At 69.0% G+C, this 55,369-nt stretch carries 63 protein-coding genes (2 of these 63 running past the window's edge); 16 read left to right on the forward strand and 47 right to left on the reverse strand.

Annotation, left to right across the window (positions count from 1 at the left end):
* Positions 1-71: 71 nt before the first annotated feature.
* On the reverse strand, positions 72-587 hold the full coding sequence (locus Acor_RS20805; RefSeq protein ID WP_479688458.1) for a PIN domain-containing protein: 516 nt from the start codon (positions 585-587) through the stop codon (positions 72-74).
* 14 nt (positions 588-601) lie between these two features.
* Positions 602-1,696: a helix-turn-helix domain-containing protein gene (locus Acor_RS20810; protein WP_246238855.1), complete on the reverse strand. Its 1,095-nt coding sequence runs from the start codon at positions 1,694-1,696 to the stop codon at positions 602-604.
* Between the two features lie 302 nt (positions 1,697-1,998).
* Here Acor_RS20810 and Acor_RS20815 point away from each other — a divergent pair, with 302 nt between their 5' ends.
* The 3 genes from Acor_RS20815 to Acor_RS20825 are packed head-to-tail and all read left to right on the forward strand — an operon-like array spanning position 1,999 to position 3,272.
* Positions 1,999-2,460, forward strand: coding sequence for an SRPBCC domain-containing protein (locus Acor_RS20815; protein ID WP_155338376.1), 462 nt, complete (start codon positions 1,999-2,001; stop codon positions 2,458-2,460).
* A complete protein-coding gene (locus Acor_RS20820; protein ID WP_155338377.1) occupies positions 2,457-2,807 on the forward strand; it encodes an ArsR/SmtB family transcription factor in 351 nt (116 codons plus the stop codon). The genes Acor_RS20815 and Acor_RS20820 overlap by 4 nt, the downstream gene beginning before the upstream one ends.
* A gap of 21 nt (positions 2,808-2,828) precedes the next feature.
* Positions 2,829-3,272: an SRPBCC family protein gene (locus Acor_RS20825; protein ID WP_155338378.1), complete on the forward strand. Its 444-nt coding sequence runs from the start codon at positions 2,829-2,831 to the stop codon at positions 3,270-3,272.
* Between the two features lies 1 nt (position 3,273).
* Here Acor_RS20825 and Acor_RS20830 read toward each other — a convergent pair whose 3' ends face one another.
* The gene (locus Acor_RS20830; protein WP_155338379.1) at positions 3,274-3,912 is read right to left on the reverse strand and encodes a DedA family protein; all 639 of its coding nucleotides are present in this window, start codon (positions 3,910-3,912) and stop codon (positions 3,274-3,276) included.
* Positions 3,905-4,516, reverse strand: coding sequence for a class I SAM-dependent methyltransferase (locus Acor_RS20835; protein WP_155338380.1), 612 nt, complete (start codon positions 4,514-4,516; stop codon positions 3,905-3,907). The genes Acor_RS20830 and Acor_RS20835 overlap by 8 nt, the downstream gene beginning before the upstream one ends.
* Before the next feature lie 134 nt (positions 4,517-4,650).
* Here Acor_RS20835 and Acor_RS20840 point away from each other — a divergent pair, with 134 nt between their 5' ends.
* From Acor_RS20840 to rarD, 6 genes are all read left to right on the forward strand, one after another.
* Entirely contained in the window at positions 4,651-5,862 is a 1,212-nt protein-coding gene (locus Acor_RS20840; RefSeq protein ID WP_155338381.1) for a sensor histidine kinase, read from the forward strand.
* A 1-nt stretch (position 5,863) separates the two neighbouring features.
* Positions 5,864-6,064, forward strand: coding sequence for a hypothetical protein (locus tag Acor_RS20845; RefSeq protein ID WP_155338382.1), 201 nt, complete (start codon positions 5,864-5,866; stop codon positions 6,062-6,064).
* Between the two features lie 242 nt (positions 6,065-6,306).
* Positions 6,307-6,501: a hypothetical protein gene (locus Acor_RS42295; protein ID WP_170317015.1), complete on the forward strand. Its 195-nt coding sequence runs from the start codon at positions 6,307-6,309 to the stop codon at positions 6,499-6,501.
* Positions 6,498-7,766 carry a WD40 repeat domain-containing serine/threonine protein kinase gene (locus Acor_RS20850; RefSeq protein WP_281353246.1) on the forward strand — a complete coding sequence of 423 codons (1,269 nt, stop codon included), beginning with the start codon at positions 6,498-6,500 and terminating at the stop codon, positions 7,764-7,766. The genes Acor_RS42295 and Acor_RS20850 overlap by 4 nt, the downstream gene beginning before the upstream one ends.
* 451 nt (positions 7,767-8,217) lie before the next feature.
* The gene (locus Acor_RS20855; RefSeq protein WP_281353247.1) at positions 8,218-9,261 is read left to right on the forward strand and encodes an ATP-binding protein; all 1,044 of its coding nucleotides are present in this window, start codon (positions 8,218-8,220) and stop codon (positions 9,259-9,261) included.
* A gap of 280 nt (positions 9,262-9,541) precedes the next feature.
* Complete coding sequence (rarD, locus tag Acor_RS20860; protein ID WP_155338384.1) at positions 9,542-10,474, forward strand: EamA family transporter RarD; 933 nt, start codon at positions 9,542-9,544, stop codon at positions 10,472-10,474.
* Between the two features lie 7 nt (positions 10,475-10,481).
* On the opposite strand, the gene Acor_RS20865 is transcribed toward rarD, so the two are convergent.
* The 20 genes from Acor_RS20865 to Acor_RS20960 all read right to left on the reverse strand — a co-directional run bounded on the left by Acor_RS20865 (position 10,482) and on the right by Acor_RS20960 (position 30,632).
* The gene (locus Acor_RS20865) at positions 10,482-11,477 is read right to left on the reverse strand and encodes a polyprenyl synthetase family protein (RefSeq protein ID WP_155338385.1); all 996 of its coding nucleotides are present in this window, start codon (positions 11,475-11,477) and stop codon (positions 10,482-10,484) included.
* An 11-nt stretch (positions 11,478-11,488) separates the two neighbouring features.
* Entirely contained in the window at positions 11,489-13,036 is a 1,548-nt protein-coding gene (nuoN, locus tag Acor_RS20870) for an NADH-quinone oxidoreductase subunit NuoN (protein WP_155338386.1), read from the reverse strand.
* On the reverse strand, positions 13,033-14,529 hold the full coding sequence (locus Acor_RS20875) for an NADH-quinone oxidoreductase subunit M (protein WP_155338387.1): 1,497 nt from the start codon (positions 14,527-14,529) through the stop codon (positions 13,033-13,035). The genes nuoN and Acor_RS20875 overlap by 4 nt, the downstream gene beginning before the upstream one ends.
* Positions 14,529-16,373, reverse strand: coding sequence for an NADH-quinone oxidoreductase subunit L (gene nuoL / locus Acor_RS20880; RefSeq protein ID WP_155338482.1), 1,845 nt, complete (start codon positions 16,371-16,373; stop codon positions 14,529-14,531). Before nuoL ends, Acor_RS20875 begins: the two co-directional genes overlap by 1 nt.
* Positions 16,374-16,440: 67 nt before the next feature.
* Positions 16,441-16,737, reverse strand: a complete 297-nt coding sequence (nuoK, locus tag Acor_RS20885; RefSeq protein ID WP_155338388.1) for an NADH-quinone oxidoreductase subunit NuoK — start codon at positions 16,735-16,737, stop codon at positions 16,441-16,443.
* On the reverse strand, positions 16,734-17,513 hold the full coding sequence (locus tag Acor_RS20890) for an NADH-quinone oxidoreductase subunit J (protein ID WP_155338389.1): 780 nt from the start codon (positions 17,511-17,513) through the stop codon (positions 16,734-16,736). The genes nuoK and Acor_RS20890 overlap by 4 nt, the downstream gene beginning before the upstream one ends.
* Complete coding sequence (nuoI, locus tag Acor_RS20895) at positions 17,506-18,021, reverse strand: NADH-quinone oxidoreductase subunit NuoI (protein ID WP_155338390.1); 516 nt, start codon at positions 18,019-18,021, stop codon at positions 17,506-17,508. The genes Acor_RS20890 and nuoI overlap by 8 nt, the downstream gene beginning before the upstream one ends.
* On the reverse strand, positions 18,014-19,384 hold the full coding sequence (gene nuoH, locus Acor_RS20900) for an NADH-quinone oxidoreductase subunit NuoH (RefSeq protein WP_155338391.1): 1,371 nt from the start codon (positions 19,382-19,384) through the stop codon (positions 18,014-18,016). The genes nuoI and nuoH overlap by 8 nt, the downstream gene beginning before the upstream one ends.
* A complete protein-coding gene (locus tag Acor_RS20905) occupies positions 19,381-21,774 on the reverse strand; it encodes an NADH-quinone oxidoreductase subunit G (RefSeq protein WP_155338392.1) in 2,394 nt (797 codons plus the stop codon). The genes nuoH and Acor_RS20905 overlap by 4 nt, the downstream gene beginning before the upstream one ends.
* On the reverse strand, positions 21,771-23,057 hold the full coding sequence (nuoF, locus tag Acor_RS20910; RefSeq protein ID WP_155338393.1) for an NADH-quinone oxidoreductase subunit NuoF: 1,287 nt from the start codon (positions 23,055-23,057) through the stop codon (positions 21,771-21,773). The genes Acor_RS20905 and nuoF overlap by 4 nt, the downstream gene beginning before the upstream one ends.
* A complete protein-coding gene (gene nuoE / locus Acor_RS20915) occupies positions 23,054-23,707 on the reverse strand; it encodes an NADH-quinone oxidoreductase subunit NuoE (protein ID WP_155338394.1) in 654 nt (217 codons plus the stop codon). The genes nuoF and nuoE overlap by 4 nt, the downstream gene beginning before the upstream one ends.
* A complete protein-coding gene (locus tag Acor_RS20920; RefSeq protein WP_155338395.1) occupies positions 23,704-25,029 on the reverse strand; it encodes an NADH-quinone oxidoreductase subunit D in 1,326 nt (441 codons plus the stop codon). Before Acor_RS20920 ends, nuoE begins: the two co-directional genes overlap by 4 nt.
* Positions 25,026-25,679 carry an NADH-quinone oxidoreductase subunit C gene (locus Acor_RS20925; protein WP_155338396.1) on the reverse strand — a complete coding sequence of 218 codons (654 nt, stop codon included), beginning with the start codon at positions 25,677-25,679 and terminating at the stop codon, positions 25,026-25,028. Before Acor_RS20925 ends, Acor_RS20920 begins: the two co-directional genes overlap by 4 nt.
* Positions 25,676-26,227, reverse strand: a complete 552-nt coding sequence (locus Acor_RS20930) for a NuoB/complex I 20 kDa subunit family protein (RefSeq protein ID WP_155338397.1) — start codon at positions 26,225-26,227, stop codon at positions 25,676-25,678. The genes Acor_RS20925 and Acor_RS20930 overlap by 4 nt, the downstream gene beginning before the upstream one ends.
* A gap of 6 nt (positions 26,228-26,233) precedes the next feature.
* On the reverse strand, positions 26,234-26,593 hold the full coding sequence (locus Acor_RS20935) for an NADH-quinone oxidoreductase subunit A (protein WP_155338398.1): 360 nt from the start codon (positions 26,591-26,593) through the stop codon (positions 26,234-26,236).
* Positions 26,594-26,645: 52 nt separating this feature from the next.
* Positions 26,646-27,914 (reverse strand): geranylgeranyl reductase family protein, encoded by a 1,269-nt coding sequence (locus tag Acor_RS20940; protein WP_155338399.1) that lies wholly within the window; start codon positions 27,912-27,914, stop codon positions 26,646-26,648.
* A gap of 173 nt (positions 27,915-28,087) precedes the next feature.
* A complete protein-coding gene (locus Acor_RS20945; RefSeq protein ID WP_155338400.1) occupies positions 28,088-28,270 on the reverse strand; it encodes a DUF397 domain-containing protein in 183 nt (60 codons plus the stop codon).
* 101 nt (positions 28,271-28,371) lie between these two features.
* Positions 28,372-28,611 (reverse strand): DUF397 domain-containing protein, encoded by a 240-nt coding sequence (locus Acor_RS20950; RefSeq protein ID WP_155338401.1) that lies wholly within the window; start codon positions 28,609-28,611, stop codon positions 28,372-28,374.
* A 109-nt stretch (positions 28,612-28,720) separates the two neighbouring features.
* Positions 28,721-29,584, reverse strand: coding sequence for a helix-turn-helix domain-containing protein (locus Acor_RS20955; protein ID WP_170317017.1), 864 nt, complete (start codon positions 29,582-29,584; stop codon positions 28,721-28,723).
* 331 nt (positions 29,585-29,915) lie between these two features.
* The gene (locus tag Acor_RS20960; protein ID WP_155338403.1) at positions 29,916-30,632 is read right to left on the reverse strand and encodes a demethylmenaquinone methyltransferase; all 717 of its coding nucleotides are present in this window, start codon (positions 30,630-30,632) and stop codon (positions 29,916-29,918) included.
* Positions 30,633-30,707: 75 nt separating this feature from the next.
* Here Acor_RS20960 and Acor_RS20965 point away from each other — a divergent pair, with 75 nt between their 5' ends.
* Positions 30,708-31,928 (forward strand): delta-60 repeat domain-containing protein, encoded by a 1,221-nt coding sequence (locus Acor_RS20965; RefSeq protein WP_170317018.1) that lies wholly within the window; start codon positions 30,708-30,710, stop codon positions 31,926-31,928.
* Here Acor_RS20965 and Acor_RS20970 read toward each other — a convergent pair.
* Positions 31,925-32,131 (reverse strand): DUF4229 domain-containing protein, encoded by a 207-nt coding sequence (locus tag Acor_RS20970; protein WP_155338404.1) that lies wholly within the window; start codon positions 32,129-32,131, stop codon positions 31,925-31,927. The two genes, Acor_RS20965 and Acor_RS20970, sit on opposite strands and share 4 nt — an antisense overlap.
* A gap of 240 nt (positions 32,132-32,371) precedes the next feature.
* Between Acor_RS20970 and Acor_RS20975 the strand changes: the two genes are divergently transcribed.
* On the forward strand, positions 32,372-32,611 hold the full coding sequence (locus tag Acor_RS20975; protein ID WP_155338405.1) for a BldC family transcriptional regulator: 240 nt from the start codon (positions 32,372-32,374) through the stop codon (positions 32,609-32,611).
* A 113-nt stretch (positions 32,612-32,724) separates the two neighbouring features.
* Here the strand turns inward: Acor_RS20975 and Acor_RS20980 are convergent, their stop codons facing one another.
* Complete coding sequence (locus Acor_RS20980; RefSeq protein ID WP_155338406.1) at positions 32,725-32,961, reverse strand: hypothetical protein; 237 nt, start codon at positions 32,959-32,961, stop codon at positions 32,725-32,727.
* 11 nt (positions 32,962-32,972) lie between these two features.
* The gene (locus Acor_RS20985) at positions 32,973-33,785 is read right to left on the reverse strand and encodes a hypothetical protein (protein ID WP_246238857.1); all 813 of its coding nucleotides are present in this window, start codon (positions 33,783-33,785) and stop codon (positions 32,973-32,975) included.
* Between the two features lie 198 nt (positions 33,786-33,983).
* Here Acor_RS20985 and Acor_RS20990 point away from each other — a divergent pair, with 198 nt between their 5' ends.
* Positions 33,984-34,277 (forward strand): PLDc N-terminal domain-containing protein, encoded by a 294-nt coding sequence (locus tag Acor_RS20990; protein WP_155338407.1) that lies wholly within the window; start codon positions 33,984-33,986, stop codon positions 34,275-34,277.
* Here Acor_RS20990 and ccsB read toward each other — a convergent pair.
* The 13 genes from ccsB to Acor_RS21055 form a co-directional block, all read right to left on the reverse strand.
* Positions 34,274-35,182: a c-type cytochrome biogenesis protein CcsB gene (gene ccsB / locus Acor_RS20995; RefSeq protein ID WP_155338408.1), complete on the reverse strand. Its 909-nt coding sequence runs from the start codon at positions 35,180-35,182 to the stop codon at positions 34,274-34,276. The two genes, Acor_RS20990 and ccsB, sit on opposite strands and share 4 nt — an antisense overlap.
* Positions 35,172-36,719, reverse strand: a complete 1,548-nt coding sequence (gene resB / locus Acor_RS21000; protein WP_155338409.1) for a cytochrome c biogenesis protein ResB — start codon at positions 36,717-36,719, stop codon at positions 35,172-35,174. The genes ccsB and resB overlap by 11 nt, the downstream gene beginning before the upstream one ends.
* Positions 36,719-37,447 (reverse strand): cytochrome c biogenesis CcdA family protein, encoded by a 729-nt coding sequence (locus tag Acor_RS21005; RefSeq protein ID WP_155338410.1) that lies wholly within the window; start codon positions 37,445-37,447, stop codon positions 36,719-36,721. The genes resB and Acor_RS21005 overlap by 1 nt, the downstream gene beginning before the upstream one ends.
* On the reverse strand, positions 37,434-38,003 hold the full coding sequence (locus Acor_RS21010; protein WP_155338411.1) for a TlpA family protein disulfide reductase: 570 nt from the start codon (positions 38,001-38,003) through the stop codon (positions 37,434-37,436). Before Acor_RS21010 ends, Acor_RS21005 begins: the two co-directional genes overlap by 14 nt.
* Positions 38,004-38,069: 66 nt before the next feature.
* Positions 38,070-38,705 (reverse strand): histidine phosphatase family protein, encoded by a 636-nt coding sequence (locus tag Acor_RS21015; protein ID WP_155338412.1) that lies wholly within the window; start codon positions 38,703-38,705, stop codon positions 38,070-38,072.
* Positions 38,706-38,725: 20 nt separating this feature from the next.
* Complete coding sequence (locus Acor_RS21020; RefSeq protein ID WP_155338413.1) at positions 38,726-39,664, reverse strand: LysR family transcriptional regulator; 939 nt, start codon at positions 39,662-39,664, stop codon at positions 38,726-38,728.
* Positions 39,665-39,866: 202 nt separating this feature from the next.
* The gene (gene hemL / locus Acor_RS21025; RefSeq protein ID WP_155338414.1) at positions 39,867-41,159 is read right to left on the reverse strand and encodes a glutamate-1-semialdehyde 2,1-aminomutase; all 1,293 of its coding nucleotides are present in this window, start codon (positions 41,157-41,159) and stop codon (positions 39,867-39,869) included.
* A 13-nt stretch (positions 41,160-41,172) separates the two neighbouring features.
* Positions 41,173-41,808: a bifunctional DNA primase/polymerase gene (locus Acor_RS21030; protein WP_155338415.1), complete on the reverse strand. Its 636-nt coding sequence runs from the start codon at positions 41,806-41,808 to the stop codon at positions 41,173-41,175.
* A gap of 104 nt (positions 41,809-41,912) precedes the next feature.
* On the reverse strand, positions 41,913-42,899 hold the full coding sequence (hemB, locus tag Acor_RS21035) for a porphobilinogen synthase (protein ID WP_155338416.1): 987 nt from the start codon (positions 42,897-42,899) through the stop codon (positions 41,913-41,915).
* A 22-nt stretch (positions 42,900-42,921) separates the two neighbouring features.
* Entirely contained in the window at positions 42,922-44,466 is a 1,545-nt protein-coding gene (locus Acor_RS21040; protein ID WP_155338417.1) for a bifunctional uroporphyrinogen-III C-methyltransferase/uroporphyrinogen-III synthase, read from the reverse strand.
* Positions 44,463-45,362 (reverse strand): hydroxymethylbilane synthase, encoded by a 900-nt coding sequence (hemC, locus tag Acor_RS21045; RefSeq protein ID WP_422664824.1) that lies wholly within the window; start codon positions 45,360-45,362, stop codon positions 44,463-44,465. The genes Acor_RS21040 and hemC overlap by 4 nt, the downstream gene beginning before the upstream one ends.
* Positions 45,359-46,657 (reverse strand): glutamyl-tRNA reductase, encoded by a 1,299-nt coding sequence (locus Acor_RS21050; protein WP_155338418.1) that lies wholly within the window; start codon positions 46,655-46,657, stop codon positions 45,359-45,361. Before Acor_RS21050 ends, hemC begins: the two co-directional genes overlap by 4 nt.
* On the reverse strand, positions 46,654-47,349 hold the full coding sequence (locus Acor_RS21055; RefSeq protein WP_155338419.1) for a redox-sensing transcriptional repressor Rex: 696 nt from the start codon (positions 47,347-47,349) through the stop codon (positions 46,654-46,656). Before Acor_RS21055 ends, Acor_RS21050 begins: the two co-directional genes overlap by 4 nt.
* Positions 47,350-47,509: 160 nt before the next feature.
* Here Acor_RS21055 and Acor_RS21060 point away from each other — a divergent pair, with 160 nt between their 5' ends.
* Positions 47,510-47,746 (forward strand): glutaredoxin family protein, encoded by a 237-nt coding sequence (locus Acor_RS21060; RefSeq protein ID WP_155338420.1) that lies wholly within the window; start codon positions 47,510-47,512, stop codon positions 47,744-47,746.
* Here Acor_RS21060 and Acor_RS21065 read toward each other — a convergent pair.
* Positions 47,743-49,158, reverse strand: coding sequence for a putative quinol monooxygenase (locus tag Acor_RS21065; protein WP_155338421.1), 1,416 nt, complete (start codon positions 49,156-49,158; stop codon positions 47,743-47,745). The genes Acor_RS21060 and Acor_RS21065 overlap by 4 nt on opposite strands.
* Before the next feature lie 295 nt (positions 49,159-49,453).
* On the opposite strand from Acor_RS21065, the gene Acor_RS21070 reads away from it, so the two are divergent.
* The 3 genes from Acor_RS21070 to Acor_RS21080 all read left to right on the forward strand — a co-directional run bounded on the left by Acor_RS21070 (position 49,454) and on the right by Acor_RS21080 (position 51,708).
* The gene (locus Acor_RS21070; protein WP_422664825.1) at positions 49,454-49,993 is read left to right on the forward strand and encodes a sigma-70 family RNA polymerase sigma factor; all 540 of its coding nucleotides are present in this window, start codon (positions 49,454-49,456) and stop codon (positions 49,991-49,993) included.
* Between the two features lie 96 nt (positions 49,994-50,089).
* Positions 50,090-50,770 (forward strand): DUF5667 domain-containing protein, encoded by a 681-nt coding sequence (locus tag Acor_RS21075; protein WP_155338423.1) that lies wholly within the window; start codon positions 50,090-50,092, stop codon positions 50,768-50,770.
* Positions 50,771-50,835: 65 nt separating this feature from the next.
* A complete protein-coding gene (locus Acor_RS21080; protein ID WP_155338424.1) occupies positions 50,836-51,708 on the forward strand; it encodes an HAD family hydrolase in 873 nt (290 codons plus the stop codon).
* A gap of 198 nt (positions 51,709-51,906) precedes the next feature.
* Here the strand turns inward: Acor_RS21080 and Acor_RS21085 are convergent, their stop codons facing one another.
* Positions 51,907-52,719, reverse strand: coding sequence for a lysophospholipid acyltransferase family protein (locus tag Acor_RS21085; RefSeq protein ID WP_218034400.1), 813 nt, complete (start codon positions 52,717-52,719; stop codon positions 51,907-51,909).
* Positions 52,716-53,744, reverse strand: coding sequence for an NAD-dependent epimerase/dehydratase family protein (locus Acor_RS21090; protein WP_155338425.1), 1,029 nt, complete (start codon positions 53,742-53,744; stop codon positions 52,716-52,718). Before Acor_RS21090 ends, Acor_RS21085 begins: the two co-directional genes overlap by 4 nt.
* Before the next feature lie 66 nt (positions 53,745-53,810).
* Complete coding sequence (locus Acor_RS21095) at positions 53,811-53,909, reverse strand: 30S ribosomal protein bS22 (RefSeq protein WP_018654693.1); 99 nt, start codon at positions 53,907-53,909, stop codon at positions 53,811-53,813.
* A 155-nt stretch (positions 53,910-54,064) separates the two neighbouring features.
* Entirely contained in the window at positions 54,065-54,268 is a 204-nt protein-coding gene (locus Acor_RS21100; protein ID WP_030456159.1) for a helix-turn-helix domain-containing protein, read from the reverse strand.
* Positions 54,269-54,571: 303 nt separating this feature from the next.
* On the reverse strand, positions 54,572-55,369 hold the 3' portion of the coding sequence (locus Acor_RS21105; protein WP_155338426.1) for a phosphatase. The gene runs 3 nt beyond the window's last position; only the last 798 of its 801 coding nucleotides appear in the window; the start codon falls outside the window, past its right edge — the gene reads right to left on this strand; it ends in the stop codon at positions 54,572-54,574.
* Position 55,369 carries a 1-nt sliver of an acetoin utilization protein AcuC gene (locus tag Acor_RS21110; protein WP_155338427.1) on the reverse strand. Its footprint extends 1,163 nt past the window's final position, so just 1 of its 1,164 coding nucleotides falls inside the window; its start codon lies off the right edge, out of view; only part of the stop codon is in view: it crosses the right edge, with 1 base visible at position 55,369. The genes Acor_RS21105 and Acor_RS21110 overlap by 4 nt, the downstream gene beginning before the upstream one ends.

Below are 55,369 nucleotides of genomic sequence, written 5' to 3' on the forward strand. Positions count from 1 at the left end.
GTGGAGGTTCAAGTAACGAGAACATCCCGGAAACCTACCAGCGGCAGCGAGTTACGCACCCTCTCGCCGCATCAGCGGCTGATATTGCTGCGGACAAAGGAACCGAAAGCCGAGCCAGGACACGGCAACCGCATTCCAGTCGATCTGAGTACGTCCACGATATTACCGGCAGAGACTTCGGTAAGTTTACCGTCGAACCACGCGCGGGCAAGGATCCACAAGGTGCCGTGCACATCCAAGCCGTGAGCCCTGCCTACGCTCACCGCTTCACGATCGTCAGTGATAGCGGTTCCCCGAGTCAGTTCGGCCGCCGAAAATACGCTGGCCTCTCCGAGGTTGCGCTCAGAGGAACCAATACGTTGCACCCATTTTGCGAAGCACTTTATCTCGTCCAGTGAGTCGAGCCGTGCGACCTCAAGCCAATCCGCATCCAGCACTACTTGAAGAAGCGGATGTTCGTGCATTCCCACACGTAGCTCTTCACGGACAACATGGGTGGTCAGGCAGGGTACGCCCGCCAGAAGGTCGCGCAGCACATCGAGGCGTTCGGCACGAGCAAAATGATTCAGACACATCGCGTCGAACACCAAGGCGGAGCTGGTCAAGGTTCAAGATCCGCATCATCACGCGGCGGCAGGTCGGCTGCCACGATCTGGCCTCGCATAAGCTCAACAGCGCGAGATTCCGTTACTAAGGCCTTCTTATAGGATTCCATCACCGCATGCGCGTAGCGCGGTGGCACTCGAACCGCTTCCAGATCTGGCTGGGGAGCCCATCCGACCGCCTCCATCAGCTCTGCACGCGTCGGATTCTTACGGCGCATCTCAGTTGCGGCATTTCTATTGATGACTCCCGCATCAAAGGCTTGCCGCACCGTCAACGACCAGGAAGTTCTGAAGCGTGCCGCGAGAGCCACCAAACTCTCTCGCCCGGCCGTTCCGGCCGAACATGCGGCACGGCATGCTTCAGTCGGAAGGAGAAGCTCCGCGGCGAAGGCATCAACAATCGCTTCTCTGCCATCACGGGAAACATGAATGCCTATATCAGTGGAGTACTCGTCACCGACGATCAGGTGGCCTAGTTCATGTGCTGCGGTAGCGCGACGACGTCCGGGATCACCGTGCCTGCTGACAACCGCGACAGCGAGATCATCGTCGATCAAGGAGGCGCCTTCTCCCGGCACTTCAACCACCGCGACCAACTGCCCCAGCCGCTCACAAACCGCCATCAGCGAATCGATGGGGTCTGAGCCGAGAGCGAGCCGACTTCTCACCCAAAGCGCAGCCGCGCGGGCATCTGCCACATCCTGAATCGACTCCGGATACCGCTCGATCTCGGTTGGGGAGAATTCACCGAGCTCGATGAGTTGCCGGATGTCAGACAGCCAGGCAGATAGGGCGACCTCCAAGCGATACGACTGCCGCGTGGCATCGGTAACCGTATCGTCGGCCAGTTCTCCCCGCCTTGACACAACCAGCGGTTGCGGGTTCAGGAAGTAGCTCAGGGGGACATTCAGGACCGCTGAAAGCCTGGCGAGTTCAAGCGCATCGACGCGACGAACGCCCCGCTCGATCTTGACGATCATCGTCCGGTCGAGATTCAAGAACGCCGCAAGCTGATCCTGCGACATGTCGGCCGCGATGCGACACTGACGCACCCGCTCGCCCACATCCGCCCACTCGCGCGAGTCCTTCATGGTGCGATAATCGCACATCCCAACTAGTGGTGCGAGCCCAGCGAACCCGAGAATGGGCAATCGTTACGCCAAGAGGTTTTTATCTCCTTTGAGACGAACGCCCAAGCTCTACGACTGCCTAGTCGAACTGATGCCGCGCACCCAGCAGTGCAGATAACGCGCATCCGTCACTCCGTTCGATTCCACACCCCTATCAACGAGTCGCCCCGCGACTGCCACACCCCCAGAAGCGCAACTGATGGTTGCGGGATGTGAGGTTACCGGCTAGCCTGATGCGCAACCAAACGTTGCAGGAGGGTGTCATGGAGTTCGGAACCATCGAGCGTGAGGTCTTCGTCGAGGCGTCGCCGGAGGTCGTCTTCGAGGTGGTGAGTAGTCCCGATCATCTGAAGGAGTGGTGGCCGGATGACGCTCGGTATGAGGCGACGCCCGGGTCGAGGGGGGAGATTGTTTTCGGTGACCGGGACGCCGGGGGGACGGTGGTGGCGTTCAGTGTCGTTGACGTGGTGCCGCCGCGGACGTTCTCGTTTCGGTGGACGCATCCGGACGGAGAGGTCGCGGCGGAGGGTAACTCGCTGCTGGTCACCTTCGATCTGACGCCGTCGGGTGGCGGGACGCTGCTCAAGATGACCGAGACCGGCTTCCGTGAGATGGGCTGGGAGGTCGCCGTCCTGGAGCAGCAGTACCAGGATCACTTCACCGGCTGGGACTTCTATCTGCCGCGGCTGACGGCGTACGTCGCGACGCTGAAGGTGCGGCCGTGAGCACCGCGACGGCCGAGAAGGTCGACGACGAACTCTGGTCCGCGATCGGGGATCCGACCCGGCGGCGAATGCTCGACCTGCTGCTCGTCGAAGGCGGCGGCACCGCGACCACGCTGAGCCAGCAGTTGCCGGTCACCCGTCAGGCGGTGGCCAAGCATCTGGGCGTGCTCGACCGGGTCGGCCTGGTACGGGCGACGCCGGCCGGCCGGGAGAAGCGGTACCGGGTGGACGACGCCCAGCTCGCCCGCGCGGTGGCCCAGCTGGCGTCGGTCGGGTCGGCGTGGGACGCCCGGCTGCGGCGGATCAAGCGGATCGCCGAGGCGATCCAGCGCGCCCAACAGGACTGACAAGATCAAAGGAGAGCCGAGATGGTGGACATTCTGCACAGGATCGGGGTCAAGACCCCGGCACCGGACAAGGTGTACGACGCGCTGACGACCGTCGAGGGCCTCGCCGCCTGGTGGACCGACGACACGAAGGGAAGCGGCGACGTCGGCGGCGTACTCGCGTTCCGGTTCCCGGTCGGTGGCTTCGACATGGAGGTCGTCGAGCTGCGGCCGTCCGAGCGGGTGGCGTGGCGGGTGGTCGACGGCCCGGAGGAATGGGTCGGGACGACGATCGACTGGGACCTCCGCCAGGACGGCGACTACACGATCGTGCTGTTCAAGCACCAGGGCTGGCGGGAGCCGGTGGAGTTCATGCACCACTGCAGCACCAAGTGGGGCACGTTCCTGATGAGCCTGAAGTCCCTGGTGGAGACCGGCGAGGGCGCTCCGGCGCCGCGGGACGTGGCGATCAGCGACTGGCACTGAATCATCGGCGGCGTTCCGGCCCTGCGTACCCGCTACGAACGCCTCGGCGCCCGGCTCCGGCCCCCGGCCTGAGCCGGGCGCGTAGCACCCAGGCGACCAGGAGCCAGACCGCGACCAGCGCCGGCCCGGCGATGGTCAGATGCGTGGTGACCTGCTGGATGATCTCCGGCGCGAGGTGGTAACTGAGGGTTACCAGCGTCGACGCCCAGGCACAGGCGGTGGGCAGGCTGACGGTCACGAAGGTGCGGTACGGCATGCCCGCCCACCCCGCCAACCGGGGCGTCAGCGTAAGGGCACTGCCGAACCACTGCCCACCCGCCACTGCCCAGCCCCCGTACCGGCCGACCAGCTCCCGCGGCCGATCCCAGCGCCCAGGCGCGAGCCGGTGAAAGGAGGGAGCCCCCTCCCGGCGGCGTCCCCACAGGTAGGAGACCTGCGTGCCGACCACGGCCGCGCACGCCGCCACCGCGACCGCCCCGCCCAGCGGCACAACCCCCAGATGCGAGAAGTACCCGAGCGCGACAAGCACGCTCGTCCCCGGCAACGCGACGCCCACCAGCAGCCCGGCCTCGGCCAGCAGCAGCACCCACGCCACGGCCAGCAGCAGCGGCGGGGAGAGCTGGCCCAGCAGGTCAGCCATGGACTACCGGCCTACGGCACACGTACGCCATCGCCGGCGGAAGGTTCCACCAGACCGGCCCGGTCGTCAGCACCTCGTCGAAGGCCGCCCGCAGCCGCCGCCGGAAGGCCCTGGCCCCGGCGAGCGGCACCGCGTGCAGGTAGGTGACAGTCGTGAACGCTCCTCCGGGGGCGAGCACCCTGCCGATCTCGCCGACGATCCTGGCCTGCCGCTCGCCGGGGAACAGCGACCAGGGCAACGTGCTGACCACCGCGTCCACCCGGTCGACCCCGGCGCCGGCCAGAAGCTCGCCGAGCTCGGCCGCGTCGCCGTGGATGGTCTCCAGCCAGGGTTTGGTCCGGCGCAGGTGCCCGGCCAGGCCGGGTTCGATCTCCACCGCCAGCAGGCGCGCTCCGGGGGCCGTCCGCGCCCTGATGGCCTCGCTGATCGAGCCGGTGCCCGGCCCCAGTTCCACCACCACCGGCGTGCCACCCGTCGGCACCACCGCCGTCAGCGCCCTGGCCAGCGCCCGTGAACTCGGGGCGATCGCGCCCACCACGCCCTGCTTGCGGAGGGCGACCGCCATGAATGCCCGCAGGTCAGGGGCCACCGCTGTCTCGTTCATGCGGTCAATGGAACCGTCGCGGGGGTGCCGGGCGCAGAGCCCCAGGACCTAGTCTTCTGGGTATGCCTGGCCATACCCCGGAAGGGGGTCTGGCCTGATGGGGAGCACTCCCGCGCGGGCCGCACTGTCATGAGGTGCGATCCCATCCGGCCTGGCCGGCGCTCACCCGGTGGAACCTGCTGGCCACGATCTGGCCGTGGCGTTCGCTCGCCTATCTGCTAACGAGCGCCGTCGTCGGCGCGGTCACGCTCGTGGTGGTCCTGATGGCCCTGATCACGGGCGCGGTGCTGACGCTGGTGCTGGTGGGCATCCCGCTCCTGGTCGTGCTGGGGCTCACCGGGATCCCGGTCGGCGCGATGGAACGACGCCGCCTGTGGCTCGTCGACTCGGCGCCGGTGGCCTCGCCGCACCGGCTGCCCGACCAGCCGGGGCTCGTCGCCTGGGCCCGGCTCCGCTTCACCGAGCAGGCCACCTGGCGGGAACTGGCCTACACCGGCCTGCTGGTCACCGTGCTCTGGCCGATGGAGCTCCTGGCCGTGGTGTACGGAATCACCGTGTTCATGGTGGCCCTGTCCGCGCCCATGGCACTGGCGGAGACGGGCGGGTTCAGGCTGCTCAAGGTCCTGCCGATCGACAACTATCCGCAGGCGTTCGCCGTGGGGCTGCTGGGGGCGGGCATGCTCGCCCTCTTCGTCTATCCGCTGACGGCGCTCGCGGTGTTCCACGGCATGCTGGCCCGCGTGCTGCTCGGCTCGCGGGAGAGCGACGAGGCGCAGCGGGTCATCGAGCTCACCCGGTCCAGGACCCGGCTGGTGGAGGCCTTCGAGGCCGAGCGGCGGCGGATCGAGCGGGACCTGCACGACGGCGCCCAGCAACGCCTGGTCTCGCTGACCATGACGCTCGGCCTGGCCAAACTCACGAGTGGCGCCCTCTCGACGTGGACCATGTGCCGTGGTTTCTGGTCGAGACGTGGGAGTTCACATGCGCTCAGCATTGTCGCGTGCGTTGATGGCGGTGGTCCTCGCCGTCGGGGCGGTTCTCGTGCCGGCGGGGCCCGCGTCCGCCGGGATCTGGCAGCTCACCGACGGGTTCGAGCCGTCGACAAATCCGGCGTCCAGATGGACGTTCACCGTGAGCGGGGGGTGCGGCGGGCCCGTGTTCGGCGGCCTGTCGAGCACGCCGCGTACGGGGAGCGGCTGGGCCAGCATGTGGGCCTACACCGGGGGCGACTGGTGCGCGCTCGGGCGGACCATCCGGCTCACGCCGGTGAGCGCTCACCCGGGGGCGCGATGCACCGCCGGCGTCTGGACGGAGTTGTGGGGGGAGCAGGCCCAGTTCAACCTTGAGGTGATCGACCCCGACACGTGGACGTACATCGCGCTGAAGTCGATAACCCAGGACTGGGTCCACGGCTGGGAGCTCCAGACGGTGAGCTGGACCGCGCGACGCTCCGACGTCGTGCTGCGGTTCGCCGTGGTGCAGCGGAACCCGTACTGGCACGCCGCGCAGGTCGATCTCGACGACGTCGTGGTGCAGTGCGCCTACTGATCGACTGCGTGAAGGTGTGTGCCGTTTCGTTATCAACCGTGATTATTGTCCCGATCGTGAGCGAGGACGGGAACTCGTCGGCGGACGCTACCGGCTGGTCCAGCCGGTAGGGGCCGGCGGGATGAGCCGGGTCTGGCGCGGCCGGGACGAGATGCTGAATCGCGAGGTCGCGGTCAAGGAGATCCTCTTCCCGCCCGCGATAGACGCCGCCGAACGTGAGGTGTCCGGCAAGCGGGCGATGCGTGAGGCGCGCTCGGCCCGCCCGGCTGAACCATCCAGGAATCATCACCATCCACGACGTGATCATCCGCGACGGCGTCCCGATGATCGTGATGGAGTTCGTCCGCGGCCACTCGCTGCAGCAGCGGATCGCCCAAGAAGGGCGGCTGGCGCCGGCGGAGGTCGCCCGGATCGGCGTGCTCATGGCGACGCGCTGACCGAAGCGCACGCGGCCGGGGTCGTGCACCGTGATCTGAAACCGGCCAACGTGCTGCTGATGGGCAGCCGGGTGGTCATCACCGATTTCGGGCTCGCCAGCCTGGCCGGGGACGCCACGCTGACCGGTTCGGGGATGCTGCTGGGCACGCCGGCGTTCATGGCGCCGGAGCAGGCGCATGGCCTCCCGGTCACGCCGGCCTGGGACCTCTGGTCGCCGGGGGCGACGTTGTACGCGGCGGTCGAGGGCGGCCCGCCGTACACCGGCAGCAACGTGATGGCGGTCCTGGCGGCGCTGCCCAGTCAGGAGCCCGCGCCACCGGCGCATGCCGGAGCGCTGGCTCCGGTGCTGGCCGGGCTGTTACGCAGAGACCCGGCCGAGCGCCTCGACGCCGAGCAGGCCGCGCTGGCGCTGCGTGGCATCACCACCCAGCCGATCCCGCCCGCGAACGCGGCCGTCCCGGACCTGCGCCCGCGACCATCTTCCCCTGGTACGACCAGGCGGTACCTGGACGATGGGACGGCGGACGGCGACCAGGTGACGGCCTCTCCCGTCGCTGGTCGCACGACCACGTGGGCCGTGCCCGATACCGGTGGGCGTCCGACTCGGCGTCGCATCCTGCTGACCGGGCTCGCCCTGGCCGTTTTCAGCGTCCCGGTGGCCATCGTCCTCACCGGTGGCGGCCCCGCGCCGCTGGCCGGCCTCATGGGCTACACGAGTCCTGTCGCCTCGGTGGCCTTCAGCCCCGACGGCAAGACCCTCGCCACCGGCAGCATCAACCGCGGGCGACTCTGGGACGTGGCCAGCCGCAAGACCATCGCCGTCCTCAACGACGGTCCCAACGGCTTCTGCGACTTGGTGATCTTCAGCCCCGATGGCACGACCCTCGCCACCAGCAGCCTGAGCGACAGGGTGCAGCTGTGGGACGCGACCGGCAGCAACGTCATCGGCACCCTCACCGGCCACTCTCACGTCATCACCGCGGTGGCTTTCAGCCCCGACGGCAGAACCATCGCCACAACCAGCCACGACAACACGGTACGCCTGTGGGACGCGACCACCCGCGGGAACACCGCCACCTTCAGCACCGCAGGGTTGCCCATCTCGCTCGCCTTCAGCCCGGACGAGGACACCATCGCCGTCGGACTCCGCAGCGGCACGGTAGAACTGTGGCCGGCCCACCAGCCCGGCCGCACCCCGGTTCCGGCTGATCCAAGCCGTCACCGAACACAGCGAAGCCCCGCGATCAACCCCGGACCAACTTAACGACGTCCTACCAGGTCATACCTCTCCGAACGTCAGTCCGCTAGGACACGCGACTCCGGTCCCAACGGGTGCGGGACTACGCCTCACCGCTGGGGGCAAGCCACCCCAGTGCCGACCAACTCCCAGTACCCAGCACATAGCGACAGCGGCAGAACCGCCATCGAGGGTTCGGCAGATCTGCCATCACCATTCCGGCAGATCTGCCACGCGTCTTGCGATGGCCAGCTTATGATCACGCCGTGGACATCGACGAACTCACCCTGTTCCCCCGTCGCGCCGAAGCGATGGCGAGAGAAGCTCTGGCGGACACCCGAGTAGTGGTGATCAATGGAGCCCGACAGGTCGGCAAGAGCACCCTTGCCCGGTCCATCGTCCACAGGTCGACCGGGTCCGCGAAATCTACCTGGACCAAGCCGCCGTACGCGCGGCGGCAAGACATGACCCGGACGGTATCGTCCAGCACGACGGGCTGCTGCTCATCGATGAGATCCAGCGTGTCCCCGATCTCCTGTTGTCCATCAAGCGCGAAGTGGACGCGGACCCCCGCCCTGGTCGTTTCCTCCTGACGGGCTCGGCTCGCCTGCTCGGGCTGCGCGACCTTCCCGACGCGCTTCCGGGACGGTCCGAGACGATCGAACTGTGGCCACTCTCCCAAGGAGAGATCGAGCAACGTCCCGACGGATTCGTCGACGCGGTCTTCCGCGGGGGAGCGGACATCAATATTCGCGCATCGAGGTTCCGCCGGTCCGACTACCTCGATCGCGCGTTGCGCGGGGGATACCCAGAGGCCGTCCACCGCCCCACACACCGGCGGCGGGCCCGCTTCTTCGAGTCCTACATCTCCGACCTCATCAACCGGGACGTCAAGCAGGTCTCCGACATCGAGCGGCCGACGGACATGCGGCGCCTGCTGAACGTCCTGTGCGGGAGGATGAGCGGGCTGCTTGTGATCGACAACATCAGCCGCGACCTCGGCCTCCCCCGCAACACCGTGAAACGGTACGTCGACCTGCTCGACCTGGTCTACCTCGTCAGGCGGATACCCGCCTGGTCGTCCAACGCCACGACGCGAGCGGTCGCGACGCCGAAACTCCTCGTCGTGGATTCCGGTCTGGGAGCGCATCTGGCGGGACTCACGCCCGCCCGGGCCACCGACGTCGCCGCGCCCATCGGGCCGTTGCTGGAGAACTTCGTCCTCGGGGAGCTCGCTCGCCAGCTGTCCTGGGCCGAGGAACCGGTACGCCTCCACCACTACCGTGACCGCGACGGTGTCGAGGTGGACGCCGTTCTGGAACGCGCCTCCGGGGAGATCGCCGGTATTGAGGTCAAGGCGAGCGAGACCGTGCGAGCGGACGATTTCCAAGGGCTTCAGCATCTTGCCCGGAAGATAGGTGACCGGCTCATCGCGGGTTTCGTCATGTACGCCGGCCGGGAGGTGCTTCCGTTCGGCGACCGGATGCGGGCTCTGCCGATGTCCTGCCTGTGGGAAACGTGAAGGGGACCCCTTGATCACTCAAGAGGTCCCGTTTCGACGGCCGATGTTCGTCCGGTGAGGTGGGCAGTCCCGTCGGACAGCTGCCGCCGCAGTGGCCGTTGGGGTTCTTCTCCAAGTACTGCTGATGGTGGCGCCTCGCCCCCAGCAAATTGGAATCTCAACTCTCCGTACGCGGCGGAGGTTCGCGTTTCCCCGAACGCCGCATGGGTTAGCTGTGCTTAAGAGTCACGGAAGGTTTGCTTATTTGTGGTTAACGGCGTAAGCAGTCAAACTGGGGCACATGCCTGAACTACGTCGGGGTCTTTGGTATGGGATTGCGGCCTACACCATGTGGGGCCTCTTTCCGCTGTACTGGCCACTGCTGAAGCCGTCCTCGGCGGTGGAGATCCTGGCGCATCGCATGGTGTGGTCGCTGGTCGCCGTCGTCGCGGTCCTGCTGGTACGCCGCCACTGGGGCTGGATCCGGACCATCACCCGCCGCCAACTTCTCCTGCTCACCCTGGCCGCGGTGCTGATCTCGGTCAACTGGGGCACCTACATCTACGCGGTCAACACCGGCCACGTCGTCGAGAGCGCGCTGGGCTACTTCATCGGCCCGCTGGTCAACATCCTGTTCGGCGTCGTCGTCTTCCGGGAGCGGCTGCGCCGCTGGCAGTGGATCGCCGTCGGCCTGGGCGCCCTGGCCGTGGTCATCCTCACCCTCGCGTACGGCAGGCTCCCCTGGATCGCCCTCACCCTGGCCTTCTCCTTCGGCATGTACGGCCTGCTCAAGAAGACCGCCAACGTCGGCGCGGCCGAGAGCCTGACGGTGGAGACCGTGGTCCTGCTGATCCCGGCGCTGGTCTACCTGTGGACGCTGGGCGGCGAGAACACCTTCGGCCGGCAGGGCGTGGGCCACGCCCTGCTGCTGGTGGGCGGCGGAATCGTCACCGCCATCCCGCTGCTCGCCTTCACCGCGGCGGCCATCCGGGTCCCGATGAGCATCGTCGGGATGATGCAGTACATCGCCCCGGTGATCCAGTTCCTGGTCGGCGTGTTCATCGCGCACGAGTCGATGCCCGCCAGCAGATGGGCCGGATTCGCGGTCGTCTGGCTGGCCCTGTGCGTCTTCACCTGGGACAGCCTGCGCAACGGCCTGGCCGTCCGGCGCGCGGCCAAGCAGCCGGACGAGGAAGAGCTTCCGGAAGCGGCGCTGACCGCGCGCAGCGGCTAGCGGGACCTCAGCCCGAGCGTTCGACCACGTAGTCGCACAGGTACATCAGGGCTGCCCGGGCGGGGATGTCCGGCAGCCCGGCCAGTTCGGTCTTCCCGCGATCGGCCCAGCGCAGCAAGTCGCCCCGCGCCCGCTTGAGCGCGTCGCTGTCCCGCAGCAGGAACAGCGCCTCGTCGACATCCGATTCGGCCACCGGCGCGGAGATGAGCGCCCGCAACCGGGCTTCCGCCGGCGACGTCGACCCCAACGCGTACAGAACCGGCAGCGTGCGGATGCCTTCCCGCAGGTCCGTCCCGGGGGTCTTGCCGGAGCCGACCGTCTCGGAAGCCACGTCGATCAGGTCGTCGCCGAGCTGCCAGGCGATGCCGATGGCCTCGCAGGCGCTGGTGAGCCGGCCGATGACGTCCTCGGACGCGCCGGACAGCAGGGCGCCGAACCGGCCCGACGTGGCGATCAGCGAGCCCGTCTTGTCGGAGAGCACGCTCAGATAGTGGGTGATCGGGTCGGCGTCGGGCGCGGGGCCGATGGTCTCCCTGATCTGGCCGCGGATCAGCCGGGAGAACGTCCTGGCCTGGATCCGGACCGCTTCCGGGCCGAGGTCGGCGAGCAGGTCGGCGGCCTGGGCGAACAGGTAGTCGCCGGTGAGGATGGCGACCGTGTTGTTCCAGCGGGCGTTGGCCGAGGCGGAGCCCCGGCGGATGGCCGCCTCGTCCATCACGTCGTCGTGGTACAGCGTGGCCAGGTGGGTGAGTTCCATCACCACCGCGCCGGGCACCACCGCCCCCGCGCCCGGCTCGCCGAACTGCGCGGCCAGCAGCACCAGCATGGCCCGGAACCGCTTACCCCCGGCCTCGATGAGATGTTTGGACGCCTCCGTCACGAAGGCGTCCTCACTCTCCACACAGGTCCTGAGCAGCCGCTCCACGGCGGCCAGCCCGGTGGCCAGGTCCTCGGCCAGCCGCTCGTCGACGACGGGCAGATCAACAACGGGCGGCGCGGCCATGGTGCAAGCTCCTAACGGACGAACAACGAACCCGCAGCCGACTGAGCCAGGTCAAGTACGGGCTGCGGGAAGACCCCCAGCACTACCGTAGCCAATGCGGCGAACCCGACAACGCTCGCCGTGCCCCAGGAGGGCAGCACGACGGTCGGCCCGTCGGGAGCGGGGTCGTTGAAGAACATCAGGACGATGACGCGGACGTAGAAGAACGCGGCCACGGCCGAGGCCACCACGCCGACCACCACGAGCTGGACCGCGCCGCCCGCGACGGCGGCCTGGAAGACCGCGTACTTGCCGAAGAAGCCGCTGGTGAGCGGGATTCCGGCGAAGGCGAGCAGGAAGAAGGCGAACAGTCCTGCCAGCTTGGGCGAGCGCTTGCCGAGGCCGGCCCAGCGGGACAGGTGCCAGGCTTCGCCGCCCGCGTCGCGGACCATGGTGACGATGGCGAACGCGCCGATCGAGGCGATGCCGTAGACGGCCAGGTAGAACAGGATCGCGGCGAGCGCGGTCGCGTTCTGCTTGGCGTCGCCGATGGCGACCACGCCGACCAGCAGGAAGCCGGCGTGCGCGATCGAGGAGTAGGCGAGCATGCGCTTGATGTCGGTCTGGGTGATGGCCAGGATCGCGCCGACGACCATAGTCAGGATGGCCACCCCCCACATGATGGGGCTCCAGTCCCAGTCGAGCTCGCCGATGGCGACCCAGAACACCCGGAGCAGGGCGCCGAAGGCGGCGACCAGGGTGCCGGAGGCCATCAGGGCGGTGACGGGGGTGGGGGCGCCCTGGTAGACGTCGGGCTTCCAGGCCTGGAAGGGCGCGGCGCCGATCTTGAAGAGCAGGCCGACGCCGAGCAGGGCCGCGCCGGTGAAGAGCAGGGCGTCCTGGCCGACGTTGGCGCTGAGCGCGGTGCTGATCTTGGCCAGGTCGACCGAGCCGGCGTAGCCGTACAGGAGGGCGGTGCCGTACAGGAAGAAGGCCGATGAGAACGCGCCGAGCAGGAAGTACTTCATCGCCGACTCCTGGGACAGGAGGCGGCGCCGGCGGGCCAGGCCGCAGAGCAGGTAGAGCGGCAGGGACATGACTTCCAGGGCGACGAACATGATGAGCAGGTCGTTGGAGGCCGGGAAGAGGAGCATGCCGCCGATGGCGAACAGGGCCAGCGGGTAGACCTCGGTGTGCACGTTGCCCTCGATGAGGGCGCGCTCCTCCTCGGCGGAGCCGGGCACGGCCGAGGCGGCGGGGACGAAGTGGTCCTCGTCGTTCAGCAGGAGCAGGCTGATGAAGGCCAGCACCAGGATGGTGCCCCAGATGAACAGGGTGGGGCCGTCCACGGCGACCGCGCCCATGGCCGACGGCTTGGTCGGCACGCCCTTGATGGTCTGCACGATGACCAGCGCGAACGCGCCGGCCAGGGAGAGCAGGGTGAGCGGGATGTGCATCGCCCTGCGCAGGTAGCGCGGGGCGAACGCCTCCACGAGCACGCCCAGGATGCCCGCGCCGAAGACGATCAGCAGCGGCGCGAGCTGAAGGTACTCGATGGCGGGAGCCGTGATGGTGTTCACTGGCCCTCCTTAGCGACGGCCGCGGGGGTGGTCACCGAGACGTTGGTGACCGTCTCCTTGACCGACGGGTTGATGACGTCGAGCAGTGGCTTCGGGAAGAAGCCGAGCACGATGATGAGGGCGACGAGCGGACCGACCACCCAGCGTTCCCTGCTGTTCAGGTCCGGCATGGTCTGGACCGACTCGGCGGTCGGGCCGTTCATGGTCCGCTGGTACATCCACAGGATGTAGATGGCGGCCAGCACCACGCCGGTGGCGGCGATGACGGCGAACACCGCGTGCTTCTCGAAGGTCCCCACCAGCACCAGGAACTCGCTGACGAACGGGCTGAGGCCGGGCAGCGAGAGCCCGGAGAGCCCGGCCACCAGGAAGGTGCCCGCCAGGATGGGGGCGACCTTCTGGACGCCGCCGTAGTCGGCGATGAAGTGCGAGCCGCGCCGGTAGATCAGGAACCCGGCGATCAGGAACAGCGCCCCGGTGGAGAAGCCGTGGTTGACCATGTAGAGGGCGGAGCCGGTCATCGAGTTCTGGGTCATCGCGAAGACGCCCATCGCGATGAAGCCGAAGTGCGAGATCGACGTGTACGCGATCAGGCGCTTGATGTCGGTCTGCCCTATGGCCACGACGGCCCCGTACACGATCCCGATCACGGCCAGCGTCATGACGACCGGGGTCGCCCAGGCAGAGGCCTCGGGGAACAGCTCCAGGCAGAACCGCAGCATGCCGTACGTGCCGACCTTGTCCAGCACGCCGACCAGGAGCACGGCCGCGCCGGCCGGGGCCTGCGCGGCGGCGTCGGGCAGCCAGGTGTGGAACGGCCAGAGCGGAGCCTTGATCGCGAACGCGATGAAGAAGCCGAGGAACAGCCACTTCTGCGTGGTCGGGTCGGTGATCGCGCCGATCAGCTGGGGGAACAGGAAGGTGCCCTTGTCCGCGACCACGTACAGCGCGATCACGGCCACCAGCATGAGCAGGCCGCCGAACAGCGAGTACAGCAGGAACTTGACCGCCGCGTACGAGCGCTGCGCCCCGCCGTAAGACCCGATCATGAAGTACATCGGGATCAGCATGGCTTCGAAGAACACGTAGAAGAGGAAGACGTCGGTCGCCGCGAAGACGCCGATCATCATCGCTTCCAGCACCAGCAGCAGCGCGAAGTACGTCCGGACCGACCGCTTGCCCGCCTCGGCGTCATGCCAGGAGGCCAGCACCACGATCGGCACCAGGATGGCCGACAGCAGGATCAGCACCAGCGCGACCCCGTCCACGGCGACCGCGTAGTGCACGCCGAAGGCGGGGATCCAGTCGTAGGTCTCGGCGAACTGGAAGCGGTCGCCGTTCGGGCTGAACTGGACGGTCATCACGATGGTGAGCACCATCACGACCAGGGACACCGCCAGGGTGGCCTGCTTGGCGAGCTTGTCGTTCTTGACGAACGCCACGCCCAGCGCGCCCAGCACGGACACGCCCATCAATATCGAGAGCCAGGGCATCACAAGGTCCCTACGACGAACCAGGCGCCGGCCAGGATGGCCGCGCCGACGAATATTGACAGCGCGTACGAGCGGACGTAGCCGGTCTGGATGCGCCGCAGCCGTCCGGAGGTGCCGCCGATGCCCGCTGCCAGGCCGTTCACCAGGCCGTCGATGCCGCGGTTGTCGAACCAGACGGCGAGCCGGGTCAGCCACTGGCCGGGGCGCATGAAGAGCGCCTCGTTGAGGGCGTCGCCGTACAGGTCGCGGCGGGCGAAGGTGGTGAGCACGGAGCCGCGCGGGGCGACCGCGGGGACCTCCTGGCGGCCGTACTTGAGCCAGGCGTAGGCCGCGCCGAGCGCGACCAGGGCCAGGGTGGCCAGGCCGACCGGGCTGACCGCGTGGAACTCCGGCAGCTCCTCGGGGCGGCCGACCGCGGGGCCGAGGAAGATCATGAGGCGGTTACCCACGATCAGGAAGGCGCCGAGCACGACCGAGCCGATGGCCAGCAGGATCAGCGGCCAGGTCATCACGGCCGGCGACTCGTGCGGCTTGACGCCCTCGTCCCAGCGGGCCTTCCCGAAGAAGGTCATGAAGACCAGGCGGGACATGTAGAAGCCGGTGATGCCGGCGCCGACCACGGCCAGCCAGCCGAGGATCGCGTTGTGCTCCATCGTGGTCTCGATGATGCCGTCCTTGGTGAAGTAGCCGGACAGCAGCGGGAACCCGATGATCGCCAGGTAGCCGATGAAGAAGGTGATGAAGGTGATCGGCAGGTACTTGCGGAGGCCGCCGTACTTGCGCATGTCGACCTGGTCGTTCATGGCGTGCATGACCGAGCCGGCGCCGAGGAACAGGTTGGCCTTGAAGAAGCCGTGCGAGATGAGGTGCGCGATGGCGAAGGCGTACCCGACCGGGCCGAGGCCGGCCGCGAGCATCATGTAGCCGATCTGCGACATCGTGGAGCCGGCCAGGGCCTTCTTGATGTCGTCCTTGGCGGTACCGATGATCGCACCGGCGAGCAGGGTGGCCACGCCGACGATGGTGACGACCAGGGAGGCCGTGCCCTCGCCGGGGAAGAAGGCCGCGCCGGAGCGGACCACCAGGTAGACGCCGGCGGTGACCATGGTGGCGGCGTGGATGAGGGCGGAGACCGGGGTCGGGCCCTCCATCGCGTCCAGCAACCAGGACTGCAGCGGCAGCTGGGCCGACTTGCCGCAGGCGCCGAGCAAGAGCAGCAGGCCGATCGCGGTGATCGTGCCCTGCGACTCCGCGCCCGCCTTGGCGAAGACCTCGCCGAAGGCGACCGAGCCGAACGAGGTGAACATGATGAAGATCGCGACGAGCAGGCCGAAGTCGCCGACCCGGTTCACCACGAACGCCTTCTTGGCGGCCGTCGCCGCGGTCGGCTTGAACTGCCAGAAGCCGATCAGCAGGTACGACGCCAGGCCGACACCCTCCCAGCCGACAAACAGCGCGACGTAGTTGTCGGCCAGCACCAGCAGCAGCATGGCCGCCACGAACAGGTTCAGGTAGGCGAAGAACCTGCGCCGGTCGTGGTCGTGCGACATGTAGCCGATCGAGTAGATGTGGATCAGCGAACCGACCCCGGTGATCAGCAGCGCGAACGAGACCGACAGCGGGTCGATCAGCAGCCCCATGTCGGCGACGCCGGGGATGAACTCATACAGCGACACGCCGCGGCGGCGCTCCCCGGGCGCGAACCCGAGCAGCTGGAAGAAGACCAGCGCGGCGACCACGAACGACGCCAGCGCCATCAGCACGCCGAAGTAGTGGCCCCATTTGTCGGTACGGCGACCGCCCAGCAGCAGCACCGCGGCCCCGAGCAGGGGCAGCACGATCATGAGCCAGCCGACCCCGATCGCACCGCCCGGGTTCGAGAGGATCTCAGCGGGTTCCACGGTCACCTCTTTAGTACTTCAGCAGGCTGGCGTCGTCGACGGACGCGGACCTGCGGGTTCGGAAGATCGTCACGATGATGGCCAGCCCCACGACGACCTCGGCGGCCGCCACGATCATCACGAAAAAGGCGATGACCTGGCCCTCGATGTTCCCGTGCTGGCGGGCGAAGGTGACGAACGCCAGGTTGCAGGCGTTGAGCATGAGCTCCACGCACATGAAGACCACGATGGCGTTGCGCCGGATCAGCACGCCGATGCCGCCGATCGCGAACAGCAGCGCGCTCAGGATCAGGTAGTGGGTGGTCACTTGGAGTTCTCGCCTTCCGTGATCTCGGCGACCGGGGTCTCGGACGCGTCCAGCTCACCGGAACGCTCTTCGAGGAGCTCTTCGGTGTGCCGGGCCAGGTGCCGGTTGACCGACAGCTGCGAGATCGATCCGTCGGGCAGCAGCGCGGGCATGTCGATGGCGTTGTGCCGGGCGTAGGTGCCGGGACCCGGCAGCGAGGCCGGGTTGGCGCCGGTCTCGCCGAACGCGACGAACCGGGCCCTGGACAGGTCCTTCTGGGTGGCCTTCGCCTCGGCGCGCTCCCGGTGCGCGAGCACCATCGCGCCCAGCGCCGCCGTGATCAGCAGCGCCGAGGTGACTTCGAACGCGAAGACGTACCGAGTGAAGATCGCCTCGGCCAGGCTGGGCACGTTGCCGGCCTGGTTGACGGCGGCCAGCCCGGTCGGCGCGGCGAAGACGACGTTGCCGAAGCCGAGCGCCAGCAGGACGGCGAAGCCGAGACCGGCCAGGAACGCCCAGAAGCGCTGGCCGCGCAGGGTCTCCACCAGCGAGTCCGAGGAGTCCACGCCGACCAGCATGAGCACGAACAGGAAGAGCATCATGACCGCGCCGGTGTAGACGATGATCTGCACCGCGGCCAGGAAAGGCGCGTCCTGTACGGCGTAGAGCACCGCCAGCGAGAGCATGACCACGCCGAGCATCAGCGCGGAGTACACCGCCTTGCGGCTGAAGACGAGTCCGAGCGCCGCGGCGACGGAGGCCACCGCCAGCACCCAGAACGTGACCGTCTCACCCATTGTCGCGCCCCAACCGGTAGTAGTCCTCTTCGGTCTCTCCGAGGCGCATCGGGTGCGGCGGCTGCTCCATGCCGGCCATCAGCGGGGCGAGCAGCATCTCCTTGGTGTAGATGAGCGACTCGCGGGTGGTGTCGGCCAGCTCGTACTCGTTGGTCATCGTCAGCGCCCGGGTCGGGCACGCTTCGATGCACAGGCCGCACAGGATGCACCGCAGGTAGTTGATCTGGTACGTCCGGCCGTACCGCTCACCGGGCGAGTAGCGTTCCTCGTCGGTGTTGTCGCCGCCCTCCACGAAGATGGCGTCGGCCGGGCACGCCCAGGCGCACAGCTCGCAGCCGATGCACTTCTCCAGGCCGTCCGGCCAGCGGTTGAGCTGGTGCCGCCCGTGGAAGCGAGGCGCCGTCGGGCGCTTCTCCTCCGGGTAGTTGACCGTGATCGGCTTCTTGAAGATGTGGTGGAAGGTGACGCCGAACCCCTTGACCGGATTCAGCCATTCGAACTTAGGCACTGGGGACCTCCTTGCGATTAAGCCCCGTGGTGGCCCCGTGGTAGTGCGGAAGATCAAGGGCGGGCACCGGGAACCCGCCGGCCGTGGGCTGGTCGCGGAGCTGGTCGAACTCCTCCGCCTCCTGGGCGGCCCGCTGCTCCCTGCGGCGCTGCAGCACGGTGTCGAACCGGAAGTACACGCCGAGCGCGCCGACCACCACGATCGCCATCAGCACGATGACGAGCGGGCTGTTGTCGACCCGCAGGGCGCGGAAGCTGGCCACCATCAGGATCCAGGCCAGGTTCAGCGGGATCAGGACCTTCCAGCCGAAGTGCATCAGCTGGTCGTACCTGACCCGCGGCAGCGAGGCGCGGACCCAGACGAAGAAGCAGAAGAGCAGGACGAGCTTGGCGAAGAACCAGAGCATCGGCCACCAGCCGACGTTGGCGCCGTCCCACAGCGAGATCGGCCAGGGGGCCCGCCAGCCGCCGAGGAACAGCGTGGTCGCGACGCCGGAGACGACGAACACGTTCACGTACTCGGCCAGCATGAACATGGCGAACTTCAGCGACGAGGAGTACTCGGTGTGGAAGCCGCCGACCAGTTCGCCCTCGCCTTCCGGCAGGTCGAACGGGACCCGGTTGGTCTCGCCGAGCATGGTCAGCACGTAGATCAGGAACGACGGGATGAGCAGCACCGCGTACCAGGAGGGCAGCGGGATGTTCAGGCTCCCGAGCGCGAACGAGCCGCCGTCGGCCTGCTTGGCGACGATCTCGGAGGTGGACAGGGTGCCCGCGTAGAGGAAGACCGCCACGAAGGACAGGCCCATCGCGATCTCGTACGAGACCACCTGCGCGCTGGACCGCAGCCCGCCCAGGATCGCGTACGGCGAGCGCGACGCCCACCCGGCGAGCACGATCCCGTACACCCCGATCGAGGCCATCGCCAGGATCAGCAGCACCGCCACCGGCAGGTCGGTCAGCTGGAGCGGCGTCTTCACCCCGAACATCGACACGACCGGCCCGAACGGGATCACCGAGAAGGCCAGGAAGGCCGGCACCGCGATGATCACCGGGGCCAGGAAGTAGAGCAGCTTGTCGACCTTGCGCGGCATCAGGTCTTCCTTCAGCCCCATCTTCAGACCGTCCGCGACGGTCTGCAGCAGGCCGAACTTGCCCGCCCGGTTGGGGCCGTAGCGGTGCTGCATGCGTGAGATGAGCTTGCGCTCGGTCCACACGCCCATCAGCACGCCGACCATCAGGAAGACGAAGAGAAAGACGGCCTTGATGATGCTGATCCACAACGGATCGTGGCCGAAGTCCGCCAAGGTGGGCCCGGGGCTGGTCGGCCCCGGATTGGCCACCGGACTGACAAGGAAGGTCATGGCCGCTCCTCAGGGCCGATGATGGTGACGAGGTCGCCGGCCGCGGCCCGCAGGTCGCGGGTGGCCGAGACGCCGCCCGAGTTCGCGGGCACCCAGACCACCCGGTCCGGCAGGTCGGCGACGCGCAGCGGCAGGGTGACCCCGTTGACGGCGATCTTGTCGACCGCGCCGATCTCGGCGGCGGTGGCCGCGGACAGCAGCGCGACCGCCTCGCGGGCGGTGCCCGCCAGGTACGGCTCGCCGTCCTGCAGCTTGCCGTCGTCCAGCAGCAGCCGCCAGGTGGCCAGCACGGCCTGCCCGGCCTGCGGCACCTTGCCGGAGCCGCCGGTGACGATGGGGGCGGCCTGGCGGGAGCCCTTCCAGGCGCCGAGCCCGCCCAGCTCGCGGCGGACCGCGGCGACGTCGGGCAGCGCCAGGTGCACGTCCATGTGGTCGGCCAGCGCGACGACGGCCCGCAGGTCGCTCAGCACGCCGGGCACCGGGGTGGCGGCCTCGAAGGAGCGCCCGCGCCCCTCCCAGTCCACGAACGCGCCGGCCTTCTCGGCCACCGCGGCCACCGGGAGCACCACGTCGGCGCGGTCGGTGACGGCGCTGGCCCGGATCTCCAGGCTGACGATGAACGGGGTGTTCTCCAGGGCCCGCAGCGCGAGCTCGGGGTCGGGCAGGTCGTAGGGGTCGACCCCGGCGACGACCAGCGCGTCGAGCTCCTCGTCGAGGGCGGCGCGCAGGATGCCGGAGGTGTCCCGCCCGGGGGTCTCCGGCAGCGTGGACACGTTCCAGGCGCGGGCCACTTCGGCGCGGGCGTTGGCGTCGCCGACCGGCCGCCCTATCGGCAGCAGGTTGGGCAGCGCGCCCGCTTCGAGCGCGCCGCGCTCGCCGGCCCGCCTGGGCACCCAGGCGATCCTGGCGCTGGTCGAGCGGGCCAGCCGGAGCAGCGCCGACAGCGCGCCCCGGGTCCCGGCGAGCCGCTCGCCGACCAGGATGATCGCGCCTTCGGGGATGGTGCCGCCGCTGTTGGTCAGCTCGCCGATCACCTCGGCCTCTTCGCCGGGGACGGTCCTGATCAGGGTGCCGCCCATCTTGGCCAGGCCGGGCGTGGCGAAGGGGGCCAGCGCGTACACGCGCAGCCCCTTCTTCTGGTACGCCTTGCGGAGTCGCAGGAAGATGATCGGCGACTCCTCCTCCGGCTCGAAACCGGCCAGCAGCACGGCCGGCGCGTTCTCCAGGTCGGTGTAGGAGATGTCGATGCCCTTGCCGGCCACCGCGTGGGCCAGGAACTCGGCCTCCTCGGCGGAGTGGGCCCTGGCCCGGAAGTCGATGTCGTTGGTGCCGAGCGCGACCCGGGCGAACTTGCTGTAGGCGTACGCGTCCTCGACCGTGACCCGGCCGCCGACCAGCACGCCCGCGCGGCGGCCGGCCAGTCCGGCGGCGGCGACCGCGAGGGCCTCCGGCCAGGAGGCCGGGACCAGCACGCCCTCGGCGTTGCGGACCAGCGGGGTGCGCAGCCGGTCGGGGGCGGTGGTGTAGGCGAAGGCCCACCGGCCCTTGTCGCAGTTCCACTCCTCGTTGACCTGCGGGTCGTCCCCGGCCAGCCGGCGGGTGACCTTGCCGCGGCGGTGGTCGGTGCGGAGCGAGCAGCCGGACGCGCAGTGCTCGCACGCGCTCGGCGTGGAGACCAGGTCGAACGGCCGCGACTGGAACCGGTAGGCCGCGCCGGTGAGCGCGCCCACCGGGCAGATCTGGATGGTGTTGCCGGAGAAGTAGGACTGGAACGGCTCGCCCTCGGCGACCGCGACCTGCTCCTTGGCCCCGCGCTCGAAGAACTCGATGAACGGGTCGCCCGCGATCTGGTCGGAGAAGCGCAGGCAGCGGGCGCACTGCACGCAGCGCTCCCGGTCCAGCAGCACCTCGGTGGAGAGCGGGATCGGCTTGGGGAAGGTGCGCTTCTGCTCCTGGAACCGGGATTCGCCCTGCCCGTTGGACATGGCCTGGTTCTGCAGCGGGCACTCGCCGCCCTTGTCGCAGACCGGGCAGTCCAGCGGGTGGTTGAGCAGCAGCATCTCCATCACCCCGCGCTGCGCCTTCTCGGCGACCGGCGAGGTGAGCTGGCTCTGCACCACCATGCCCTCGGCCACTTCGATGGCGCAGGACGGCTGCGGCTTCGGGAAGCCCCGGCCGTTGCCGGCGTCGGTGATGTCCACCAGGCACTGGCGGCAGTTGGCCGCCGGGTCCAGCAGCGGATGGTCGCAGAAGCGGGGGATCTGGATCCCCAGCAGCTCGGCGGCCCGGATGATCATCGTGCCCTTCGGCACGCTGACCTGGAAGCCGTCGATGGTGAGCGTCACCAGATCGACGGTCGCCACTTCGGGCTGTGTTGCTTGGATGGTCACTTGGCCCCCCACACGGTGGACAGTGCGGGATCGAACGGACAGCCGCCGATCTCGAAGTGCTTCAGGTATTCGTCGCGGAAGTACTTGACCGACGAGTAGATCGGGCTGGTCGCCCCGTCGCCGAGCGCGCAGAACGAACGTCCGAGAATGTTGTCCGCGATGTCGGTGATGGTAGCGAGGTCCTCTTCGCCGCCCTGACCCGCCTCCAGCCGCTTGAGCACCTGCTTCAGCCAGAAGGTGCCCTCCCGGCAGGGGGTGCACTTGCCGCAGGACTCGTGCGCGTAGAACTCGGTCCAGCGCAGCGTCGCGCGGAGCACGCAGACCGTCTCGTCGAAGATCTGCAGGGCCCGGGTGCCGAGCATGGAGCCCTTGGCGCCGACCGACTCGAAGTCGAGCGGCACGTCCAGGTGCTCGTCGGTGAAGATCGGCGTGGACGAGCCGCCGGGGGTCCAGAACTTGAGCCGGTGACCCTCGCGGATGCCGCCCGCCATGTCGAGCAGTTCGCGCAGCGTGATGCCGAGCGGGGCCTCGTACTGGCCGGGCCTGGTCACGTGGCCGCTGAGCGAGAAGATGCCGAAGCCCTTGGACTTCTCGGTGCCCATGCCGGCGAACCAGTCCGCGCCGTTGGCCAGGATGGACGGGACCGAGGCGATGGACTCGACGTTGTTGATGACCGTCGGGGCCGCGTAGAGGCCGGCCACCGCCGGGAACGGCGGCTTCAGCCGGGGCTGGCCACGGTAGCCCTCCAGCGAGTCCAGCAGCGCGGTCTCCTCGCCGCAGATGTACGCCCCCGCGCCGGAGTGCACCACGAGTTCCAGGTCGAACCCGGAGTCGAAGATCCCGGTGCCGAGGTAGCCCTTCTCGTACGCCTCCCGGACCGCCGCGTGCAGCCGCCGGACCACGTGCAGGACCTCGCCGCGCACGTAGATGAACGCGTGGTTGGCCCGGATCGCGTACGCGGTGATGATGATGCCCTCGACCAGCGCGTGCGGGTTGGCCATCATGAGCGGGATGTCCTTGCAGGTTCCCGGCTCGGATTCGTCGGCATTGACGACCAGGTAATGCGGCTTGCCGTCATTTTGTGGGATAAATCCCCACTTCATGCCAGTCGGGAAGCCCGCGCCGCCACGGCCCCGCAGGCCGGAGTCCTTGACCGCCTGGATGATCGCGTCCGGGTCCATGCCCAGCGCCCGCTTGGCCGCCGAGTAGTCGCCGTACCCCTCCAGCGTGAAGGAGTTGGGCAGATCCCAGTTCTTGGTCAGGATCGGGGTGAGCGTCGTCACTTCGGAGCCTCCCAGCCGTTGGCCTTGGCGATGCGCAGGCCCTCCAGCGACGGCCCGACGGCGGACGGGCCGTCACCCGCGAGATCGTCGGGGATCCCGGCGAGGATGCGCGAGGCGTCCTTGAACGAGCAGAGCTTCTTCGGGCCCCGGGTCGGCAGCACGTTGGCGCCGTCCCGCAGGTCGTCCACCAGCTGCTTGGCCGAGGCCGGCGTCTGGTTGTCGAAGAACTCCCAGTTGACCGTCATCACCGGCGCGAAGTCGCAGGCCGCGTTGCACTCGATCCGCTCCAGCGAGACCTTGCCGTCCGGCGTGGTCTCGTCGGCGCCGATGCCCATGTGCTCGGTCAGCTCCGACCAGATCTGGTCGCCGCCCATCACCGCGCAGAGCGTGTTGATGCAGACCCCGACGTGGTACTCCCCGGCGGGCTTGCGCTTGTACATCGTGTAGAACGTCGAGACGCCGACCACCTCGGCCTTGGACAGGCCGAGGATCTCCGCGCAGAACTCGTGACCGTCGTCGGAGACGTAGCCGTCCTCCGACTGCACCAGGTGCAGCAGCGGCAGCAGCGCCGACCGCGCCTTCGGATAGCGGCCGATGATCTCCTTGGCGTCGGTCTCCAGACGCTCGCGGACCTCGGGTGAGTACGTCACCGGTCCACACCTCCCATAACGGGGTCGATCGAAGCGACCGCCGCGATCACGTCGGCGATCATGCCGCCCTCGCACATGGCCGGGACGGCCTGGAGGTTCGTGAAGGACGGGTCGCGGAAGTGCACACGGTACGGCCGGGTGCCGCCGTCGCTGACCACGTGCGCGCCGAGCTCGCCGCGCGGCGACTCGACCGAGGCGTACACCTGACCGGCCGGCACCCGGAAGCCCTCGGTGACCAGCTTGAAGTGGTGGATCAGGGCCTCCATCGAGCTGCTCATGATGTGCGCGATGTGGTTGGGCGAGTTGCCGAGGCCGTCGGGGCCCAGCGCGAGCTGCGCCGGCCAGCCGATCTTCTTGTCCTCGATCATCACAGGACCGGCCTTGAGCGGCCCCGCGAGGCGCTCCAGGCACTGCTCGATGATCTTGAGCGACTCTTCCATCTCGGCGACCCTGACCAGGTAGCGGCCGTACACGTCGCAGGACTGCTGCACCGGCACGTCGAAGTCGTAGGTCTCGTACCCGCAGTACGGCTGCGACTTGCGCAGGTCCCACGGCAGCCCGGCGGCCCGGATCATCGGCCCGGTGATGCCCAGCGCCATGCAGCCGGTCAGGTCCAGGTACGCCACGTCCTTGGTGCGGCGCAGGTAGACCGGGTTGGCGTCGAGCAGCTTGCGCATGTCCTTGATCCGCTGCGGCATGACCTTCAGCAGCTCGCCGACCTTGTCCAGCGCGCCGGCGGGCAGGTCCACGCTGACCCCGCCGGGCCGGACGTAGGCCATGTTCATCCGCAGGCCGGTGATGTACTCCATCACGTCCAGCACCATCTCGCGCTCGCGCGCGCCGAACAGGAACGGCGTGGTCGCGCCGAGCTCCATGCCGAAGGTGCCGATCGCCACCATGTGCGAGGAGATCCTGGTGAGCTCCATCATCATCACCCGGATGGCCTCGGCCCTGGCCGGGATCCGGTCGGTGATGCCGAGCAGCTTCTCCACGCCCAGGCAGTACGCGGTCTCGTTGAAGATCGGGGACAGGTAGTCCATCCGCGTGACGAAAGTCACGCCCTGGGTCCAGGTCCGGTACTCGATGTTCTTCTCGATGCCGGTGTGCAGGTAGCCGATGACCGTGCGGGCCTCGGTGACCGTCTCGCCGTCCAGGGTGAGGACCAGGCGGAGCACGCCGTGCGTGGACGGGTGCTGCGGGCCCATGTTGATGACGAGGCGCTCCTCGTCGGACTCCAGCACGGTGTCGACGAGCTGGTCCCAGTCCTGGCCGGCGACGTCGTAGACCTTGCCCTCGGCCGCTTCGGTGGCGTGGGTCGTCATGCGTATGACCTCCTCTGGTCGGGGGCGGGGATCTCCGCGCCGCGGTACTCGACCGGAATGCCACCGAGCGGGTAGTCCTTGCGCTGGGGGTGCCCCTCCCAGTCGTCCGGCATCTCGATCCGGGTGAGCGCCGGGTGACCGTCGAAGACGATGCCGAAGAAGTCGTAGGTCTCGCGCTCGTGCCAGTCGTGGGTCGGGTAGACCGAGACTGTGGACGGAATGTGCCGGTCGGTGTCGGCCGTGGCGGCCTCGACCCTGACCCGGCGGTTCAGCGTAATGGAGACCAGGTGGTAGACGGCCCGAAGCTCGGCGCCGGCCTCCTCCGGGTAGTGCACCCCGGAGACGCCAAGCGAGAGCTCGAACCGGAGCGCCGGGTCGTCCCGCAGCCGCTGCATGGTCTCGACCAGGCGGTCCTTGACCACGTGCAGGGTGAGCTCGCCGCGGTCCACGACCACCCGTTCCAGCAGCTCCTCGGGGAGTGCGTCCACGAGTTCGTCGAAGTAGCCGCCGTACGGGCGGGGGGTGGCCAGCTGCGGCGCGCGGCGGACCACCAGGCCGCCGTAGCCGGAGGTGTCACCGGAGCCCGCGACGCCGAACATGCCGGTCCTGGCGACCGGTTCCTGGGGCACCTCGGGCAGGTTGTCGCTCATTTCTGCATCCCCTGGTCGATCAGCGGCAGCGTCCGCAGCGCCTGGAGTTCGAGCTCCTGAACCTGCTTCTCGCGGTGCGCGCCGAACTTCATGTTCTGGATCTTGTCGTGCAGCTTGACGATGGCGTCGATCAGCATCTCCGGGCGCGGCGGGCAGCCGGGCAGGTAGATGTCGACGGGCACGACGTGATCCACGCCCTGCACGATGGCGTAGTTGTTGAACATTCCGCCAGTGGACGCGCAGACCCCCATCGAGATGACCCACTTGGGCTCGGCCATCTGGTCGTAGATCTGGCGCAGCACGGGGGCCATCTTCTGGGACAGCCGGCCGGCCACGATCATCAGGTCGGCCTGCCGGGGCGAGGCCGAGGCGCGTTCCATGCCGAACCTGGCCAGGTCGTGGGTCGGGCCGCCGGTCGACATCAGCTCGATGGCGCAGCAGGCCAGGCCGAAGGTCGCCGGCCACACGGAGTTCTTCCGCGCCCAACCGGCCATCTGCTCGACCGTGGTCAGCGCGAACCCGCTGGGGAGTTTCTCTTCGATGCCCATGGCTATCTAGTCCCAATCCAGGCCGCGGCGGCGCCACACGTAGGCGTACGCCACGAGCACGGTGACGATGAACAGCACCATCTCGATCAGCCCGAAGACGCCGAGCTGGTCGAAGGCCACCGCCCACGGATAGAGGAAGATGATCTCAATGTCGAAGACGATGAAGAGCATCGCGGTGATCATGTATTTCAGCGGGAACCGACCGCCGCCGACCGGCTGCGGAGTGGGCTCGATGCCGCACTCGTAGGCGTCCAGCTTGGCGCGGTTCCAGCGCTTGGGTCCGGTGAAGGGGGCGACGCTCACGGAGAAGACGGCGAATCCCGCCGCAAGGACCGCGAGCACCAGGATGGGCGCGTAGAGCTCCATCGCTAAGGCGTCCTCTCGGTGATAGAGATCATCAGGTTCAGTTTCACGATAGTCATGCCGGCGGAGTGACTTTGGACAGGGCGTTGATGATCCGGTCCGACGCGTCGCCGCGCCGGGGGTCGGTGAGGTTCGCGAGTAACTTCATGGCGAATCTCATCAGAACCGGATGCGGCAGTGTATGCCGGGTGATGAAGCCCATCACCCCGGGCTTGCCGATCGCCTCCACGAACAGGCGACCGAGAGTGAAGTATCCGCCGTACGCGTCCTTGAGTATCCCCGGATACGCGCGCAGGGTGCGCTCGCGCTGGGCGGCGGTGGGCTGGGCCAGTGCCGTCGCGATGGTGTCGGCCGCGATCCTGCCGGTCTCCATCGCGTACGCGATGCCTTCGCCGTTGAAGGGGTTGATCATGCCGCCGGAGTCGCCGACCAGGACCAGGCCACGGGTGTAGTGGGGCTGCCGGTTGAAGGCCATCGGCAGGGCCGCGCCGCGGATCGGCGTGGTCCGGTTCTCCTCGGTGAAACCCCACTCCGGGGGCATGTGCCGGACCCAGCGGCGGACCAGGTCGCGGTAGTCGATGTTCTTGAAAGATTCACTGGTGTTGAGCAGCCCGAGGCCGACGTTGGCCGTGCCGTCGCCGACGCCGAAGATCCAGCCGTAGCCGGGCAGCAGGCGGTCGCCGTCCCAGAGTTCGAGCCAGATCTCCAGGTAGTCGTCGTCGTGGCGCGGGCTGGTGTAGTACGTCCGGACCGCGACGCCCATCGGGCGGTCCTCGCGCTTGTGCAGGCCCATCGCGAGAGAGAGCCGGGTGGAGTTGCCGTCGGCGGCGACGACCACTCTGGACCGGTACACCTCGCCGGTCTGGGAGCGCACGCCGATCACGTGGCCGCTGCGCTCGTCCAGCACAGGACCGGCGACGTTGACGCCCTCCAGCAGCCTCACGCCGCCCTTGACGGCGTTGCCGGCCAGAATCTGGTCGAAGTCCTGCCGGGTTCGCACCAGGCCGAAGTCCGGGAAACTCTGCAGCTCGGGCCAGTCCAGCTCGAAGCTGCGGCCGCCGCCGACCACGCGCAGGCCCTTGTTCCGCACCCAGCCAGGGGCGCCGATGTCGACGCCCATGGCCAGGAGCTCTTTCACGGCACGCGGCGTGAGCCCGTCCCCGCAGACCTTCTCGCGCGGGAACCTGGTCTTCTCCAGCAACAGGACCGAGAGGCCGGACTGCGCCAGATAGTAGGCAGTCGTCGACCCGGCGGGGCCGGCGCCAACGACGATCACGTCGGCGTCCGCCGCCACCCGCTCTGTCGCGGGGCCTGACTCGCTCACGGGGGACCTGTCCTGTCCTAGGACGAAAGCCGGGACGGTTAGGGCCTTCGTGCCTTTGTGAACCTCTTCACAAACTTGTCGGCCGCAGTCTAGTGCGTCCCGTTGCCGCTTTGTCAGGGGGTAGGCGGCTACTAGCCGGTAACTGGCTTGGCCGCCGATCCGGAGGATCGGCCTTAAACACTGCCTTGCTTGAGGGTCTGGATGAAGTCGGACCAGACGTCGCGGGGGAAGTCGAGGGCGGCGCCGGCGGGATTCTTTGAATCGCGCATGCCGACGCTCTCGCCCATGCGCACCTCCACGCATTCACCGCTGACACTGCTGAAGCTGCTCTTGACCCAGTCATGCGGCGACTGCATGAACGTTCTCCAATTATGAAGACGCCCGTGACCCGAGGGACAGGGGCGAAGGTTGGTACGACGGGGTACCCATGATCCCCCAAATCAGGGGGTTCTGTCAGTCACTCCTGGTAATCCTGTTCGGAGCGTTCCCAATTCGCCAGGTCAAATTCCCCGGCGCGCACGCCGCCCAGGAATGCGACCCACTCGCCGGGCGTGAAGATCAGGGGTGAACAGCCCGGGTGCTTGGAATCACGGACCGCGACCGTGTCGTCGACCACCGCGACCTCCACGCATTCCCCGTTCACACCGCTGAAGGTGCTCCTACGCCAATCGATCCGCTTGCCACTGGCAGCCGCCATTGCCGCATCCTTTGCCCGGAAACCGGGGTGGGTATACCCGGGTTCCCCGGCCCAGAAATACGGCAGAGCTTTACAAAGCACCCTTACAGGGCACTACTGGAACAACTGCCTACATCTCAGCGCGAGCGGCGATGAGCGTCATGGACTCCTCCTCGCTCAGGGACGCGTCCCTGAGATGGTCCAGGAGCAGGCGGAACCGGTACGTGGTGGCCTCATCCTCCTGAAACGTTCCGCCGGCCACGCTCTCCAGATACACCACGTCGTCATAGAGCGGCCCGAACCCATTGATCTCCGGAAATTTCAGGATTACGAAGCTGTCGGAGTCGATCGGATGCGGGCCGTCCAGGGCCAGGATCCGGACCGAGACGTTGGGGAGTTCGGCCAGCGCGTACAGATGCTGGAGCTGTTCCCGCATGACCTGCTCGGAGCCGAACCGGCGTAACAGCGCCGACTCGTCCACCACCGCGCTGACCCGCAGCAGCTGCTCGGCCACCAGCGCCTGGCGGCGGACCCGGACCTGGGTGCGCCGCTCGACCTCGCCGGGCGAGAGCCGGGTGAAGGTCTCGGTGCTGTTCAGGGCGCGGGCGTACTCGACCGTCTGGAGCAGGCCGGGGATGCCGCGGGACTGCCAGGTCAGCATCTCCTCGGCGGCGGTCTCCAGGCCGACATAGGTCACGTACGACTCCGGCAGCGTGTCCGCGTAGGCGTCCCACCAGCCCTTGCTCTCCGCCCGCGCGGCCAGCGCGAGCAGGAACTGACTGGTCGTGGACCCGATCCGGTAGTGCGTGAGCAGCGTGCGGACATCGCGCTCACGGGGCAGGATCTGCCCGTTCTCCAGCCGGCTGATCTTGGACGTCGACCACTTGAGCTGGTCGGCGACCTGCACGCCGCTGAGCCCCACCGCCTCACGCAGCCGGCGTAGTTCGACCGCGAGCCGACGCCGACAGACAGTCGGGCTGAGTTCCGGCGCCACCGACCATCTCCCTCCAGCAAACCCACCCATAATACGGGTAAATATCCCAGCTTAACGTGGCTTTCAAGACCGAAACGGGTACCCTGCGGCATCCCGAATAGATTCCCCGCGGGAATTGCAGTGCTTATTGCCGATCCTTCGGATCGGCGGGCTTGGCCGCTCCTTAGCCTGAGTCTTCCCTCGTCACTCCGGGGCGCTTCGCTCCCCTGCGTTCCTCAGTCCAGACACAGGCGCGGCCAAGCCGGGACATATGGCTTACGGTGCGGAGTTTACCGAGCTAGGCCGGATGGATATAGGCGTGGCAAGGTGGGATAGCTTTCGCCGGGCTATTTCAGGCGGCCTTGACTGCCCGGTGCAGGGCCACGATGCCCAGGCTCAGATTGCGCCAGGCCACCCTGCGCCAGCCCGCGGTCTGCATGACCTGCGACAACTCCGCCTGGTCGTACCAGTCGCGAATGGACTCGGCCAGGTATTCGTAGGAGTCGGGGTTGGAGCTGACCGCGCGGGCCACCTGCGGGAGCAGGCGCATCAGGTACTGCGTGTAGACCACGTCGAAGGCCTTGACCGGCGGGCGGGAGAACTCGCAGATCACCAGGCGCCCACCGGGGCGGGTGACGCGCAGCAGCTCGGCCAGGGCCTGGTGGGTGTCGGCGACGTTGCGCAGGCCGAACGAGATGGTCACCGCGTCGAACGCGCCGTCCGCGAAGGGCAGCCGGAGCGCGTCGCCGCCGACGAAGCTGACGCCGGCGCCGGACAGGCCGGAACCTCCGTGTTTCTGGACGCCGGCCCTGAGCATGCCGAGGGAGAAGTCACAGGCGATGGCGCGCGCGCCGAGCGTGGTGAAGGCGTCCGTGGAGGTGCCGGTGCCGGCCGCCAGATCCAGCACGACCTCGCCGGGCCCTGCGTCCACCGCGCGCGCCGTGGCGCGCCGCCACAGCCGGTCCTGGCCAAGTGACAGCACGTCGTTGACCAGGTCATAACGCCGGGCCGTGCGATCGAACATCGCGGCGACTTCGTGCGGCTGCTTGTCCAAAGATGCGCGCGTCATGGCACAACCCTAGCGTTCCCGCTCATGCACGGAACGTCACCTCTTCGCTACGGAGAGTCTGCTAGGACTTGGGGAATGCGTGCCAGAAATTTAATCGCGACATTCGTGTCGGCGGCGATGGTGATCCCGATCGGCCCCGCTCAGGCCGGCATCCGGCAGGCGCAGGTGGTCTCCGCGAACCCGTCGGGACGGACCCCGCATGTGCTCGACGGCATCGTCAACGCGCTCGCCCTGGTCGGCGACACCGTGGTGGTGGGGGGCGAGTTCAGCCTGGTCAGGAACGTGGGGAGCACGACCGAGCTGCGCCGCCCGAACCTGTTCGCCTTCGACCTGCGGACCGGCAGGATCGACCCCGGCTTCGCGCCCAGGATGGACGGGCCGGTGTTCGCGCTGGCTTCCGGCGCCGGTGGAACGGTCTACGCCGGCGGCGCGTTCACCCGCGGCCTGGTCCGGCTGGACCTCGCCGACGGCGCGCCGGTCCGCTCCTTCACCGGCGCCACCTACGGCGGCGAGGTCTCCAGCCTGGTACGGCGCGGCGACCAGCTCTACGTGGGCGGCGACTTCACCCAGATCGCCCGCGCCACCAGACCCGCCCTGGCCAGGCTGAACGCGACCACCGGCGCCGTGGACCCGACCTTCACCGTCACCCCCGGCGGCGGTGAGACGAAAATCACGGCGATGGCGGCCAGCCACGACCGGCTGGTCGTGGACGGCTCCTTCACCACCCTGGACGGCCTCCCCCGCCCGCAACTCGGCGTGATCGACCTGACCACCGGCAAGGTGGCCGACTGGCGCACCGACGCGTACGCGCCGGAGTGCCTGGCGGTGTTCCCGTCCTACGTCCGCGGCCTGGACCTGTCCCCCGACGGCTCCTACTTCGTGGTGGTCACCACCGGCGGACCGGCTCCCCGCACCCGCAAACTCTGCGACACCGCGGCCCGCTTCGAGACCTACGCGAAGGGCGAAGGAATCCGCCCGACCTGGGTGAACCACACGGGCGGGGACTCGCTCTACTCGGTGGCCGTGACCGGCGCCGCGGTCTACGTCGGCGGCCACCAGCGCTGGCTGGACAACCCGTACGGCTCCGACACCGCGGGCCAGGGCGCCGTGTCCCGGCCGGGGATCGGCGCGATCCATCCGAGCACCGGGAAGGCCCTCGACTGGAATCCGACTCGGGCTCGGGGAATCGGTGTGAAAGCGTTTCTCCCGGTAAAGAACGGTCTTTTGGTCGGAAGCGACACGACGCGGCTGGGAGGTGAGTACCATGCCCGAGTCGGATTGTTCCCGATGCCCTAGCCCTCGGGCAGGTCGCGCCTACTACTGATCCGCGTACTGACCGCGTCACGTTGCCTTGACAGCAGAACGTAACTGGCCAGCCCGCTGACCAAGAAGGCCACGGCCAGCAGCGCGTAAGTGCGCAGACCGAGGAGATAGAGCACGCCCAAGGCGATGGCGAACAAGCCCAGACGGGAGAGGGTGTAAACGATAACCGCGCGCACAGCGTCGAGGTTACGTCACTCTCCCGTATCGCGGACTCTCTTCGCATCAGGCGCGAGCACTGCTAGGGTTCCCATCACGGCGCTTTCGTAAAGAAACACCCATGAGCGCCCCAAAGAGGCTCTATCATATAACAATCGGGCACTGAGCCGGTAACAACCCGTGATCTTCTCTGAAAACCACGGATAAATCAGGCTTCGCTCGGCACACTGGTTACCTGTCCGCCCGCTGCAGGACGCGGGATGCGAGGGGGAGAGATTGTGGAGAGTAGCAGCGAGCGACTGCTGACCCCTGGAGAGGTTGCCGCCCTCTTCCGGGTCGACCCGAAGACCGTGACACGCTGGGCCGCGGCGGGGCGAATCAGCAGCATCCGTACCCCCGGAGGGCATCGGCGATTCCGCGAGTCGGAAGTACACGCCCTCCTTCGCGGTGAGGAAGTCCTGACGGCCGACCGGCCGAACGGAGACTCACCGCGAGTCTGACGCACCACTGCACCACAGCAGCACCTGCACCACATGACCAGCTGTTGGTGATCCTGCGACTCCCGGAAGGCGCAGGGTCACCGGGTTATCGACGAGCGCGGCGCGCGAGCCCGCTACTCCAGCTCGGATTTGAACGCCAGGAACTCCTGTTCCAGGGCGTCGTTTTCTTCTTGCCAGCGGCGACGGCGGGTGGCTTCTTCTTCCTCGGTAATGGATTCGGGGAGCCACTGGTCGTAGTCCGGCTCGCCTGGCGCGATCTCGACGTACGCGTTGCCGATCAGGCGCCCGTCATCGCTGGTCAACGACTGCGGCACGCGCAGTGTCCCGTCAGCGAGCCGGATCACGAACATTGCTAGACCACCTATATTCCGTAGCGCCTGTTGAAGAAGAGCATGACGTTCAGTGCGGTCCGGGTGTTCCCGCCGAGCATGTCCACCAGGGCCGGCCGCTGCCGTGACGCGATGGCCGCGAAGGCGTCCGCGAAGAACTCCTTGCGACCGAGTGTGCCCGGCTGTTTGTGGAAGGCCGACGCGAGTAACGGACGGCATTCCTCGTAGAGAGCGGCGAACTCCGGTGAGTCCGAAACCCACTCTCCCGGACGGGCGTCCACGTCGTCCAGCGCATGCCCGACTTCGTGCATCATCACATCTGGTGTCGGAGATGGCCGGTCGCCCACCACGATCTTGCGGTCGCCATACGCGCCGGCGCAGATGTCCCAGGTGGCCCGGCCCGACGGCAGCGGCGCACCCCGCAGGTACCCCATGTCGTCCAGGTCGGGAACTCCGCCTCGGCCCACGTAGATGCCGTCCAGTCCGGCCGCGAGCAACTCCTTGAGCCGGTCGGGCAGCCGCGCCAGGCTGTCCACCGCGCGCACCGCGTCCGGCGACGGCGGGCCGTCCTGTGCGTCCCACTGGCGGTACAGCACCCGCTCCAGGGCCCCGCAGTGCCGCCTCCCATCCCTGCTGTCCGGCCGGTCGGGCCGATGCGGCGAGGCCCTGGCCGGTTGGTCGTCCAGTTCGAAGTCGCGCCAGGTGTACTGGGGCCGATCCACCACGGGGGCGGTCACCGCCATCCGGCGCTCGATGTGCTTCTCCGGCTGCTTGTCCGGGTGTTTCTCCGCCCGCTGCTCTGCGGTCTCGATCCCACGGTAAGGCGACGCATAGGTGGCCCCCACCTGGCCCCGCTGCCACCACCGAGTCCCTCGCCGGTGGCGGCCTCTATCGCCCTGCTGCGCCATCGCACCTCTCTCTTTGTCGGGAAGGTGCTTGTACCGCACTACCGTACGATGCCGCTCTTCGAGAGTCATCCCTAATGATGTACGGCTATCGCGATGGAAACCCGATCATCGGGTCGCATCGTTTACCGTGTGGGCATGGCTAACGTGGTTGTCGGTCTGGCGTTGCTGGCCTTCTGGCTCTACTGCCTCTTCGACGTGATCACGACACCGGCCGAATACATTCGCGGCCTGCCGAAAGGCATGTGGGTCCTCATTACGGTCGTGCCGGCGATCGGGGGGTTGCTCTGGTTGCTGGCGGGGCGGCCACAGTACGCGCCGGCCGTACCGAGCGAGGCCGAGCAGCCGCCGCCCCCGTCAGGCCCGCGCGGACCCGACGACGACCCTGACTTCCTCCGGAACCTGGAACGGCGGCTACGCGACGAGGACTAGGGCACGTCCGCGTAGGAGTGCAGCCCGCCGAAGAAGATGTTCACGCCGACCAGGTTGAACAGCAGGCAGCCGAAGGCGATCAGCGACACGATCATCGCGGCCTTGCCCTTCCAGCCGGCCGTGGCGCGAGCGTGCAGGTAGGCCGCGTACGCCACCCAGGTGATGAACGCCCAGACCTCCTTCGGGTCCCAGTTCCAGTATCGGCCCCACGCCTTGTCGGCCCAGAGCGCGCCGGAGATGACGGCGAACGTCCAGATCGGGAAGCCGATCACGATCACCCGGTGCGCGATCCGCTCCAGGTCGGCGCGGGCCGGCAGCCGGGACTCGCCCTCCCGGCGGATCAGGTACAGCGCGGCGGCCACCCCGCCCACCGTGAACAGGCCGCTGGCGGCGATCGCGGCGGACACGTGGATGGCCACCCAGTAGGAGTCCAGCGCCGGCACCACCGGACCGGCCTGCGTGTACAGCACCCGGACCGCGAAGCCGAGCCCGAGCGCGGCGATCACGGTCACGAACGCGCCCAGGAACCGGACCGGGTAGCGCAGCTGCATGAACAGGTAGACGGTCACGGCGGCGAGGATCATCGCCACCACGAACTCGTACATGTTGCCCCACGGCCACCGCTCGACCGCCAGGCCGCGGGTGAGCGTGGCGGTCACGTTGGCGGCCCAGCCGATCCAGCTGGCCCCCACCGCGAGCCGGCCGGCCTGGCGGGCCCAGACGACCGGTTCGCCCGGCTGGGTCTCGGTGACGGTGCCGCCGTCGGACCTGACGAGTTCGCGGACCTGGGCCGGCCGGGTGCCGAAGGCGAGCTCCAGCGCGTAACCGATCATGGCGGCCAGGTACAGCAGGATGGCGGCCAGGATGAGCTGGTCGCTCAGTGTGGCCAGACTGTCAGCGGTCATCCGTGACTCCTGAACGGGGGTTGAGCGAGGCGACGATCTCGGCGAACTCGTCGGTGAAGTTCGACCCCTCGGTGCGCGACAATCCTCCCACCGTGGCCCTTCCGTCCGTCATCCGGACCCAGACCCGGCGGCGGCGGATGGTCAGCGACAGCACCAGGCCGAGCACGGTGGCGATCGAGGCCAGCAGCGCGGGCATCCGGCCGGGGTCGTAGGTGGTCTGCAGCGCGATCCACTCCTTGACGCCGGTGAACTGGATCTTTCCGGCGCCGTCCGGCAGGTCGAGCGCCTCGCCGACGGCCAGCGGGCGCGGCTGCGCGGTCATCTTGCCGAGCGGTTTGAGGTTCTGGTGCGCGCCCAGGTCGTAGACCGACTGGGGCTGGCCGGAGTCCAGGCCGAGGTCCCCCGCGAACGGCCAGATCTGCACGGTCGGGTTGACGGCGCCGGGGAAGACCGAGACCCAGTCGTCCCCGGCGGGCAGCGTGGACGGCAGGAACCTGCCCAGGAAGGCCAGCTGCTGGGGGGCGGCGTCGGGGACCTTGATGACGCATTCGGATTCGAAGGTCGAGGTGTTGGAGGTCAGGCACGGCACCGGGCCCTCGTACGCGACCTGGCCCGCGCCGTCGGTGACCGTGAAGACGGGCGCGTAGCCGTGGCCGATCAGGTAGGTGAGCGTGCCGTTCACGTCCAGCGGCTCGTTGACCTGAAGGTCCACCACGCGGTCGGGCGCGCCGGGTGCGTCCTTGACGCTGAGGGTGGCCGAGTAGGTGAGCGGCTGGCCGACCTTCTCGTGGCCGGGGCCGACGTAGGTGGCCTGGAAGTCGGTGAGCCGGAAGGAGAAGGGTTCCAGCGATTCCGCGGTGACCGAGGCGCCGGGGACGTACCGGTCGTAGGCGGCCACGGTGTTGGCGAAGCCGTCGCCTTCGACCACCAGAACGTTGCCCTTGTAGCCGTACAGGCCGCCGACGCCGACGGCGAGCAGCAGGACCAGCAGCGCGAGGTGGAACACCAGGTTGCCTGTCTCGCGCAGGTGGCCCTTCTCGGCGGCCACCCAGTCGGGGCCGGTCTCGACCCGGAAACGGCGCTTCTTCAGTACGGCCACCGCATCGGCGAGGGTCAGTTCCCCGTCGAGTTCGGCGTGGTGCGGGAGGCGGAGCAGGTTGCGCGGCGCGGCCGGGGGCTTGCGGCGGATCTCCTTCAGGTGCGCGAGCGTGCGCGGCAGCACGCAGCCGACCAGCGACAGGAACAGCAGCAGGTAGATGGCCGCGAACCAGGGCGAGCGGAACACGTCGAACATCCAGAACCGGTCCAGCCACTCCGCCCTGACCGGCTCCGCCGCGAAGTAGCGGGCCACCTGACCGGGGTCGACGGCGCGCTGCGGGAAGACCGAGCCGGGCACCGAGGCCAGCGCGAACAGGAACAGCAGGATGAGCGCGGTCCGCATCGAGGTGAGCGTGCGCCAGCCCCAGCGCAGCCAGCCGATCACGCCCAGGCCGACCGGTTTGGCGGCCTGTTTCTGCTCTTCTTCGACTACCGTCATCAGATCACCGGCTCGAATCCGCCCACCCAGCCCTGCAGGCCCGCGATGAGCTCACCCCACAGGCCGGTGACGAGCAGCAGCCCCACGGCCACCAGCATCGCGCCGCCGACCCGGGTGATGAGTTGGGAATGGCGGCGGACCGCCTTGAACGTCCGCAGCGCCCTGCGGTAGGCGAGCCCGGCCAGGATGAACGGGAGGCCGAGGCCCAGGGCGTATCCGAAGGCCAGCAGCGCGCCGCGGGCGGCGCTGCCCTGGTCGACGGAGAGGGTCAGCACGACGGCCAGGGTGGGGCCGATGCACGGCGTCCAGCCGAGGCCGAAGACGATGCCGAGCAGCGGCGCGCCAGCCAGCCCGGCGGCGGGCAGCTTGTGGATCCGGAAGTCGCGCTGCAACCCGGGGATCAGCCCGAGGAACGCGAGCCCGAGCACGATGGTGAGCGCGCCCAGCACCCGGGTGATCGTCTGGGCGTTGCCGAGCAGGGCCGAGCCGAGCCCGCCGAAGAGCGCGCCGCCGAGCACGAAGACCAGGGCGAACCCGAGCACGAACAGGCCGGTGCCCAGCACCAGCGTGCGCCGGCGCGGGTCGGCGCTCATCCCCGTGACGTAGGACAGGTAGCCAGGCACCAGCGGCAGCACGCACGGCGAGAGGAACGAGACCAGGCCGGCCAGCAGCGCGATCGGCAGCGCGACCAGCAGCGAGCCCGAGGCGACGGTGTCAGCGAGGTTCACGGAGGACCTTGGTGACGGCGTCGAGGAGTGCCTGGTATTTGACCCCGCCGAGGGCCCGCGCGGCGATCTTGCCGTTCCTGTCGATGATCAGCGTGGACGGGATGGCGGCGGGCGGCACGGTCCCCTGGAACCCGAGCAGCACCTGGCCCTGCTGGTCGTGGATGCTCGGATACCCCGGCTCCATCGTCCGGTCGTAGGCCAGCGCGGCGGTCTTCTGGTCCTTGAAGTTCACCCCGAGGAAGTCCGCCCCTTCCGCCTTGGTCCGGGCGGCGACGTCCTTCAGGATCGGCCCCTCGGCCCGGCAGGGCGCGCACCAGGACGCCCAGAAGTTCAGCACGACGACCTTGCCCTTGGCCAGCGCGGCGGCGGAACCGTCCAGCGACTGCCCTTCGACCACCGGGGCGGCTTTGCGCTCCCCCGGCTCGAACATCTGGATCTTGCCGTCTCCGGGGATGAAACGCGTGTCCCCGGACTCCGGCTGCCCCGAACTCTGGTTGCCCGCGCAACCCGTCAGCAGCACGACGGCAAGCGCGATGGCAAGGGGTTTGGTGGGCATCGGAGAACGATCTCCTAGTACTACGGCCAGTAGAGCAACGTCACTCTACCGTGGGGGCGCCTCGCCCTAGGCTCCGGCCAGGGGGTTGCCCTTTTGCAGGATCGCGGCCGGTTCTGTGTATCCGACGGCGACCAGCCGCTCGTCCTCGAAGGTGAAGCTGGTCAGGCTGGCCACCGAGCACTGGCGGCGGCGCGGGTCGTGCCAGAGCCGCCGGTTCTCCGCCGCCAGCCTTATGATCCAGATCGGCAGCTGGTGGCTGACCAGCAGGATCTCGTGACCGGGGACGGCCTTGAGCGCGGAGTCTATGACGGACTTCATCCGGGCCACCACATCCAAATAGGCCTCCCCCCAGGTCGGCCGGCGAGGATCGCGGAGGTGCCAGTAGTTGCGCGGATCGCGAAACATGGCGTTGACGAGGTTCTTGCCCTCGAAGACGTTGGTCGCCTCCAGCAGGCGGTCGTCCAGGATGACCTCAAGCCCGCCCAGCGCCTCGGCGCACGGCGCGGCCGTCTCCTGGGCGCGCTCCATCGGCGAACTCCAGATCGCCACGATGTCCCGGCCCGCGATGGACTTGGCCACCATGTCGGCCATCGCCCGGCCGTTGTCGGACAGGTGGTATCCCGGCAGTCTGCCGTAGAGGACGCCCGCGGGGTTGTACACCTCGCCATGGCGCAGCAGATGAACGACGGTGGTCTCAGTCATGGTGGCGCCAGCCTACTGCGCTAAACGGACGTGGTAAGCGTTGCCGCGCCCGGCTCCAGCGCCAGCGGGGCGCACGCGGCGCGCAGCGCCTCCACGGCCGCGCGGATGGCCGGACGGCGGGCCGCGTCGGTCCGCCAGAGGCCGTAGACCCGGCGGATCGGGCGGGGCAGGATCGGCACCATGCGCACCCCCGCCGGGACGACGCCCCGGCCCAGGCGCGGGATCAGCGCATACCCGTGCCCGGCCGCGACCATGGCCAGCTGGCTCGGGTACTCGTCGGCGTAGCAGACCACCTTGGGCTCCTTCTCCGAGGACCGGATCAGGAACATCAGGAAGTCGTGGCAGACCGTCCCCGGGGTGGAGATGATCCACTGATCGCCGGGCAGGTCGGCCAGGGCCACCTCGCGCTGGTCGGCCAGCGCGTGATCGGCCGGTACGGCGACGTCGGCCACGTCCTCCAGCAGGGTGGCCCGGGACAGGCCGTCCGGGATGGCCATCGGCCGGTTCACCCAGTCCTGCACCACGGCCAGGTCGATCTCGCCCCGGGTGACCTCGCGCAACTGCCGTTCAGGCTCGCGCTCGTGCACCAGGATGTCGAGGTCCGGATGGCGCTCCTTGAGCAGGGTGAGCGCGCTCGGCATGATGCCGCGCGCGGCGGTCGGGAAGGCCGCCATGGACAGCCTGCCGACGACCGCGCCGCGCAGCGCCTCGAAGTCGGCCTCGGCGGTCTCCACCAGGGCCAGGATCTTCTCGGCGTGCTCGGCCAGCAGCCCGGCGGCGTCGGTCAGCTTCACGCCGCGCCCGTTCCGCTCGACCAGCACGGCCCCGGTCTCCCGCTCCAGTTTGGCGAGCTGCTGGGAGATCGCGGACGGCGTCACCATCAGCGCTTCCGCCGCCGCGCCGACCGAACCGTAGGTCGCGACCGCGTGCAGCGCCTTCAACCGGTGCAAGTCCAACATGTAGCTAGCCTAAACCATGCACCTAAGAAAATCTCGCTTGTGCTCAACTGTTAAGCGCTGGACAATGAATACATGAGAATCCTGAACAACCTCTTCACGAAGAGCACCCGTCACGCCGAGCTCTCCTACCTGGAGACCCTCGCCGCCCAGGCCCGCCAGTCCCGCTCCAAGAAGCCGAGCCGATCAACCTGATGCCACCGTTTCATGCCACCATGGCCGCTGCTTTGGCCGCGGCGGGCAGTGCTTCGGCGATCCGGGTGAGCGCGTCGTCGTCGTGCGAGGCGGACAGGAACCACGCCTCGTACGCGGACGGCGGCAGATAGACGCCCTGGTCGAGCATCGAATGGAAGAACGCCGTGTAGGCCGCCGTGTTCTGGGTCTTCGCCGTCGCGAAGTCCGGCACCGGCCGATCGGTGAAGAAGATCGAGAACAGGCTGCCGGCGCGCTGCAGCCGGTGCGGCACCCCCGCCGCGGCCAGCGCGTCCGAGGCCGATCGGCCGATCACCAGGGCGGAGGCGTCCACCCGGTCGTACACGTCGTCGTCGCACGCGGTCAGCGTGGCCAGCCCGGCCGCGCACGCCAGCGGATTCCCCGACAGCGTGCCCGCCTGGTAGACCGGCCCCTCCGGGGCGAGATGCGCCATCACGTCGGCCCGGCCGCCGAAGGCCGCCGCCGGGAGGCCGCCGCCCATCACCTTGCCGAAGGTCATCAGGTCGGCGTTCACGGGGTCGAGACCGTACCAGCCGGATTCTGACACCCGGAAGCCGGTCAGCACCTCGTCCACGATGAGCAGCGCGCCGTGCTCGGTGCACAGGTCGCGGAGTCCGCGGTTGAAGCCGTCCAGGGGCGGCACCACGCCCATGTTGGCCGGGCACGCCTCGGTGATCACGCAGGCGATCCCCCCGGCCGCGAACGCCTCCTCGACCGCCGGCACGTCGTTGTACGGCAGCACGATCGTGTCCGCCGCCGACGCGCCCGTCACGCCCGGGGTGTCCGGCAGGCCGAAGGTGACCACGCCGGATCCGGCCGAGGCAAGCAGCGCGTCCACGTGCCCGTGGTAGCAGCCGGCGAACTTGATGATCTTCGATCGGCCGGTGAAGCCGCGCGCGAGCCGTACCGCGCTCATGGTCGCCTCGGTGCCCGAGCTGACCAGCCGGACCTGCTCCACCGCCGGGCTCATCCGGTCGACGATCGCCTCGGCGAGCCGGACCTCGCCCTCGGTGGCCGTGCCGTAGGACAGGCCGTGGGACAGCGCCTCCTCGATGGCCGCCACCACGGCCGGGTGCCGGTGCCCGAGGATCATCGGCCCCCAGGAGCAGACCAGATCCACATACTGGTTGCCGTCCACGTCGGTGAGGTAGGGGCCCTGCCCCGACGCCATGAAACGCGGCGTCCCGCCCACCGCCCCGAAGGCCCGGACCGGCGAGTTCACCCCGCCTGGCACCAGTTCCTTGGCCCGCGCGAACAACTGCTCAGAATTCCCGATACGGCTCACGCCCCGAGAATAGCTATTCGGCGATCAGGTCCAGCACCCGCAGCGGATCCGGCAGCGGGCGGCCGTCCGGCGGGCGCAGCCAGCTGGCCACCGAGCCGCCCGGCAGGACCGACGGGGGCGCGAGCACGTAGCTGTCGCGGCAGTGCCAGCGCAGTCCCGGCGAGGAGTCGATGGTCTCCGGGCCGGTGTCCAGGTGGCAGGACCACCACTCGTCCTCGTCGTCGGGCGCGCCCCTGGTGGCCACGTAAAACAGAACCCGGTCACCGTTGGCGGCGACCGGGCCGGTGGCGAAACCGGTGGCGTCCATGGCGGCCAGCGCGGTGATCCCGGCGGCGGCGGGGACATCGAAGACGTCGAACACCCGTCCGGTGGGCAGGATCACATTCGCTTCCGGGTTCTGCTCCCACCAGCGGGTGAGCTGCGCGGAGTCCAGCGTGGCCTGCATCTGCCAGGCCGGCGAGAGCGGATGCGTGCCGGGGTCGGGACAGCCGACCCGGTCGCACGAGCAGGCGCGCCCGCCCTCGCGGAGCGGGTGCGCCCCCATACAGCTGGCCCAGCCGAGCGCGGCGTAGTGGAGCACCGAGTTGATGGGGCGCGGCGTCCGGTGCGCGCGCCGCCTCGATCTCCGAGCCAGCGGTACCCCCACCATTGGTGCTCCTCCCGAAAACAGCCACGACTAGGGTGGCTGGTGTTGCACCCGATAATGCCTGTTACGTGTTCGCGCGCGCAGGGCGACCCCCGCATATGGCCCGGTTAGGCCAGGCGGCGGGCGATTTCGGTGGCCCAGTAGGTGAGGATGAGATCAGCACCGGCCCGCCGGATCGCGATCAGCGATTCCATGATCACTCGTTCCCTGTCGATCCAGCCGTTCGCGGCGGCGGCCTCCACCATCGCGTACTCACCGCTCACCTGGTAGGCGGCGACCGGCACGTCCACCAGGTCGCGGATCTGGCGGAGCACGTCCAGGTAGGCCAGCGCCGGCTTGACCATGACCGCGTCCGCGCCCTCGGCCAGGTCCAGTTCGACCTCTCGCAGCGACTCCCGGATCGGCCCGGCCGGATCCTGCTGGTAGGCGTTCCGGTCCCCGAACTGCGGCGCGCACTCGGCCGCCTCCCGGAACGGGCCGTAGTAGCCGGACGCGAACTTGGCCGAGTAGGCCAGGATCGGGATCTCGGCGAACCCGTCGCCGTCCAGGGCGGCCCGGATGGCCGCGACCTGGCCGTCCATCATGCCGCTCGGCGCGATCACCTGGGCGCCCGCCCGCGCCTGCGCGACCGCCGCGGCGGCGTAACGCTCCAAAGTCGCGTCGTTGTCGACCTCGCCGGACGCGGTGAGCAGCCCGCAGTGGCCGTGATCGGTGTACTCGTCCAGGCAGGTGTCCGCGATCAGCACCAGCGCGTCGCCCACCTCGGCGGCCAGGTCGGCGAGCGCGACCTGGACGATGCCGTCCGGGTCGTCGGCGGCCGAACCCCGGGCGTCCTTGTGCGCCGGGATGCCGAACAGGATCAGCCCGCCGACCCCCGCCTCGGCCGCCTCGTGCGCGGCCTTGCGGAGCGAGTCACGGGTGTGCTGGAGCACGCCGGGCATCGAACTGACCGGGTTCGGCTCGGCGATGCCCTCCTTGACGAACAGCGGCAGGATCAGCTCCGCCGGATGCAGCCGGGTGCCGGCCACCATCCGCCGCAGCGGCGCGGTCCTGCGCAACCGGCGCGGCCTGGCGACCGGAAACTGAGCGGTCATTCCCCTCACCCCACGAAACGTGTCATTTGGCCCGGCGGCGGGCGCCCCTGCGCGTCTGCGACGGCCGACGCGGAACCTCGCCCGCGGAGACGGCCGCCTGGCGCTGCTTCGCACCGTACTCCGCCAGCGCCGCCGCGAGGGCCGAAGCCGAAGGTTTGTCGGCCATCACGTCCACCCGGAGCCCGAACTCCTCCGCGGTTTTGGCGGTCTGCGGGCCGATGACCGCGATAACTGTCACGTTATGCGGCTTCCCGGCGATTCCCACCAGATTCCGGACGGTCGAAGAAGACGTGAAAAGTACAGCGTCGAAACCGCCGCTCTTGATCGCCTCCCGGGTCGGCGCGGGCGGCGGCGCAGCCCGGACCGTCCGGTAGGCCGTCACGTCGTCGCACTCCCAGCCGAGCTCGGTCAGCCCGGCCACCAGCGCCTCGGTGGCGATGTCGGCGCGCGGCAGCAGCACCCGGTTGATCGGATCCAGCATCGAGTCGTACGGCGGCCACTCCGCCAGCAGCCCCTCCGAGGACTGCTCGCCGGTCGGCATCAGATCCGGCCTGACCCCGAACTCGACCAGCGCGCGCGCGGTGGCGTCCCCGACGGCGGCCACCTTGAGCCCGGCGAAGGCGCGGGCGTCCAGGCCGTACTCCTCGAACTTCTCGCGGACCGCCTTGACGGCGTTGGCGCTGGTGAAGGCGACCCACTCGTAGCGTCCTGTGACCAGACCCTTGATGGCGCGGTCCATTTGCTGCGGAGTGCGCGGGGGTTCCACCGAGATGGTGGGCACCTCCTCGGGCACCGCGCCGTAGGAGCGGAGTTGCTCGGACAGGCCGGCGGCCTGCTCCTTGGTGCGCGGCACCAGCACCCGCCAGCCGAACAGCGGCCGGGTCTCGAACCAGGAGAGCTTGTCCCGCTGGCCGACCGCGTCGCCGACCACGATCAGGGCGGGCTCGGTCATCCCGGCGTGCTTCAGGTCGGGGCCGAGCCGGCCGAGCGAGGACACCACGGTGTACTGCTCGGTGGTGGTGCCGTCGCTGGTCACCGCGACCGGCGTGTGGTCCGGCTTGCCCGCGGCGATCAGGGCCTTGCCGATCGGGACCGCGTCGGCCACGCCGTTGTAGATGACCAGGGTGCCCTGGGTGGCGGCGTACGCCGACCAGTCGGTGACCTGGGCGGCGTCCACGATCCGGAACTCCGGTCCGGCGGAGGCGGGCGGGATGCCGGCGTAGGTCAGCACGGCGGTCGCGGGCGGCACGCCGGGGACGATCTCGAACTCCACCTCGGCCTTGGCGCAGGCCGCGACCTCCTCGGCGACCGAGGAGAAGAACGACGGGTCGCCGGCGCAGAGCCGGACGACGGTCTGGCCGGCTTTCGCCGCCGCGACGAAGCTCTCCGCCTCGTCCAGGATGGTCACGTCAGGGCGGCAGTGGCGGAGCAGCGCGCCGTAGGCGTCCCGGTCCAGGACGACGACGTCGGCGCGCGACAGCAGGTCGGCCCCGCGGAGCGTGAGCAGGTTCTCGTCGCCGGGCCCGGCTCCGACGAATGCTACGAATCCAGAATCAGAACTGCTCAATGGGCCCCCATCAACGTGCCGGCCCCTTGCGCGATCATGGCGGCCGCGAGCTCGCGGCCGAGGTCCATGGCAGCCGTCCGGGGTCCGGAGGCGGACTTGCGGACCGCCCGCGTGCCGTCGATCGCGACGACGGTGGCGGTCAAACTCAACGTGTGCCCGTCGTCGGCCGCGTACGCGCCGACCGGCGCGGAGCAGCCCGCCTCCAGGGCGGCCAGCACCGCCCGCTCGGCGGTGACGGCGGCCCTGGTCCGGTCGTCGTCGAGCACGGACAGCAGCTCGACCAGGTCGGGGCGCCCGGTCAGGCACTCCACCGCGAGCGCGCCCTGCCCGGGGGCCGGCAGCATCTCGTCGGTGTCGAACAGCTGGGCGATCTCGCCGTCCCGGCCGAGGCGGGCCAGACCGGCCGCGGCCAGCACGACGCCGTCCAGCTCGCCGGCGGTGACCTTGCCGATCCGGGTGTCGGCGTTGCCGCGGATAGGGACGTACTCCAGATCGGCGCGGAGCGCGCGGAGCTGGGCGATGCGGCGCGGCGAGCCGGTGCCGACCCGCGCGCCTGGGGCCAGGTCGGCGAGCTTGACGGCGCCGACCAGGGCGTCCCTGGGGTCGTCGCGGCGCGAGATGGCGGCGATCGTGACGTGCGGGTCCACGGCGGTCGGCAGGTCCTTGAGCGAGTGCACCGCGAAGTCGACGGAGCCCTCGAGCAGGTGGGTGCGCAGCTCGCTGACGAACACCCCGGTGCCGCCGAGCTGGCTCAGCTGCGCCTTGCTGACGTCGCCCAGGGTGGTGATGCCGACCAGCTCGACCGGGTGACCGGTCAGCGCGGTGAGCCGGTCCGCGACCTGCTGCGACTGCGTCGTCGCCATCAGGCTCTTGCGGGTGCCCAGCCTCAGCTTCACTGCTCGATCTCCATCCTGGATACGGCGCCCGGCGCCTTCGGGTCCAGATTGAACAGTTCGCGGAGCGCCTCGGCATAATGATCGCCTGCCGGGGACGCCGCGAGCTGCTTGACACGCACAGTCGGCTCGTGGAGGAGTTTGTCCACCACCCGCCTGACCATGTGCGCGACCTCCTCTTTCAGCCTGCCATCGAGTTCGGGTGCCCGAGCCGTCAACCGGCCCATCTCGGCCTCGACCACCGCCGCCGCGCGGCTGCGCAGGGCGATCACGGTCGGGGTCACCCGGGCGGCGCGGGCCGCGTCCAGGTAGGCGGTGACCTCCGCGGCGGCGATCGCGCGGACCGCCTCGATGTCGGCCCCGCGCCCGCCGTCGCCGATCCCGGCCTGCTGCATCGACTCCAGGTCGACCAGGGTGACGCCAGGGAAGGTGCGCACCCCCGGGTCCACGTCGTGCGGCAGGGCCAGGTCGAGCAGGAACAGCGGCTTGGTCCTGGCCGCCATCGCGGCCAGCGTCATGTCGGCGGTGATCGCGCGGTTGCCCGCGCCGACGCAGGAGATCACCAGGTCGGCCGCGGCCAGTTCGGCGGGGAGGTCGGCCAGTTCGGCGGCGCGCCCGCCCACGGTCTCGGCCAGCTTCACCGCGCGCGCGTATGTGCGGTTGGCGATGACGATGTCGGTGACGCCCGCGCGGGCCAGGGTGGCGGCGGACAGGGCGCTCATCGAACCCGCGCCGACCACCAGGGCGCGGCGGCCGGCGAGCTCGCCCAGCACCCGCCCGGCCAGGTCCAGGCCGACGCCGACCAGGGACGCACCGGCGCGGTCGATGCCGGTCTCGCTGTGCGCCCGCTTGCCGGCCCGCAGCGCGTGCTGGACCAGCTCGTTCAGGGTCGGGCCGACGCTGCCCTCGTGCTGCGCGGTGCGCAGCGCCGTCCTGATCTGGCCGAGGATCTGGCCCTCGCCGACCACCATCGAGTCCAGGCCGCAGGCCACCGAGAACAGGTGGTGGACCGCGCGCTCCTCGTAGTGCACGTACAGATGCCGGGTCAGCTGCTCCTGCGGCACGCCCGAGTGGGCGGCCAGCAGGTCGGTCAGCGCGGTGACGCCGCCGTGGAACTTGTCCACCTCGGCGTAGAGCTCGACCCGGTTGCAGGTGGAGACCACCATGGCCTCCGACACGTGCGCGTCCTGGCGCACGTCGTGCAGCAGCTTCAGCAGGGCGTCACCCGAGACGGTGACGCGCTCCAGCAGAGCCACCGGAGCCGTCCGGTGGCTCAGCCCGACGATGAGCATGGTCATCCGGCCTCCCCGGCCCAGTCCTCGGCCATCATGGGCCCCCCAGTCACCTTGCGCTGCTCATGAAACGCGAGGATCTGCAGTTCAATGGATAGATCGACCTTACGGACATCGACGCCGTCGGGCACCGTGAGTACGACGGGGGCGAAGTTCAAGATACTCGTCACACCGGCGGCGATGACCCGGTCGCAGACCTGCTGCGCCGCCGTCGCGGGGGTGGCGATCACCACGATCGACACGCCGCGTTTCCTGATGACGGCCTCCAGGCCGTCCGAGTGCTCCACCGTCAGCCCGGCGATGTGGTCGCCGACCACGGCGGGGTCGGCGTCCAGCAGCCCGGCCACCCGGAAACCCCTGGACACGAAGCCGCCGTAGTTGGCCAGCGCGCGGCCCAGGTTTCCGACGCCCACGATGGCGACCGCCCAGTCCTGGGTGAGGCCGAGTTCGCGGGAGATCTGGTAGATCAGGTACTGCACGTCGTAGCCGACGCCGCGGGTGCCGTACGACCCCAGGTGGGACAGGTCCTTGCGGAGTTTGGCCGAGTTCACGCCGGCCGCCAGGGCCAGATCCTCCGAGCTCACCGTCGCGGTGCCACGCTCGGCCAGGCCGTTCAGGGCACGCAGGTAGAGCGGCAGCCGGGCGACGGTCGCGTCGGGGATGCCACGCTCACGAGCTTGCGGAATACGGCGGATCACGTGCCGGAGCTCCAGGGAGGAATGAGCCGGATGTTAAGAACAAACCCCAGGTTAGTGCCTTTGTGAAGCCATGCACAAAGTCGAGGCTTATCCATCCGTGCTGAATAACTCTGCCAGCCGCGGGGGCCGGTCCCCGATTCGCCCCCCTACTGTGGAGCGCATGGCTCATTCGATCACGCTGTACGGCAAACCGGGCTGCCATCTCTGCGAGGACGCCCGCGAGATCATCGCCCGGGTGGCGGGCGAGCTCGGCGTGCCGTGGGAGGAGCGGGACATCACCGCCTCCGCCGCGGACCTTGAGAAATACGGCGAGATGATCCCGGTGACGCTGGTCGACGGGGTGCAGCACGATTTCTGGCGGGTGGACGAGGCGCGGTTGCGCGCCGCGCTTGGCTAGATCCGGAACGCCGACGGCAGCGGCACGACCTTCGCCGCGTTCACGCTCAGTTCGATCACGTTGGTGGCCAGCACCAGCGCCTGCCGTTCGGTCGCGAACCGTTCCATGTGCGGCTGCCGCTGGTGCTCGGAGAAGGCCACCTCGTCCCGGTAGAGCTCGTAGACGATGCGCTGCAGCGGGGCCGACTTGACGCCGTGGCAGACGAAGACCAGCGTGTCCGGCTCGGTCGACTGGACCGCTTCGACGGTCTCCTCGGCCAGCTTGTCGAACGCCTCGCCGGAGCCGTCCATCAGGGTGAAGACGGTGAGCAGGCCGTAGATGTTCGGGGACGGTTTGGCGGTGGCGCCGACTGAGGCCGCGCCCGGGTAGAGCACGCCGGTGGCCGGCATGTTGTATTCGGGGACGGCGGGCTGGGGGGCGGGCATGCCGTACTCGGGGGTGCCGGCGCCGTAGCGGTCGGGGGGCATCATGGTGCCCGTCATGGGGCCGCCGAAGGGTTCCGGGCCCAATGGAACGTGCGGGGGGACCGGGCCGGGGGGCGCGCCGAAGGCGCCGGTCTGCATCCGGGCGCCGTAGTCGACCTCGCCGGTCTCGCCCGCGCGGTATTCGGCCACCAGGTCGCCGAGGCCGGAGCGGAGCGGCGGGAGTTCCGGCTCGGGTTCTGGAGCGTGCCTGCGGCCGTACCCCTGCCAGTCCTGCTGCGGCGGCGGGCCGGGGGCGGGCGCGGGGTCGTCCTCCTCGTCCTCGTACGGAGCGAGCGGCCGGGCCACCGCGTACCAGATCGCGCCGGACAGGCCGCCCAGCAGCGCGGCCACGAACGGGCCTGGCACGGCGAGCAGGAACGAGCCCACCGTGGCCATGCCGGTCGGGGCCAGCACCACGGTGGCGTTCATGTTGTCGGCGTCGTAGTCGTCGCCGCCACGCCACCGCACCACCGCCACCATCAGCGCGATCAGCAGCGTCAGCACCACGATCCCGTGCACGCCGCGCAGCAGCCACTCCGGCCAGAGGTCCCAGATCGCGCTCGCGTCGGGCAGCGTCTTGCCGAAGGTCCCCGACACCGGGTCGATCAGCAGGATGACGCCGCCGACCAGGGTGAGGCCGCCGCCGAGGAGCCAGCCGGAGACCTGGGCCGACCGTTTCTCCGCCAGCAGCTGGATCAGCCCGACCGCCAGCCAGAGCGGCGCGAGCAGCACCCCGGCGACCTGGTAGATCCGGAACGTGAGCGGCCCGAAACCCAGCACGTGGCCGACGGCGATGGCGCCCAGGCCCAGGCAGAGGGCGGCGGTCGTGATGATCCAGGCGGTCAGCCACCCGGACCTCTCTTCGCGCAGCCGACCGATGAGCGCGCCCGTGGTGATGGCGGCCAGCACGGCTCCGGCGAAGGCGATGACAGCGACTAGAACTTCCATGGTGGTCCTTATGCTGCCGGACATTACCTTCCTACCGGTAGCCGATGCCCAGGTCCACTGGGTGTGCTCGCCCGAACACGAGGATTCTCGCCATTAGTTCTGTCCGAGTGGATTGTGTTATCTCGCGTTGATTTCTAGAGTGTGCAAGCACGCCGACTTCCCCTTCCCCGCTTGGGATATCCGGATGCCGAACACGTGGCCGTTCGCCGGGATCGCTCCTCCGGCTTCCGCTGGAGCGGTGCATACCGCGCCTATCGAGCCAAACACGATCACGCTCTCGCCGGAGCACGACGAGATGCGCACGCTGGTCCTGCGCGCCAAGACCGGCGACACCGAGGCGTTCGGCATGCTCTACGACCGATACGTCGAGTTGGTGTACCGCTACGTTTTCTTCCGGGTCGGCTCGCACGCCCTGGCCGAGGACCTGACCAGTGACACCTTCCTGCGGGCCCTGCGCGGCATCGCCGACTTCACCTGGCAGGGCCGCGACTTCGGCGCCTGGCTGGTGACGATCGCCCGGAACCTGGTGACCGACCATTTCAAATCAGGCCGAAACCGGTTAGAAGTCTCCACCGCCGAGATCCTCGACACGCCGCTCGACGGCCCGCACATCCCGGAGAACGCCGTCGTCACCAACATGGTGAACGAGCACGTGATGCGCGCCGTCCAGCAACTCGGCCCGGAACAGCAGGAATGCGTCATCCTCCGCTTCCTGTACGGCATGTCGCTGGCCGAGACCGCGCTCGTGATGGGCAAGAAGGCCGGCGCGATCAAGGCGTTGCAGTTCCGCGCCATCAAGGCGCTGGCTCGGGCGCTACCCAAGGATCTCGGTTAAGACACATGCCGTAACCTGGCCGCCCTCCCGTCGTTGGGCAGGGCGCAGGCGGGGATCATCCGGATTTTCCGGGGCCGACGAAACGCGGGAGCGTTCATGGGGTGGTGGCGACGGTGGCGCGCCGGTCGCTTCTCCGGCGACGTCGTGGCCCGTCTCGGCGACTTCAGTCACCGGCTGGGCACAGGACCGAGGGCCGAGTTCAGGTCCCGGCTGCGCGACGAGCTGCTGAAGACCCACCAGAGCGAGCGGGTGCCGGCCGGACAGCCGCCGCACGACCGCCCGGAGATCAGCACCGTGTCGCGCTGGATCCGGCTCCGGCCGTGGGCCGGGCTCGGCGCGATGATCGTGGCCACCCTCAGCACCGCCATGGTGACCTACACGACCGTCCCCGGTGACCTGCTCTATCCGCTCAAGCGGGCCGCCGAGTCGACGCTGCTGACTCTCAGCACCGACGACACCGAGCTGGCCGACCGGCAGATGACGGCGGCCAAGGCCCGCGCAGGGGAGGCGGCGGCGCTGCTGCAGGCCGCCACTCCCGACCGGAAGGAATTACTCAAAGAGACGCTGCAGGACATGGACAGCACCACCCGGGCGGCCCTGAACCGGGTCAAGCCGCGCGCCCGCGCCGACGCGAAGGCCGACGCCAAGGTACGGCGGTTCGCCCGCGAGCAGCGCAACAGGATCGAGCCGATGCTCCCCAAGATGGACGCGGAGAACCGGGAGCGGGCCAACGAGTATCTGGTGTTCATCGACGGGTACACGGTCGGCGGTTACTGAGCCGACATCCGCCGCTAACAGCGCGTACCCGATCTCGTCCGGGGCGGCGGTTAAGCTGATTGGCTATGAAGCGGCTACTGAGACGGCAGGACCCGGCGGAGATCGCGGCCGAAGCGGCGGGCGCGATGCCACCCGCGTCGCCGCCCTCGCCGGTCGAACCCGACCTCACGGCGGCGGCGTTCTTCGACGTGGACAACACGATGATCCGCGGGGCGTCGATCTACCACTTCGCCCGCGGGCTCGCCTCCCGTGGCCTGTTCACCACCCGTGACCTGGTCAGGTTCGCGCTCGGCCAGGCCATGTTCCGAGTTCGCGGCGACGAGAACCCCGAGCACGTGGCCAAGGCGAAGGAGATGGCGCTGGCCTTCGTGGCCGGTCTCAAGGTCGAGGAGGTCGTCCGGCTCGGCGAGGAGATCTACGACGAGGTGATGGCCGACCGGATCTGGTCCGGCGCCCGCGCCCTCGCCCAGGCCCACCTGGACGCCGGCCAGCGCGTCTGGCTGGTCACCGCCACCCCCGTCGAGCTGGCCCAGGTCATCGCCCGCCGTCTCGGCCTCACCGGCGCTCTCGGCACCGTCGCGGAAACCGACTCGGGCGCCTACACCGGCCGCCTGGTCGGCGACCTCCTGCACGGCCCCGCCAAAGCCGACGCCATCCGCGCCCTGGCCCGCCAGGAGGGCCTCGACCTCACCCGCTGCTCCGCCTACAGCGACTCCGCCAACGACCTCCCGATGCTCTCCATCGTCGGCCACCCCTACGCCATCAACCCCGACTCAGAACTCCGCGACCACGCCAAGGACCAGGGCTGGGGCATCAAAGACTTCCGCACCGGCCGCAAAGCCACCATGATCGGCCTCCCCGTCGCCGCCGCCGCAGGCGCAGTAGCCGGCGGCGTCGCAGCAGGTATAGCCCTCCGCAAGCACTACCGCACCCATTAAGACCTCCTGGCGGAACGGGCGACTCGCCGTTATCCGGCGCCGATCACGCAGGTGATGGCCCTCACCGCACCGGCGCCAAGAGGCGCGGCCTCTTCTGTCAGTGGTTCCAAGGCCCCGGCAGGCGCAGCCCCTTTTGGCGCCGGTGCGGCGGGACGTGGTGCGGGCGTAAACGGCGCCGGATAACGGCGAGCAACTCAGCTAGCCGAACGCCGGGCCTCTTCGGTCGCGGAGGGCGTCGAGTTGGTGCTGGATGGTTTCGCGGATCTGGTCGGTGATGTTGAAGACGGTCATCGGGTCGTCGGCGTCGCCTGGGGTGGTTTTGATGGGTTCGCCGAACTCGATGAGCCATTTGGAGGGGAGGGGGATCAGGCCGAGGGGGCCCAGCCAGGGGAAGAACGGGGTCACCGGGAGGTACGGGAGGCCGAGGGCGCGGGCCAGGAGCGGGAAGTCGCCGATCTTGGGGTAGATCTCTTCGGCGCCGACGATGGCGCAGGGGACGATGGGGACGCCGGCCCGCATGGCGGAGGCGACGAAGCCGCCGCGGCCGAAGCGCTGGAGGCGGTAGCGCTGCGAATAGGGCTTGCCGACGCCTTTGAAGCCCTCAGGGAAGACGCCCACGAGTTCGCCCTTCCGAAGCAGCCGGTCGGCGTCCTCGCGGCAGGCCAGGGTGTGTCCGGTCTTGCGGGACAGATGACCGAGGACCGGCAGGCGGTAGACGAGGTCGGCGGCGAGCAGCCGTACCGGACGATGGGCTTCGTCGTGGACGGCGACCTGGAGCATGAGGCCGTCGAAGGGCAGCGTGCCCGCGTGGTTGGCGACGATCAGCGCGCCGTCGGCGGGCAGGTGTTCGAGACCGGAGGTCTCCACCCGGAACCAGTGCCGGTAGATCGGCCGCAGGAGTTCGAGCAGCACGGTGTCGGTGAGCTCGGCGTCGTAACCGAACTCGTCCACGTCGTAGTCACCGGCGATCCGCCGCCGGAGGAACGCGAGCAGTTCGGGGAGTTCCTTCACCGGACCAGGCCCGCGACCGTGTCGAACACCGCGAGCGGCAGATTCTCGGTGAGCCCCCGGGCGCGCAGGAAGTCGGCGTAGGCGGAGGCCGTGTCGTACCCGAACGTCCAGCCGAGTTCGGCGAACAGCAGGGACGAGTCGACCGCGCGGCCGTAACTCATCAACGCCACCTGCTCCGGCGAGAAATCCAGCCGATCCAGGCCACGGGCCAGTTCGCCGAGGAGCCGGAACGCGGGACCGGGCACCGGCAGCGTCGGCCGCCCCGCCCGCCGCACGCACTGCGACAGCAGCAGCACCCCGGCCCCGGCCGCGTTGAACGTGCCGGGATGATCCTCGGTGGCCGCCCGCCGCAGCGCCTCGACCGCGTCGTCCTCGTGCACGAACTGCAGCCGGGGATCGAACCCGAACACGGTGGGCAGCACCGGCTGGGTGAAGTACCGGGTCAGCGGCGAATCCACCCCCGGCCCCATCAGGTTGGCGAACCGCAGCGTGGTCACGGCCACGTCGGGCCGCCGCCGCGCGAACCCGCGCACGAAGCCCTCCACCTCGACCGCGTCCTTGCCGTAGCCGGAGCTCGGCGGTTCCGCGGGCTCGCTGGCCTCGGTGAACACGGCCGGGTCGAGCGGCGACGAGCCGTACACGGCCGTGGTGGAACGCACCACGACCCGGCGCACCGTGTCCGACCGCTGGCAGGCGGCCAGCAGCTGGAGGGTGCCGATGACGTTGTGCTCCTTCATGGCCGACCGGCTCCTGGCGGGGCCGCTGAGCAGGCTCATGTGCACCACGGTGTCGATGTCGCGCGCCGCGATCACCCGGGTGATGTCCGGGCTGCGCAAGTCGACCTGCGCGAACTGGAGTTGGGCGCCGCCATCCCGCCCAGCTCGCCCAACTCGTTCAGGCGACGTCGGCGGCACCGTGTCGACTCCGATGACCCGGATCCCCGGGTCGGCTGCGAGCACGGCCGCCACGCGGGCGCCGACATGTCGGCCAACCCCGGTGACCAGCACGGTTTGGGTCCCGGTCATCGCCGCCTCGCAGGATGGTGCACGGTCGCTCGCCCATATCTGACCACGGGCGAGCGGCTCCGTCGGTTACTTCTTGTTTCTGCGCTGGATGCGCGTCTTCTTCAGCAGCTTGCGGTGCTTCTTCTTCGCCATGCGCTTGCGACGCTTCTTGATGACAGAGCCCACGGGACCCCCAGGAGTCGGTTGCCGAGCCGGTGCGCGCTCGCACACCGGCTCAACAGACTACCGGCGATCGACCCTCGACCGCTCCCCCGGGGGGATCCCATTGAGCCACTAATGAACCATCGCCAGGTAGGCGGTGGTTCCGCCGCTTGGTTACTTCATCCAGCCTCGATGAAAGCATCCCTCAGATAGTCATGGACTGCCTGTTCGGGCACTCTGAAGGACCGGCCTACCCTGATGGCCGGCAACTCGCCCGAGTGCACGAGCCGGTACACCGTCATCTTGGACACCCGCATGACCGTGGCCACTTCAGCCACCGTCAGGAACTTCACCTCGCTGAGAGGTCTTTCGCCTGCACCCATCGGACGCCTCTTCCGCACGTGTTTCCGGGTTATCCCCACTGGTGCCATTGCTCACGCACGTGTACTGCCGTCAGCGTAAGTCGCGACCCCGAGAAGGCAAACCCCCCATTTCATCAGTCCCCGGGGGCTGATGCCGCCGAAACCGGGAAAATCGCTGGCCAGCAGCCGGACCGTGCCCCTCGCCAAGATCTTGGAACGGACCAACTTCTCTCACATAAGAGTCGCCCAGGCCCACAAAAAAGTTGGCAACCGGTCGACACTCTGGTGCAAAAGCGGGCGCGAAATACCCCAAATGGGAGGTCCCTAAAGCCCTGCGGTGATCCAAGCCAGCAGATACCGGGTCAACGGACCGTAATATCTGGGGAGCACATTGTCATCAAGCGGCACAGTCACCGCGATTTTCCCCTCTGCCTCGCCGACGAACAGGCCGGGATCGTTACTGTCCGCGAAGCCCACCGTCTCAATTCCGGCCTCACCGGCCGCGCCGGCCCAGCCGTGGTCCGCGATCACGAAATCCGGCCGGTCCGCGGCCAGGATCGCCCGCATCGGGGCTGAATCGTGGGTGTGCACCAGCGCGCCGCCGTCGTCCAGCAGGGCGACGTCCTCGACATACCGGATCTGCCTGCGGCGGCCGAACGAGCCCGGCTGGTACGTCCAGCCCTCGGCCGGCGTGATCACAGTGCCGCCGCGCGCCACCAGGAACCGGGCCAGCGCCAGGTGGATGACCAGGATGCCGGTCGGGTGCCCGGTGGCCAGCACGAACCGGCTGCCCGGCCGGCCCAGGGCGGCCGCGATCCGGTCCCCCATCGCCTCGGTGGCGGCGACGGTGCGCTCGGGGTCGATGGTGTCCTGGCCGTACCGGTGGTCGGGGTCGGCGATCACGCCGGCCGACTTGGCCATCAGGGCCAGCACGTCCTTGTAGGTCCAGGCGCCCTCGAAGGTGAGCCCGAACAGGTAGTGCGGATCCCCGACGGCCAGCGACCGGTAGTGGTCGAGGTTGTTGTCGCGCGGCGTCGCCACCTCCCCGGCGACCCGGGTGCGCACCAGGTGCTCGATCAGTTCGTCGCGGGTGGGGGCTGCTGCCGTCGGAGCGTCGGGCGT

Source organism: Acrocarpospora corrugata, assembly GCF_009687845.1.
Lineage (GTDB): Bacteria > Actinomycetota > Actinomycetes > Streptosporangiales > Streptosporangiaceae > Acrocarpospora > Acrocarpospora corrugata.

Excerpts from the sequence above, each read along its gene's own strand:
- Acor_RS20810 (WP_246238855.1), bottom strand. The coding sequence starts at position 1,696 with ATGAAGGACTCGCGCGAGTGGGCGGATGTGGGCGAGCGGGTGCGTCAG.
- Acor_RS20815 (WP_155338376.1), top strand. The coding sequence starts at position 1,999 with ATGGAGTTCGGAACCATCGAGCGTGAGGTCTTCGTCGAGGCGTCGCCG.
- Acor_RS20825 (WP_155338378.1), top strand. The coding sequence starts at position 2,829 with ATGGTGGACATTCTGCACAGGATCGGGGTCAAGACCCCGGCACCGGAC.
- Acor_RS20830 (WP_155338379.1), bottom strand. The coding sequence starts at position 3,912 with ATGGCTGACCTGCTGGGCCAGCTCTCCCCGCCGCTGCTGCTGGCCGTG.
- Acor_RS20835 (WP_155338380.1), bottom strand. The coding sequence starts at position 4,516 with ATGAACGAGACAGCGGTGGCCCCTGACCTGCGGGCATTCATGGCGGTC.
- rarD (WP_155338384.1), top strand. The coding sequence starts at position 9,542 with ATGCCTGAACTACGTCGGGGTCTTTGGTATGGGATTGCGGCCTACACC.
- Acor_RS20865 (WP_155338385.1), bottom strand. The coding sequence starts at position 11,477 with ATGGCCGCGCCGCCCGTTGTTGATCTGCCCGTCGTCGACGAGCGGCTG.
- Acor_RS20875 (WP_155338387.1), bottom strand. The coding sequence starts at position 14,529 with ATGCCCTGGCTCTCGATATTGATGGGCGTGTCCGTGCTGGGCGCGCTG.
- nuoL (WP_155338482.1), bottom strand. The coding sequence starts at position 16,373 with ATGATCGTGCTGCCCCTGCTCGGGGCCGCGGTGCTGCTGCTGGGCGGT.
- Acor_RS20890 (WP_155338389.1), bottom strand. The coding sequence starts at position 17,513 with ATGGGTGAGACGGTCACGTTCTGGGTGCTGGCGGTGGCCTCCGTCGCC.
- nuoH (WP_155338391.1), bottom strand. The coding sequence starts at position 19,384 with ATGACCTTCCTTGTCAGTCCGGTGGCCAATCCGGGGCCGACCAGCCCC.
- Acor_RS20920 (WP_155338395.1), bottom strand. The coding sequence starts at position 25,029 with ATGACGACCCACGCCACCGAAGCGGCCGAGGGCAAGGTCTACGACGTC.
- Acor_RS20925 (WP_155338396.1), bottom strand. The coding sequence starts at position 25,679 with ATGAGCGACAACCTGCCCGAGGTGCCCCAGGAACCGGTCGCCAGGACC.
- Acor_RS20930 (WP_155338397.1), bottom strand. The coding sequence starts at position 26,227 with ATGGGCATCGAAGAGAAACTCCCCAGCGGGTTCGCGCTGACCACGGTC.
- Acor_RS20935 (WP_155338398.1), bottom strand. The coding sequence starts at position 26,593 with ATGGAGCTCTACGCGCCCATCCTGGTGCTCGCGGTCCTTGCGGCGGGA.
- Acor_RS20945 (WP_155338400.1), bottom strand. The coding sequence starts at position 28,270 with ATGCAGTCGCCGCATGACTGGGTCAAGAGCAGCTTCAGCAGTGTCAGC.
- Acor_RS20950 (WP_155338401.1), bottom strand. The coding sequence starts at position 28,611 with ATGGCGGCTGCCAGTGGCAAGCGGATCGATTGGCGTAGGAGCACCTTC.
- Acor_RS20960 (WP_155338403.1), bottom strand. The coding sequence starts at position 30,632 with ATGACGCGCGCATCTTTGGACAAGCAGCCGCACGAAGTCGCCGCGATG.
- Acor_RS20965 (WP_170317018.1), top strand. The coding sequence starts at position 30,708 with ATGCGTGCCAGAAATTTAATCGCGACATTCGTGTCGGCGGCGATGGTG.
- Acor_RS20975 (WP_155338405.1), top strand. The coding sequence starts at position 32,372 with ATGCGAGGGGGAGAGATTGTGGAGAGTAGCAGCGAGCGACTGCTGACC.
- Acor_RS20980 (WP_155338406.1), bottom strand. The coding sequence starts at position 32,961 with ATGTTCGTGATCCGGCTCGCTGACGGGACACTGCGCGTGCCGCAGTCG.
- Acor_RS20990 (WP_155338407.1), top strand. The coding sequence starts at position 33,984 with ATGGCTAACGTGGTTGTCGGTCTGGCGTTGCTGGCCTTCTGGCTCTAC.
- ccsB (WP_155338408.1), bottom strand. The coding sequence starts at position 35,182 with ATGACCGCTGACAGTCTGGCCACACTGAGCGACCAGCTCATCCTGGCC.
- resB (WP_155338409.1), bottom strand. The coding sequence starts at position 36,719 with ATGACGGTAGTCGAAGAAGAGCAGAAACAGGCCGCCAAACCGGTCGGC.
- Acor_RS21010 (WP_155338411.1), bottom strand. The coding sequence starts at position 38,003 with ATGCCCACCAAACCCCTTGCCATCGCGCTTGCCGTCGTGCTGCTGACG.
- Acor_RS21015 (WP_155338412.1), bottom strand. The coding sequence starts at position 38,705 with ATGACTGAGACCACCGTCGTTCATCTGCTGCGCCATGGCGAGGTGTAC.
- Acor_RS21020 (WP_155338413.1), bottom strand. The coding sequence starts at position 39,664 with ATGTTGGACTTGCACCGGTTGAAGGCGCTGCACGCGGTCGCGACCTAC.
- Acor_RS21030 (WP_155338415.1), bottom strand. The coding sequence starts at position 41,808 with ATGGTGGGGGTACCGCTGGCTCGGAGATCGAGGCGGCGCGCGCACCGG.
- hemB (WP_155338416.1), bottom strand. The coding sequence starts at position 42,899 with ATGACCGCTCAGTTTCCGGTCGCCAGGCCGCGCCGGTTGCGCAGGACC.
- Acor_RS21050 (WP_155338418.1), bottom strand. The coding sequence starts at position 46,657 with ATGACCATGCTCATCGTCGGGCTGAGCCACCGGACGGCTCCGGTGGCT.
- Acor_RS21060 (WP_155338420.1), top strand. The coding sequence starts at position 47,510 with ATGGCTCATTCGATCACGCTGTACGGCAAACCGGGCTGCCATCTCTGC.
- Acor_RS21065 (WP_155338421.1), bottom strand. The coding sequence starts at position 49,158 with ATGGAAGTTCTAGTCGCTGTCATCGCCTTCGCCGGAGCCGTGCTGGCC.
- Acor_RS21070 (WP_422664825.1), top strand. The coding sequence starts at position 49,454 with ATGCGCACGCTGGTCCTGCGCGCCAAGACCGGCGACACCGAGGCGTTC.
- Acor_RS21075 (WP_155338423.1), top strand. The coding sequence starts at position 50,090 with ATGGGGTGGTGGCGACGGTGGCGCGCCGGTCGCTTCTCCGGCGACGTC.
- Acor_RS21080 (WP_155338424.1), top strand. The coding sequence starts at position 50,836 with ATGAAGCGGCTACTGAGACGGCAGGACCCGGCGGAGATCGCGGCCGAA.
- Acor_RS21090 (WP_155338425.1), bottom strand. The coding sequence starts at position 53,744 with ATGACCGGGACCCAAACCGTGCTGGTCACCGGGGTTGGCCGACATGTC.
- Acor_RS21100 (WP_030456159.1), bottom strand. The coding sequence starts at position 54,268 with ATGGGTGCAGGCGAAAGACCTCTCAGCGAGGTGAAGTTCCTGACGGTG.